The 42,156-nt window shown below is 65.2% G+C and carries 37 protein-coding genes and 1 tRNA gene; 19 read left to right on the forward strand and 19 right to left on the reverse strand.

What is annotated here, in order from left to right:
• The 4 genes from pks2 to AC5Y4F_RS26205 form a co-directional block, all read left to right on the forward strand.
• Positions 1 to 4,870, forward strand: a 4,870-nt coding sequence (gene pks2 / locus AC5Y4F_RS26190) for a sulfolipid-1 biosynthesis phthioceranic/hydroxyphthioceranic acid synthase (protein ID WP_499999524.1), incomplete at its 5' end; no start/stop codon positions are given.
• 163 nt (positions 4,871 to 5,033) lie between these two features.
• Complete coding sequence (locus AC5Y4F_RS26195; RefSeq protein ID WP_231986374.1) at positions 5,034 to 6,320, forward strand: amino acid adenylation domain-containing protein; 1,287 nt, start codon at positions 5,034 to 5,036, stop codon at positions 6,318 to 6,320.
• Positions 6,321 to 6,363: 43 nt separating this feature from the next.
• Positions 6,364 to 7,620: a glycosyltransferase gene (locus AC5Y4F_RS26200; protein WP_499999527.1), complete on the forward strand. Its 1,257-nt coding sequence runs from the start codon at positions 6,364 to 6,366 to the stop codon at positions 7,618 to 7,620.
• A complete protein-coding gene (locus AC5Y4F_RS26205; protein WP_499999528.1) occupies positions 7,620 to 8,357 on the forward strand; it encodes a GAP family protein in 738 nt (245 codons plus the stop codon). The genes AC5Y4F_RS26200 and AC5Y4F_RS26205 overlap by 1 nt, the downstream gene beginning before the upstream one ends.
• Before the next feature lie 7 nt (positions 8,358 to 8,364).
• On the opposite strand, the gene AC5Y4F_RS26210 is transcribed toward AC5Y4F_RS26205, so the two are convergent.
• Together AC5Y4F_RS26210 and AC5Y4F_RS26215 are read right to left on the reverse strand one after the other, a co-directional pair.
• Entirely contained in the window at positions 8,365 to 9,312 is a 948-nt protein-coding gene (locus AC5Y4F_RS26210) for a rhamnan synthesis F family protein (protein ID WP_499999530.1), read from the reverse strand.
• 322 nt (positions 9,313 to 9,634) lie between these two features.
• Positions 9,635 to 11,362 (reverse strand): AMP-binding protein, encoded by a 1,728-nt coding sequence (locus AC5Y4F_RS26215; protein ID WP_499999576.1) that lies wholly within the window; start codon positions 11,360 to 11,362, stop codon positions 9,635 to 9,637.
• A gap of 61 nt (positions 11,363 to 11,423) precedes the next feature.
• Here AC5Y4F_RS26215 and AC5Y4F_RS26220 point away from each other — a divergent pair, with 61 nt between their 5' ends.
• Complete coding sequence (locus AC5Y4F_RS26220) at positions 11,424 to 12,248, forward strand: phthiotriol/phenolphthiotriol dimycocerosates methyltransferase (protein ID WP_499999578.1); 825 nt, start codon at positions 11,424 to 11,426, stop codon at positions 12,246 to 12,248.
• A 127-nt stretch (positions 12,249 to 12,375) separates the two neighbouring features.
• Positions 12,376 to 15,549 (forward strand): AAA family ATPase, encoded by a 3,174-nt coding sequence (locus tag AC5Y4F_RS26225; RefSeq protein ID WP_499999532.1) that lies wholly within the window; start codon positions 12,376 to 12,378, stop codon positions 15,547 to 15,549.
• A 24-nt stretch (positions 15,550 to 15,573) separates the two neighbouring features.
• Here AC5Y4F_RS26225 and AC5Y4F_RS26230 read toward each other — a convergent pair whose 3' ends face one another.
• Positions 15,574 to 16,128, reverse strand: coding sequence for a TetR/AcrR family transcriptional regulator (locus tag AC5Y4F_RS26230; protein ID WP_067934771.1), 555 nt, complete (start codon positions 16,126 to 16,128; stop codon positions 15,574 to 15,576).
• A gap of 195 nt (positions 16,129 to 16,323) precedes the next feature.
• Between AC5Y4F_RS26230 and AC5Y4F_RS26235 the strand changes: the two genes are divergently transcribed.
• Positions 16,324 to 17,538: a cytochrome P450 gene (locus AC5Y4F_RS26235; RefSeq protein WP_499999537.1), complete on the forward strand. Its 1,215-nt coding sequence runs from the start codon at positions 16,324 to 16,326 to the stop codon at positions 17,536 to 17,538.
• Between the two features lie 2 nt (positions 17,539 to 17,540).
• Here AC5Y4F_RS26235 and cwsA read toward each other — a convergent pair whose 3' ends face one another.
• Positions 17,541 to 17,975: a cell wall synthesis protein CwsA gene (cwsA, locus tag AC5Y4F_RS26240; RefSeq protein WP_067934775.1), complete on the reverse strand. Its 435-nt coding sequence runs from the start codon at positions 17,973 to 17,975 to the stop codon at positions 17,541 to 17,543.
• A gap of 167 nt (positions 17,976 to 18,142) precedes the next feature.
• Here cwsA and AC5Y4F_RS26245 point away from each other — a divergent pair, with 167 nt between their 5' ends.
• Positions 18,143 to 18,691: a peptidylprolyl isomerase gene (locus AC5Y4F_RS26245; RefSeq protein WP_067934777.1), complete on the forward strand. Its 549-nt coding sequence runs from the start codon at positions 18,143 to 18,145 to the stop codon at positions 18,689 to 18,691.
• 25 nt (positions 18,692 to 18,716) lie between these two features.
• Here AC5Y4F_RS26245 and AC5Y4F_RS26250 read toward each other — a convergent pair whose 3' ends face one another.
• Entirely contained in the window at positions 18,717 to 19,142 is a 426-nt protein-coding gene (locus AC5Y4F_RS26250) for a PH domain-containing protein (protein WP_499999541.1), read from the reverse strand.
• A gap of 155 nt (positions 19,143 to 19,297) precedes the next feature.
• Positions 19,298 to 19,579 (reverse strand): cell division protein CrgA, encoded by a 282-nt coding sequence (crgA, locus tag AC5Y4F_RS26255; RefSeq protein WP_067934780.1) that lies wholly within the window; start codon positions 19,577 to 19,579, stop codon positions 19,298 to 19,300.
• A gap of 130 nt (positions 19,580 to 19,709) precedes the next feature.
• Here crgA and AC5Y4F_RS26260 point away from each other — a divergent pair, with 130 nt between their 5' ends.
• Both AC5Y4F_RS26260 and AC5Y4F_RS26265 read left to right on the forward strand, forming a co-directional pair.
• Positions 19,710 to 20,453 carry a DUF881 domain-containing protein gene (locus AC5Y4F_RS26260; protein WP_499999544.1) on the forward strand — a complete coding sequence of 248 codons (744 nt, stop codon included), beginning with the start codon at positions 19,710 to 19,712 and terminating at the stop codon, positions 20,451 to 20,453.
• A 48-nt stretch (positions 20,454 to 20,501) separates the two neighbouring features.
• Entirely contained in the window at positions 20,502 to 21,188 is a 687-nt protein-coding gene (locus AC5Y4F_RS26265; RefSeq protein WP_067934784.1) for an aminodeoxychorismate/anthranilate synthase component II, read from the forward strand.
• Here AC5Y4F_RS26265 and pknB read toward each other — a convergent pair.
• The 7 genes from pknB to AC5Y4F_RS26300 all read right to left on the reverse strand — a co-directional run bounded on the left by pknB (position 21,166) and on the right by AC5Y4F_RS26300 (position 30,999).
• Entirely contained in the window at positions 21,166 to 23,046 is a 1,881-nt protein-coding gene (gene pknB, locus AC5Y4F_RS26270; RefSeq protein ID WP_067934786.1) for a Stk1 family PASTA domain-containing Ser/Thr kinase, read from the reverse strand. The genes AC5Y4F_RS26265 and pknB overlap by 23 nt on opposite strands.
• The gene (locus AC5Y4F_RS26275; protein ID WP_499999545.1) at positions 23,043 to 24,326 is read right to left on the reverse strand and encodes a serine/threonine-protein kinase; all 1,284 of its coding nucleotides are present in this window, start codon (positions 24,324 to 24,326) and stop codon (positions 23,043 to 23,045) included. Before AC5Y4F_RS26275 ends, pknB begins: the two co-directional genes overlap by 4 nt.
• Positions 24,323 to 25,801: a D,D-transpeptidase PbpA gene (pbpA, locus tag AC5Y4F_RS26280; protein ID WP_499999547.1), complete on the reverse strand. Its 1,479-nt coding sequence runs from the start codon at positions 25,799 to 25,801 to the stop codon at positions 24,323 to 24,325. Before pbpA ends, AC5Y4F_RS26275 begins: the two co-directional genes overlap by 4 nt.
• Positions 25,798 to 27,204 (reverse strand): FtsW/RodA/SpoVE family cell cycle protein, encoded by a 1,407-nt coding sequence (locus AC5Y4F_RS26285; protein WP_067934790.1) that lies wholly within the window; start codon positions 27,202 to 27,204, stop codon positions 25,798 to 25,800. The genes pbpA and AC5Y4F_RS26285 overlap by 4 nt, the downstream gene beginning before the upstream one ends.
• On the reverse strand, positions 27,201 to 28,709 hold the full coding sequence (locus AC5Y4F_RS26290) for a PP2C family protein-serine/threonine phosphatase (protein WP_067934856.1): 1,509 nt from the start codon (positions 28,707 to 28,709) through the stop codon (positions 27,201 to 27,203). Before AC5Y4F_RS26290 ends, AC5Y4F_RS26285 begins: the two co-directional genes overlap by 4 nt.
• 52 nt (positions 28,710 to 28,761) lie before the next feature.
• Complete coding sequence (locus tag AC5Y4F_RS26295) at positions 28,762 to 29,229, reverse strand: FHA domain-containing protein FhaB/FipA (protein ID WP_067934792.1); 468 nt, start codon at positions 29,227 to 29,229, stop codon at positions 28,762 to 28,764.
• 123 nt (positions 29,230 to 29,352) lie between these two features.
• The gene (locus AC5Y4F_RS26300) at positions 29,353 to 30,999 is read right to left on the reverse strand and encodes an FHA domain-containing protein (RefSeq protein ID WP_067934793.1); all 1,647 of its coding nucleotides are present in this window, start codon (positions 30,997 to 30,999) and stop codon (positions 29,353 to 29,355) included.
• A gap of 253 nt (positions 31,000 to 31,252) precedes the next feature.
• Here AC5Y4F_RS26300 and AC5Y4F_RS26305 point away from each other — a divergent pair.
• Positions 31,253 to 31,335, forward strand: a tRNA-Leu gene (locus AC5Y4F_RS26305).
• Positions 31,336 to 31,604: 269 nt separating this feature from the next.
• Here the strand turns inward: AC5Y4F_RS26305 and AC5Y4F_RS26310 are convergent.
• The 5 genes from AC5Y4F_RS26310 to AC5Y4F_RS26330 form a co-directional block, all read right to left on the reverse strand.
• Positions 31,605 to 32,102, reverse strand: coding sequence for a DinB family protein (locus AC5Y4F_RS26310; protein ID WP_499999551.1), 498 nt, complete (start codon positions 32,100 to 32,102; stop codon positions 31,605 to 31,607).
• 193 nt (positions 32,103 to 32,295) lie between these two features.
• Complete coding sequence (locus AC5Y4F_RS26315; RefSeq protein ID WP_499999553.1) at positions 32,296 to 32,625, reverse strand: GNAT family N-acetyltransferase; 330 nt, start codon at positions 32,623 to 32,625, stop codon at positions 32,296 to 32,298.
• Positions 32,612 to 33,607, reverse strand: coding sequence for a pirin family protein (locus AC5Y4F_RS26320; RefSeq protein WP_499999555.1), 996 nt, complete (start codon positions 33,605 to 33,607; stop codon positions 32,612 to 32,614). Before AC5Y4F_RS26320 ends, AC5Y4F_RS26315 begins: the two co-directional genes overlap by 14 nt.
• A gap of 61 nt (positions 33,608 to 33,668) precedes the next feature.
• Complete coding sequence (locus tag AC5Y4F_RS26325; protein WP_499999558.1) at positions 33,669 to 35,051, reverse strand: acyl-CoA dehydrogenase family protein; 1,383 nt, start codon at positions 35,049 to 35,051, stop codon at positions 33,669 to 33,671.
• A gap of 92 nt (positions 35,052 to 35,143) precedes the next feature.
• Entirely contained in the window at positions 35,144 to 35,560 is a 417-nt protein-coding gene (locus AC5Y4F_RS26330; protein ID WP_067934800.1) for a WhiB family transcriptional regulator, read from the reverse strand.
• A gap of 143 nt (positions 35,561 to 35,703) precedes the next feature.
• On the opposite strand from AC5Y4F_RS26330, the gene AC5Y4F_RS26335 reads away from it, so the two are divergent.
• From AC5Y4F_RS26335 to AC5Y4F_RS26360, 6 genes are all read left to right on the forward strand, one after another.
• On the forward strand, positions 35,704 to 36,486 hold the full coding sequence (locus AC5Y4F_RS26335) for a helix-turn-helix domain-containing protein (protein WP_499999561.1): 783 nt from the start codon (positions 35,704 to 35,706) through the stop codon (positions 36,484 to 36,486).
• Positions 36,483 to 37,313, forward strand: coding sequence for a C40 family peptidase (locus AC5Y4F_RS26340; RefSeq protein ID WP_499999563.1), 831 nt, complete (start codon positions 36,483 to 36,485; stop codon positions 37,311 to 37,313). Before AC5Y4F_RS26335 ends, AC5Y4F_RS26340 begins: the two co-directional genes overlap by 4 nt.
• Before the next feature lie 45 nt (positions 37,314 to 37,358).
• Positions 37,359 to 37,721 (forward strand): DUF4226 domain-containing protein, encoded by a 363-nt coding sequence (locus AC5Y4F_RS26345; RefSeq protein ID WP_067934805.1) that lies wholly within the window; start codon positions 37,359 to 37,361, stop codon positions 37,719 to 37,721.
• Positions 37,722 to 37,856: 135 nt separating this feature from the next.
• On the forward strand, positions 37,857 to 39,314 hold the full coding sequence (locus AC5Y4F_RS26350; protein ID WP_499999581.1) for a DUF4226 domain-containing protein: 1,458 nt from the start codon (positions 37,857 to 37,859) through the stop codon (positions 39,312 to 39,314).
• Between the two features lie 46 nt (positions 39,315 to 39,360).
• Positions 39,361 to 39,678 carry an ESX-1 secretion-associated protein gene (locus AC5Y4F_RS26355; RefSeq protein ID WP_499999565.1) on the forward strand — a complete coding sequence of 106 codons (318 nt, stop codon included), beginning with the start codon at positions 39,361 to 39,363 and terminating at the stop codon, positions 39,676 to 39,678.
• The gene (locus tag AC5Y4F_RS26360) at positions 39,675 to 39,986 is read left to right on the forward strand and encodes a DUF2694 family protein (RefSeq protein WP_499999568.1); all 312 of its coding nucleotides are present in this window, start codon (positions 39,675 to 39,677) and stop codon (positions 39,984 to 39,986) included. The genes AC5Y4F_RS26355 and AC5Y4F_RS26360 overlap by 4 nt, the downstream gene beginning before the upstream one ends.
• A gap of 23 nt (positions 39,987 to 40,009) precedes the next feature.
• Here the strand turns inward: AC5Y4F_RS26360 and AC5Y4F_RS26365 are convergent, their stop codons facing one another.
• Positions 40,010 to 40,153 carry a hypothetical protein gene (locus AC5Y4F_RS26365; protein ID WP_499999573.1) on the reverse strand — a complete coding sequence of 48 codons (144 nt, stop codon included), beginning with the start codon at positions 40,151 to 40,153 and terminating at the stop codon, positions 40,010 to 40,012.
• 82 nt (positions 40,154 to 40,235) lie between these two features.
• Between AC5Y4F_RS26365 and AC5Y4F_RS26370 the strand changes: the two genes are divergently transcribed.
• On the forward strand, positions 40,236 to 41,732 hold the full coding sequence (locus AC5Y4F_RS26370) for a DUF5632 domain-containing protein (RefSeq protein ID WP_067934812.1): 1,497 nt from the start codon (positions 40,236 to 40,238) through the stop codon (positions 41,730 to 41,732).
• A gap of 72 nt (positions 41,733 to 41,804) precedes the next feature.
• Positions 41,805 to 42,125 (forward strand): DUF2710 family protein, encoded by a 321-nt coding sequence (locus AC5Y4F_RS26375; protein WP_067934813.1) that lies wholly within the window; start codon positions 41,805 to 41,807, stop codon positions 42,123 to 42,125.
• Positions 42,126 to 42,156 lie beyond the last annotated feature (31 nt).

Genomic DNA, 42,156 nt, shown 5'->3' on the forward strand with positions numbered 1-42,156 from the left:
CATCGAGGAGCTGACCCGGGGTCTGGGCGAGATCGCCGCGGGCGACTTTCCCTATCAGCCCGCTGCCGGACAGGACGATCGCGGCCCGGTATGGCTGTTCTCCGGACAGGGCTCGCAGTGGGCCGCGATGGGTGTCGAGCTGCTCGCGACAGAACCGGTGTTCGCAGCGACCGTGGCCGCGGTAGAGCCGCTGATCGCCAAAGAGTCCGGATTCTCTGTCAGCGAGGCGATCTCGGCCCCCGAGACGGTGAGTCAGATCGATCGGATTCAGCCCGCATTGTTCACGATGCAGGTCGCCCTGGCGGCCACGATGAGGGAATACGGTGTTGTGCCGGGGGCCGTGATCGGCCACTCGATGGGCGAAGCCGCGGCCGCGGTCGTGGCCGGAGCGCTTACGCTGGAAGACGGTGTCCGCGTGATCTGCCGACGATCGCGGCTGATGTCCACGATCGCCGGCTCCGGGGCAATGGCATCGGTCGAACTGCCCGCCGAGCAAGTGCTTTTGGAACTGATGGCGCGAGGCGTCGACGATGTCGTGCTGGCGGTGGTGGCCTCGCCCCACTCGTCGGTGATCGGCGGCGCGGCACGGACGGTGCGCGAGTTGGTCGCCGGCTGGGAGGAACGGGACCTGGTGGCGCGCGAGATCGCAGTCGATGTCGCTTCGCACTCCCCACAGGTCGAGCCGATCCTCGACGAACTTGTCGGCGTGCTTGCGGAGATCGAGCCCAGGACACCGGAGTTGCCCTTCTACTCCGCGACCGCGTTCGACCCGCGTGAGCAGCCCGTGTGCGATGGCTGGTACTGGTCGGACAATGTGCGCCACATGGTGCGTTTCGCCGCGGCGGTACAGGCCGCGCTCGAGGACGGCTTCCGGGTCTTCGCGGAGTTGGCACCGCGCCCCCTACTCATCCATGCCGTCGAGCAGACTGCCGGCAGCGTCGGCATGCCGGTCGCCGCACTAGCCGCCATGCGCCGAGAGGAGGCGCTGCCGCACGGACTGCGTACCTTCCTGGCGGAGCTGTTCAGTTGCGGTGCGGCAATTGACTTCTCGGTGATTCATCCGGGTGGCCGTCTGGTGGATGCACCGCTGCCGGCCTGGAGCCACCGCCCGCTGTTGCTCACCCGCAAGAGTCAGGAGCTGCGGGCACACGTCGCATACACGGTCCCGGTGCACCCATTGATGGGGGCGCATGTCCGCTTGCACGAGGAACCGGAGCGCCACGTTTGGCAGGGTGAGGTCGGCATTGCGGCGCAGCCCTGGCTCGGCGACCACCGGATACATAATGTGGCAGCCCTTCCGGGTGCCGCCTACTGTGAGATGGCATTGTCCGCGGCCCGCAAGGTATTTGGCGAGAGGTCCGAAGTTCGCGACATCCGCTTCGAAGCGATGCTGCTGCTGGACGACGAGACACCGGTGTCGGTGGTTGCGTCGGCGACCCCGACGGGCGCGCTCGATTTCGCGGTGGAGACCTCCCAGGACGGCACACAGATGGTGCGAGCGACCGCGACCCTGCACGCGGGGGTGGCGGAGCGCCAGCCCCCGGCCTACGACATGCCCGCCCTGATCAACTCCCACTCATGCCGGCTCGACGGGACCGAGCTGCGGACGCAGTTCGACGGGCACGGTTTGCAGTATGGAACGGCATTCGCCGGACTGGCCGCCGTGCACCACTCGAACGAGACGATCGACACGCTGCTGGGCGAGGTGAACCTACCCTTGCCCATCCGCTCGCAACACAGCGCCTACGCGGTGCATCCCGCCTTGCTGGATGCCTGCTTTCAGGCGGTCGCGGCCCATCCCGGTGCCCGGGTCGCGGGCAACGCCGGCCTGCTTCTGCCGCTGGGCGTACGCCGAATCTGTGCCTACGGTTCTGCGCGCACCGCGCGTTACTGCTACACGACGGTGACACGGGCCGACCTGGCGGGGCTGGAGGCGGACCTCGATGTGGTCGATGAGGACGGGACGGTCCTGCTGGCCGTGCGCGGATTGCAACTGGGGACCGGCACCTCGGACAGCGTGAACCGCGATCGCGTGCTGAACGAGCGGTTGCTGACCGTCGAGTGGAAGCGCCGAACGCTGCCGGAGGTGGATCGCATCGACCCGGGAACATGGTTGCTGATCAGTACCTCCGCCACCGCCGAGGTCATGACGACAAGGTTGACCGACGCGTTGAAGGTCGAGGGCGCCAGGTGCACGACCATGACATGGCCGCAGCATGCCGACCACCGGGCCAACGCCGAAGCGCTCGGCTCGCATCTCGCCGGCGAGCTCAGCGCAACCGTCATACTCACCGGCCCCCAGCACGGCAGCCCGGCGGACGAGTGGGGCGTCCTCGGCGGCGGTTATGCGCGTCACCTGGTGCGAATTGCGCAGAAGCTCACGGACATTGACGAAGAATCGCCCCGGCTCTACGTCGTGACACGGAACGCCCAGACCGTCTTGGCGGGCGACGTGGTGAACCTCGAGCAGGCCGGGCTGCGTGGCCTGGTGCGAGCTATCGGCACCGAATATCCGCACTTGCGCGCCACACAGATCGACATGGACGAGAATAGCGAGGCGGAGCAGCTGGCCCGGCAACTGCTGGGGAACTCGGCCGAGGACGAGACAGCCTGGCGGAGTGGCCGATGGTACACGGCACGGCTGAGTCCCGCTCCCCTACGCATAGAGGAGCGGCGAACCGCCGTAGTGAACCACCAGCACGATGGCCTGCGCGTGCGGGTCCGCACGCCCGGCGACCTGGAAACAATGGAACTGGCTGCAGATCAACGTATTGCGCCGGGTCCCGGCGAGATCGAAGTCAGGGTCAGCACATCCGGCATCAACTTCGCGGATGTCCTGTTGGCCTGCGGCCGGTATCCCCGCATCGACGGCGATGCACCCCGGCTCGGCATGGATTTCGCCGGCGTGGTCACCGCGGTCGGACCCGGCGTGACAACTCATCGTGTGGGAGACCGCGTCGGCGGTTTCTCCACAAATGGTTGCTGGGCCACGTTCGTCACATGTGACGCGCGCCTGGCCGTGACGTTGCCGGATGAGCTGACGGAGGACCAGGCGGCAGCGGTGAGTACCCCGCATGCCATCGCGTGGTACGGCCTGCACGATCAGGCCAGGATCGCCTCCGGCGACCGCGTGTTGATTCACTCCGCCACTGGCAGCGTGGGGCGGGCGGCGATCGGGATCGCGCGCGCCGCAGGAGCCGAAATCTTCGCCACCGCAGGCAGCGCGGAGCGCCGCAAACTGTTGTGCGAGTTGGGTGTCAAGCACATCTACGACTCGCGAAGCACCGACTTCGCCGAGCAGATCCGCCGCAAAACCGACGGACGCGGAGTCGACATTGTGCTCAACTCGCTATCCGGCGCGGCACAGCGCGCCGGACTCGAAGTGCTGTCCATCGGTGGACGATTCGTCGAGATCGGTAAGCACGACGTGTACGCCAATAGCCGGCTTGGCCTCTTTCCGTTCCATCGCAATCTCACGTTCCACTACGTCGACCTGGCGCTGATGTCGCAGAGTCATCCACAGCGAGTCGGCGACCTGCTGAGCACGGTGTATCGGCTCGTCGCAGACGGTGCGCTGCCGTTGCCGGAGATCACTCACTATCCGCTCGGCGATGCCGCCATCGCCGTGCGCGCGATGGACGCGGCAGAGCGGGCGGGCAAGGTGGTACTCGACGTGCCCCAGTTCGGACACACCAGCGTCGTGGTACCACCCGAGCAGGCCAGGCCCTTCCGGCATGATGGCTCCTACATCGTCACCGGAGGCCTGGGTGGCATAGGACTTTTTCTCGCCGAGAAAATGGCCGAAGGCGGTTGTGGCCGCATCGTGCTCAGCTCGCGTTCTGAGCCCAGCCCCAAGGCGCTGGAAACGATCGAGCTCATTCGGGCGATGGGCACCGACATCGCGGTGGAATGCGGCGACATCACCGAAGTCGACACGGCCCCGCGATTGGTGAGCGCCGCGACCGCCACCGGGCTTCCGTTACGCGGGGTGCTGCACGCCGCCGCGGTCTTCGAAAACGCGATGCTGGCCAATATGACCGACGAGCTCATTGACCGCAATTGGGCTCCAAAGGTTCACGGCGCGTGGAATTTACACCGGGCCACGGCCGCTATTCCCCTGGATTGGTTCTGTTTGTTCTCCTCAGCCGTGGGTCTGCTGGGCTCGCCGGGGCAGGGGGCGTACGCCGCCGCCAACGGCTGGCTGGACGCTTTCGCGCGCTGGCGGCGAACTCAGGGCTTACCCGCCACGGCGATCGGATGGGCGTTGTGGTCCGAGGTGGGCCGCGCCGCCGAAGTCCGAGCCGAGGCCGGCGAAGAAACTACGCCCGGCCGCGATGGCGAAGGCACCGCGATCGCGCACTGGCGTGACACCGCTTTCACTGCGGACCAGGGTGCCTACGCATTCCAGGCTCTGCTGCGCCACGACCGCCCGTACTCCGGATATGCAACCTTGACGGGGACGCCGTGGTTCGCGGCGTATGCGCAACGTGGCCGGTTCGCTGAACTGTTCCGTTCCAACGACGAAAGCGCCTGGGATGCGGGCGAATTGTTGAACGAGTTGTACGCGCTGCCCTCGCAGGAGTGGCCCGTTCGCCTGCGTCGGATGATCTCCGATGCGGTCAGCCTGATTCTGCGCCGTACCATCGATCCTGATCATCCGCTCTCCGAATATGGACTCGACTCGATGGGCAACCTCGAGCTGCGGACCCGCATCGAGGCCGAGACAGGGATACGCGTCACCACCAACGACATCACCACCATTCGGGGACTGGCCGGACTGCTATGCGAAAGGCTGGCTCCGGCAAGTGGTCTCGGCGTTATGGCGGTAGACCAGGACCGCGAATCGTCGGCCGAGCCGCAAGTGGACTGAGGGAGGGATGGTGTTAATAGGTGCAGGACCGTCGCGCGGGCTGTTCGTGGGAACGGTTTATGACTGGGCGCCCGAGGCGGGCACAATTGTGTCTTGGCAGCCATCGCCCGCCTCGCTGGCGAAAGCTCGACAAGCTCCCATAAGTGCTGTACCGCTCAGCGCGATGCAAGACGCGCATCTTCGCGGCTTCTCCCGCTACGCGGCCCGCGGTCTCGACTATGCGCGGCTGGTGATCGGCTCCGGGGACGAACCCGGCCGATGTGATGTGCGAGCCATGAGTTACGTCATCAACTCACACCTTCGTCGGCACAAGACATATCACAGCTGGTTCGAGTATGACGATGCGGATAGCATTGTTCGGCATACCATCGTCGACCCCGCCGACATCGAGTTCGTCCTGACCCGGCAGGACAGTATGACGCCGCCCGAGTGGCACCAGTATGTGCTGTCCACTCCGGACCCGTTACAGTGGGATTGCTTCAGGTTCGGCATTATTCAGCGCAACGACCACTTCACTATCTTTGCGATCGTCGATCACCTCCACTGCGACCCGACGATTATCGCGGGCTTATACACCGAAATCGTGATGAACTATCGCCTTTTAGTGGCTGGCCGTGCGCTGGGTCAGGCCCCGCCGCCGGCCAGTCATGACGACTTCTGCGTGCGCGAACAGCAGCACGTCGCATCTTTGACCTTGGATTCCGTCGAGGTTCGCAAATGGATCGAATTCGCTGAGAACAACGGCGGAACACTGCCGGACTTCCCATTGCCGCTTGGCGATCTGTCGCAGGCCGCGGGCGGCGACGTGCTGGTCGATCGGCTGATGGATCAGGGACAGACGGCCGAATTCGAATCCCGGTGCATCGCGGCGGGCGCACGGGTCAGCGGCGGCCTGTTTGCCTGTATAGCCCTCGCGCAACATGAGTTGACGGGCGCGACAACATATTATGGCCTTGCGCCGACCGACAAGCGCAGGTCGCTTGCGGAATTTTCGACGATGGGCTGGTTCACCGGCGTGGTTCCCTTCACTGTGCCGGTGAACCCATCGTCATTCGAAGAGACCGCCCGAGCCGCGCAGACTTCCTTCGATTCGAATATGGGCCTCGCCGACGTGTCGTTCAACGAAATCTTGAAGTTGGCTCCCTGGCTTCGGGCATGGGGTCCGAACTGCACGATGGTCAACTACATGGATGCGGGCCTTCCTCCCTTCTCGGCCACCGTCACCTCTCACATGAAAGACGCGAATGTAAGCATCTACTGCGACCCCAGAGACCCTGCACACCTCTACTTCTCGGTGATCCGCCTTTTCGACGAGGTGTCGATGTGGGTGAACCTGCCGAAAAACGCAATCGCCAAGGACTCCGTGATCCGTTACGTGAGTGCGATGAAGTCCGTGTTGAAGCGTGTCGCTGACGGGCGTTACACCGGCGCAGCGGTTCAGGTGTCCTGATGAATATCGGCGCGAAATACCGACGAAAGGTCGGGGCCCGCCGATGAAAATCGTGTTGGCCGCCCATGGGACTCGCGGTGACGTCGAACCCTGCGCCGCAGTCGGTTTGGAGCTACTGCACAGAGGGCATGAAGTGCGCATCGCGGCTCCGCCCAACCTGGTTCGCTTCGTGGAGTCGGTCGGCCTGAACGCGGTCGCTTACGGGCCGGATTCGCAGGAGCAGGTGAGCGCGGTCGCTGACTTCGTGCACCACGCCTTCAAGCCGCAGAACCCCATCAACTTCGTCCACTCAGGCAGAGCCCTTTTCGTTGCCGGTTGGGCCCAGATGAGCCGGACGTTGGCTTCCCTGGCGGACGGGGCCGACCTGCTCGTGACCGGCCAGACGTACCACGGCGTCGTCGCCAACGTCGCTGAGTACTACGACATTCCGCTGGTGGCGATCCACCACATGCCGATCTGCGTCAATGGCCAGCTCGCACTGCCTTTGATACCGTCGCCGACACCGCTGGTGCGCTCCACATTGAGGGCGGCATGGTGGATGTATTGGCGCATCACCAAGGACGCCGACGACGCGCAACGACGTGAACTCGGCCTACGACGGACCTCAGCTCCCGCCGCGAAGCGAATGGCGGAACGTGGATCGCTTGAAATTCAGGCCTACGACGAGGCTTGCTTTCCCAACCTGGCAGCCGAATGGAACGGCCGGCGGCCCTTCGTCGGCGCACTGACACTGCAGTTGCCGACGGATTCCGACGACGAGGCCGCGAGCTGGATCGGCACCAAAACGCCGCCCATCTACTTCGGCTTCGGCAGCACACCCGTCCACTCCCCCGCCGACACGATCTCCATGATCATCGCGGCATGTGCGGAGCTAGGCGAACGTGCCCTGATCTATTGCGACGCGGGTATTTCCACCTGCATCCGACATTGCGACGACGTGAAACTGGTCGGCCCCGTGAACTATGCCGCCATCCTTCCGCGATGTCGCGCAGCCGTCCATCACGGTGGTGCGGGCACCACGGCCGCGGCCCTGCGCGCCGGAATCCCGATGTTGATCCTTTGGGACGTAGCCGATCAGCCGATATGGGCGGCGCAGGTTACCCGGATGAAAGTCGGTCATGCTCAACGTTTGTCAACCATCACCCGAAACTCACTGATCGCACACCTACGCCGTATTCGCGCACCGCGTTACGTCGCCCGTGCCGGCGAAATCGCCGCCCGAATGACCGATCCCGCCGAAAGCGTCAGCGCGGCGGCCGATCTCATCGAAGGCGCCATTCACCGGAAGCGGGCTGCCTGATGTGGGCGACGGTGCTGGCACTGGCGCTATGGATCGCAACCGACCCGACGCGCCTGGTCGTCGTTGCGGCGTTGATGTCGCGCGTACGGCCTAAGCACAACCTGGTCGCATACTGGCTGGGCGGCCTGGCGGCCGGCACCGCCCCGGGAATCGTGGTCTTGGGCCTGATGCTGGTGATGCGCGATGCCGTACCGCTGGAAGGCATCAGGTCCGCGGTCTCCCGATTCACGGGCGGGTATTTCCAAATCGCGGTCGGCGTCCTCGCGCTGCTGATAGCGGCACTGCTGTCGGCGAGGTTTCGGGCACGGCCGGATGTCGAAGTGCCGACGTACGCCGGCTTCCCGTCCGGCCCGGATCGCCAACCACTCGCGTCAACCGGACTCGCACGGATAAGGGCGCGCGCCGGCCGGGCGTTGCAAGGCGGCAACCCGTGGCTCGCGTTCGGGATTGGTTTGGTGTCGACAATTCCGCCCATCGACTATCTGTTCGTCCTCATCGTCATCGCCTCATCGGGAGCCGCGATCGGCACGCAGTTCGGCGCGGTCGTGCTGTTCACGGTCGTGGTGCTCGTCCTCGTTGAACTCCCGCTCGTCTGCTATCTGGTCATGCCGGCAAGAACCCAGGCGGCGGTGTTGCAGCTGCAAAGGCTTGCGCTAGCTCACCGTCGGCGGATTCTCATCGCCGTCCCCGCAGTGGCAGGGGTTCTACTGCTGACGGCTGGCCTAGGCAACATCTGAGCCCGGCCTAGGGCAGGGCATAGCCTCTGCGGCTGAGCCTTTCGACGTTCGATTGGATCAATTGGTAGGGATAGGGGGTGTGCTGCTCGATGACGTCGCGCAGGTGCGTCATGGACTCGTGTCGGCGTTTGTCGCGCACCACGGCCGCCTTGAGGAAAGGAAATCGGAAGTCCCTGATGAGGCCCTCCCAAAAGTAGAGGGTGCCGTTGTTTCGCCCGGAGCGGTTGTTGTCCCACGGATGCGACGAGAGACCGCCGGCGGTTCTGATGGCGGCGGCCGAGACGAACGGTTGGACGCTGAGCCCTGCTTTGCGCGCCCGCCGGGATAGGCCGACCTCGTAACGCCAGATCAGGGTGTTTTTGTGGGCGGTGTATCGGAATTCGTCCCATAGGTCGTTGAGGAAAGGGCGGGTGCGCGAATTGAGGTCCCAGGCCAGAAAAAAGGACTGAAGGTGGGAAAACATCTGAGTGTTTTCGATGGCGCCGTACATGTCAGCGCCATGAAAGGAGCTCCACATCTCTTCCAGAGGAAAGAGCGGACCGAAGACGCTGTCGTTGGCGATGACGAAGCGGTCGAACTGATCGAGTGACCAGCCGCGCTGCCTGAGGATGCACCACGCGAGGTGCCACGAGCCGAAGTCGAAAGCGAGCGTGCGGCGGGTGTAAATGCCCGCACAGTAGGGGCGGATGGGAGCGGCCGATTCCGCCGAGAGTATGGGCGAGGCGGAGACGAAGACAATCGTCGCACCGAGTCGGTACAGCCCCTGCAGGTAATAGGTGACGTGAGGATCGACGATGCCTTGGACGTCGAAATGTGCGAACAGAACGAGGGTGCGCCGCCCGGATGGAGGTTGCGGTGGAAGCTCTAGGTGGCTTTCGCAAAGGAATTGCAAAGCGTCGCGGCGCAGCCGGTATCGAATGACGGCCAAGGTGCGTTCGGTCTCCGTTCGCAGCATGTTCGACAGGTTCACGGCACCCCGATGTCGTCCGGTGCATGCGAAGTGGGCACTGCGACCGGCGCGCGCCCCTTAGAGATGGTGTCCGCGGATGAGCCGATGCCATCCAGGCCATCGACCCCGCGATCGGGAGCAAGGGCAGTGTTGAAAAGCAAACTCGGACAGACGATCTCGACACGATATTTCTCATCGGCGATTGACAGGTAACGCCGACCAGGCGGTAAATGCCATCCGGCACGTTTGCTCGGGAATCTTGGCCCGTTCTCCCGCGACGAGTACCGGCACCTGTAGGTGAACTTTGCGATCACCCATGGCCCTGCCACTAGGCGTCCAAGCGGGCGAACTGATTCTGGCGATACCGCTCGACGCAGGCCGCTCTTCTGACCTTGCCGCTGGTGGTGATGGGAATCGAACCCGGCGCTACTACAACCAGATCCGCGACGCTCACCCCGTGGGCGTCGGAAATCGCAGAGGTGACCTTACGTTTGACGGCGTCGAATCCATCGTCGGTTCCGTCCGCGCACCTGACCCGGTTTTTGAGCTCGATGATGGCTACGAGCTTTTCGGTTCCCTTGTCCGGCACCGCGATCGCCGCGCACCGCCCCGGCGCGACGCTCTGGATCGTTCCCTCGAGGTCGTCTGGAGAGTGGTTGCGCCCGTACACGATCAAAAGATCCTTGATACGGCCGATGATGAACAGCTCCCCTTCGGACATGAATCCCAAGTCCCCGGTCCTCAACCAAGGGGCTTCAGGCGTGCCGGGGGACGGCGCGACAAGTGTTGCGCCGAACGTGTGCTCGGTCTCGCTCGCCTTCTGCCAATATCCGCTAGCGACGTTGCCCCCGTGCACCCAGATCTCACCGGTCGTTCCCGCAGGACATTCAACACGGGTTTCGGGATCAACGATGCGCACCATCGGTGAGCGCGGCGCACCGTAACTGACGAGCGCTGTGCCCCCTTTGTCCGCGTGACGCTTCGCCTGGCCAGCGGTGAGCTCTCCGGAATCGAAATGAGCGATCTGCGGTGGTTGACCCGCCTCGCGGGTCGAGACGTACAACGTCGCTTCCGCCAATCCATACGACGGCCGTAACACCTTGGGCTGAAGGTTAAACCGGGCGAACCGCTCGGCGAAACGCTGCAGTGTCGCGGGCTGTACCCGCTCGCCACCGTTGAAGATGCAAGACACGTCTTTAAAATCGAGCCCCACGAGATCGTCATCCGAGGTCTTTCGTGCCGCCAATTCGAAGGCAAAGTTAGGTGCTGCCGAATGTGCGCGACCGTTGTGTGCCAGCAATTGCATCCATCGGGCTGGGCGCTGCAGAAAGGAAACCGGACTCGCGAGCACACTGCGAAATCCCGAAAGAACCGAAAAGATGATCCCTAACTGCAAACCCATGTCGTGGTAGAGCGGCAGCCAGGACACCATCGTGCTGTCCGGTGGGGCAACTCCGCCGTGGTCGCCGAAGAAACCGGCATTCATGTGCTCGAAATTGGCCAGGATGTTCTTGTGCGAGATCATGACCCCGGCGGGGGTTCGGGTCGATCCCGAGGTGTACTGCAAATACACCGTGTCCGTTGAACTCTCGACACTCGCAGCGGGCACCTTTTTCGAGTCGAGATCCAACAGGTCGACTTCGATAAGCGATGGAGCGGCTTCGCCCGGCGTGGACCCGAGATAGCCGGCACAATCGCCTGCGATCGAGGATGTCGTGAGGACGGCAGAGGGAGATGCGTCGCGCAGCACCGAGCTGACACGTTCGTCGCTGGCGGCACCTAACGGAACCGCGATGAAGCCGGCCTGTATTGCGCCGAGAAACGCGGTGACGTAGTCGAGTCCCTGAGGTGCCAATATCAGGGCACGGTCACCGGTCGACCCATGAAGCCGTAGCTCGTGTGCCAGGTTCAGCACTCGTCGATGCAGCTGTGACCATGTCAGACTTTCCTCAACGCCGGTTCGGTCCAGTTCGTAATTCATAAACGTGAACGCCGTCCGATTCGGCTGCAGACTGGCGCGTTCGCGCAGCAGGGCCGGAATGGGAGACTTGAGCATGGGCGTCAGGTTACCTCGGCCGTTATCACCACGCCGGTTTTGCAGCAAAGACGGTGGGCCGCTGCAACGTACGCCGATCGAAAGCATCATCGACCGGTTGAATCGCAACCCAGTCACGCTGAGAGTTCTGAATTTGCGCTTCAAATACGGTTACCGATTACTTAGCTGGCTGCTCATGCGGGACGACGTATTGTTCCTGAATTACGGCTACGAAGAGGACCCGCCGATGTCCTTGCCGCTGACGGCGGGCGATGAGGCCGATCGGTACCCCATCCAGCTCTACCACCGCACGGCCACACAGGCGGACCTCGCAGGCAAGGACGTGCTGGAGGTGAGCTGCGGCCACGGCGGCGGCGCTTCGTATTTGGTGCGGACTCTGCGCCCGGCTTCCTACACGGGCCTGGATCTGAACACGGTCGGCATCGAGTTCTGCCGCAAAAGGCACACGTTGCCGGGCCTGAAATTCGTGCAGGGCAACGCAGAAAGCCTGCCGTTCGCCGATCGATCATTCGACGCAGTGGTCAATGTCGAAGCCGCGATCAACTACCAGAACGTTCCCAGGTTCTTCGCCGAGGTGGAACGCGTGCTCCGCCCGGGCGGCCGGTTCCTGTACGCCGATATCCGCTACGCCGACGAAATCCCCGCCTGGGAGGCCGACCTGGCTAACATCCCAATGCGGCTGTTATCGGAACGCGTCATCAACGCGGAGGTCATGCGTGGGCTGGAGAAGAATCGGTTCGTCGACCAAATCACTCGCCGGCTACCGAATATCGCGCCGTTGCGCGGCATAGCCAACGACTACGCGGGTGGGCCAGGCTCGTTGATCTACCGCCGGCTCGGCAACGGCGAGGCCTCCTATCGGCTGTTTTGCTTTGCCAAGGATTGAGACGCACGCCACCAGAATTTGTGCTGCGCGCATCCGGGTGAGCGGTTAACACTCCCTCCTGCAGTGTCCGACGGCCTATCCTTTGAGGAGCCAGCAAACGCTGGGGGCAAGGATGGCGGAGGGTCGGATGACGGCCGTAGCGGCGTGCCAAGCATGCGGCACCGAACTCCTCGAGGATGCGCGGTTCTGCCACGGGTGCGGCGCGCCGGTCGGCGAACCCGCCGCACATGCGGAGTACAAGCAAGTGTCGGTGCTGTTCGCCGACGTCGTGCGTTCCATGGACATCGCCGCGGCCGTCGGGGCCGAGCGGTTGCGCGAAATCATGGGCGATCTGGTGCACCGCTGCACCAAGGTGGTCCACCGTTACGGGGGGACGGTGGACAAGTTCACCGGCGACGGGATCATGGCGGTGTTCGGCGCGCCGGTGGCGATGGAGGATCATGCCCTTCGCGCCTGTCTAGCGGCCCTGGGCCTTCAGGAGGAGATCAAGCGGCTTGCCGTCGACGTCCGCGAGCGTGACGGTGTGGAGCTTCAACTGCGCGTGGGGCTGAACTCCGGTCAGGTGATCGCGGGCGAAATCGGTTCGAAAGCGTTCGGTTACACCGCCATTGGCGAGCAGGTCGGGATGGCGCAACGGATGGAATCCGTGGCGCCGCCCGGTGGAGTGATGCTCAGCGAATCCACCGCCCGGCTCGTCGCGCAGGCCGCCGTGTTGGCCGATGCCGAGCAGGTGCACGTCAAGGGGAGCGCCGTTCCGGTCCTGGCCCGTCGTCTACTCAGCCTGACCGGCGGGCCGCAACGAAGCCGGTCCTTGCAAGGCGCACTGGTCGGACGAGAGCTGGAGGTGACAACGATCGCCGGCCTCCTGGATCGATCGAAAAGCGGACGCGGATGTGTGGTCTGTGTTGTCGGTCCGGCGGGCATCGGCAAAACGCGACTCGCCGATGAGGCCGTCATGTTGGCGAAACGTAAAGGCGTCGAGGTGGTTTCAGCCTTTTGCGAGTCACACACCAACGACGTCCCCTTTGTCGCGGCGGCGGCGCTGCTGCGTGCAGGACTGGGAATAACCGAACTCGACGACGAGGCGGCCCGGGCGCAGGTGCGCGCCAGGATCCCCGACGTGCCCGATGAGGATGTGCTGCTGCTCTATGACCTGATGGGCATTCGAGACCCCGACACACCCCCTCCGACGATCCACCCCGACGCGCGGCGACGGCGGTTGACCGCACTGATCAACTCGATGTCGCTGGCCCGCACCGAACCGGTCCTCTACGTGATCGAGGACGCGCACTGGATCGATGAGGTCAGCGAGTCGCTGGTGGCCGACTTCCTTGCCGTCATCCCCCGGACGCCTTCGATGGTGGTGATCACCTACCGCCCCGAATACACCGGCCTACTCGCGAGTGTGCCCGGAGCGCAGACGATTTCGCTCTCCCCCCTGAGCGAATCGGAAACCGCGGTGCTACTCGACGAATTGTTGGGCCCCGATCCGTCGGTCGCCGGGATCAAAACGCTCGTTGCCGAACGGGCAGGCGGGAACCCGTTCTTCGCGCAGGAGATGGTGCGCGAGCTCGCCGAGCGCGGTGTGCTCGAGGGTGACCGCGGCGGCTTCACCTGTGGCACGGATCTGGCCGAGGTCTCAGTGCCTGCGACGCTGCAGGCCACCATCGCCGCGCGCATCGACCGCCTGGAACCTGATGCCAAGCAGACGCTGAACGCCGCGGCGGTGATCGGCTCGCGGTTCACACCCGAGTTACTCGCGGCGGTGGGCAATACACCTGTCCTCGACACGCTCGTCGCGGCCGCGCTGATCGACCAGGTTCGTTTTACGCCCAGCGCCGAGTTCGCCTTCCGCCACTCGCTGATCCGCAGCGTGGCCTACGAATCCCAACTGCGGTCCGATCGTGCAAAGATGCACCGGCGGCTGGCCGATGCCATCGAGGCGGGTGAGCCGGAATCCGCCGACCAGAACGCGGCGTTGATCGCCGAACATCTCGAAGCCGCGGGTGATTTGCGGGGTGCCTATGGCTGGCACATGCGGGCGGCAACATGGGCGACGTACCGCGACATCGCTGCGGCGCGGCTGAGTTGGGAAAACGCAACCCGGATAGCCGACGCGTTGAGCGCCGATGACCCAGACCTGGTAGCCATGTGCATTGCTCCTCGCACCATGTTGTGCGGGATCGCCTGGCGGTTGCATGTGAGCGACGTCGCGGACCGTTTCGACGAGTTGCGTCAGTTGTGCAACGCCGCAGGAGACAAGCCGTCGCTGGCGATCGCAATGGCGGGGCTGGTCGTGGATCACACGTTCCAGGACAGGGTGCGTGAGGCGTCGCGGCTGGCTTCCGAGGCCATCGCCCTCATCGAATCCATCGGCGACCCGACTTTGACGGTAGGGCTGTCCTTCACCGCGATCCGCGCCAAGATCGGGACCGGCGAGTGGGCCGAGATGCATCGCCTGTCGCAGAGGGTCATCGACCTGGCTGACGGTGACCCCACAAAGGGCAACTTCCTCTTCGGGTCTCCCCTGGCGCTCGCATTCGCCCAGCGTGGCACCGCCCGATGGGCCCTGGGTCGGCCCGGATGGCGAGACGACCTGCAGCGCGGCGTGGTCATGGCGCACGGCGCCGACTCCCTGTCCTACGTCACGGTTGTCAGCTACGTGTACACCACGGGTATACCGGCCGGCGCGCTTGTGCCCGACGAGGCCGCGGTGGGAGAGATCGAGGATGCGCTGGTGATCGCCCAACCATCCGGCGACAACCTCCAATTGGGGGTCGCCTGGCTGACCCTCGGGCTTGCGCTGGTGCATCGCCACACGGACGACGAGCGTGATCGCGGACGACAGTTGCTGGCTGAGGTCCGCGAAGTGTTCCGGCGCGGGGGGCACTTCTTGTGCGATCTACCGATGCTCGACGTGTACGTGGCCCGTGAGCAGGCGCGCCGCGGCGATCGTGACCGGGCGATACCGCTGATGCGCGCCGCGGTCGACCATCTCATGCTTGGGGGACAAGCGCTTTCGTGGGGAGTTTTGACGACGGGCGTCTTGGTCGAGACACTGCTCGAACGCGGGACTGAGAGCGACGTCACCGAAGCCGAGGCAGCGATCGAACGGTTGGCGTCCGAGCCAGCCGATGACCACCTGGCGATGCGTGAGACATGGCTGCAGCGGATGCGGGCGTTACTGGCGCGAGCTCATGATGATGCCGAGGCTTACACGCACTTCAGGGATCGTTACCGTGACCTGGCGAGAACGCTTGGCTTCGAAGGACATATCGCATGGGCCAAGGAGATGCCGTAGGAGCCGCGGCTCGACCGTGCGAGTCTAACCTGGCCTCGTGTAGGACGAGCCGAGAAAGCGCTCCACCAGGGCGCGTTCGGCGGCAGGGTCTTTCAGCGGCCACCCCCACAGCGCCAGGAAGACCCGGATCAGCCACTGCGCGGCCAGCGGATCATCGTTGCCGGGCCCCAGCATCTCGGCGGCCAGGTCCGTCACGGTCGGCGAACTGATGACCCAGTCGCTGACCGGAGCGGCATGGATCGACCGCATGAGTTGGGCCAGTGGATCGGAGCGCAGGCGTTGAAGCGCCATGATGGTGGCGGTCACCACGCGCTCCGGGCCGACGAGATCCTTGATGGCTTCCCTCGTGGTGTCAACAATGCGAGCCGCTTGAATCCCGATGACCGCATCGCGGATAGTCGACTTACCGCCGGCATGCCGATAGATCGTCGCGGGTGAGCAGTGAACCCGGGCCGCCAAGGCTTCGATCGTGAACCCCTCATAGCCCTGGCGAGCGATGATGTCTGCGGCCGCGGCATAGATCCGTTCGGTGGCTTCACTACGGCGGTCGCGGCCCACCAGCCAGTCGTCACGTGGCATCCACCCATGCTCCCCCATATTGCGGAGCACGGAAACGCTTCTCGCAGCATGAGAAATTCTGGCATCTTCTCTCACGAGAACGGCCTGCTCGTGCAGGGTTCACGTGGTCACCTGCGATCACGCCGGATCACGACCGGTCCTCAACTTTCCCCCGTTCCATTGACCCAGCGGTGAGCTACACCGAGCCTGAAGCACATGGCGGTCTTGGACAGCGCGACCCGGTTCTTCGGCAGCGAGGCGATACAGGATCCCTACCCGCTGTATGACCGGATGCGCGCCGAGGCACCCGTGCACCGGATCGGCGACTCCGTCTTCTACGCCGTGTGTGGCTGGGATTCGGTGCAGGAGGCCGTGGAGCGGGTCGAGGACTTCTCGTCGAACCTCACGGCGACGATGGTCCTTCACCAGGACGGCGCGGTCACGCCGCTCGACATGGGGCCGCCCGGAGCCCCGATGCACGCGCTGGCCACCGCCGACGACCCCGCGCACGCGCAACACCGCAAGATACTGCTGCCGCATTTGTCGGCCAGACGAGTGCGGATCATCGAGGAATTCGCGGCCCGAACCGCCGACCATCTTTGGGACCAGAACCTGCGCGACGGCCAGATCGAATGGATGGGCAGCATCGCCAATCGGCTGCCGATGATGGTGGTCTGCAAGCTGCTGGGTCTTCCCGCCGGCGATGTCGACGAACTCATTCGGCTCAGCTACTCGACCACCACACTCCTCGACGGAATCGTCACTCCCGAGCAGATCGAGCAGGCCGGACTAGCCGCGATGGAGCTGTCCGCCTATGTGTTGGAGCATTTCGAAAAGGCCAGCGGCAAGCCAAATTCCGGGCTCATAGGCGACCTGGCGGCACGTTACGCATCGGGTGAGCTCGAGCAGGTGCCGGCGCTGGGCATCATGCTCACGCTCTTCAGCGCGGCCGGCGAATCGACCGCATCGCTGCTGGGCAGCGCGGCATGGATCCTCACCGATCGCCCCGTGATCCAACAGCGGCTTCGCGAGAACCCGGAATTACTAAGCACTTTCATCGAAGAGACGTTGCGCTTCGAGCCGCCGTTTCGCGGTCATTACCGTCACGTGTGGCGCGATACCACGCTAGGCGGGGTAAAGGTGCCGGCCAACTCCCACCTGCTGCTGATGTGGGGAGCCGCCAACCGCGACCCGGTGCACTTCGAAACTCCAAACGAATTTCGGCTCGACCGCACCGCCGCCAAGAGCCACGTGAGCTTCGGCAAGGGCGTGCATTTCTGCGTCGGCGCCGCATTGGCCCGGTTGGAAGCCACCATCGTGTTACGCATGCTGCTCGAGCGCACTACCTGGATCGACGCCGCGGACATCGGACAATGGCTGCCGAGCATTCTGGTCCGGCGCCGCGAACGGTTGCGGCTGGTCGTGCGGTGACCTCAGGGACGCGGCTGCACGTCGACGCTGGGCGGCCGTGACTGCGGGTCCTGAGGCTTGGCCCGCACCGAGCGCCGGACGATGCTGAACGCGGCCGCGCCCCCGACGAGGACGGCGACGGCTACCCCCGCAAAGATCAACGGGCGCTTGCCGCGACGCTGCGCGCGTCGCGCATCCTGCAGCGCTTGGGGCAGACTGGTGACCACTTCCTGCGCGGCGGCCAGCTCCTGGGCCAACGTTTCCTGGGCCGCGGCGAGGTCACGGGCCAGCCGCCCCTCTTGGTATCGCCGACGCAGCTGCGAGGCGGTCGACTGCGCGGACTGAACACTCAGGCCGGCAACTCCCCGGGTGACGTCCAGCGGTCCCTGCGCCGAATAGGTCAGGCCGCGGGTCAGTCGCTGCCGCGGGGTCAGCCGGGAATCCATCTTCGCCCTCATCGGTCGCCTTTCTGTCCCGCTCATAGAGCCCGCCCTGAAGCCGGCTCAGGAAACTCCGGTATCCGAACAGACTCCCCAGCATAGGGACGTGCGTGTCGTATGCGCGCGCCGCGGTGTCCGCGGCGGTTCGCCTTGGGTGACACCGCGTGCGGCGACTCCCACCCGTAGTGGCAGACTCTCATGCCGTGACCAACAGCCCCTTTCAGACTGCTACCGCCACGCTCCACACCAACCGCGGCGACATCAAGGTCGCCCTCTTCGGAAACCACGCGCCCAAGACCGTCGCCAACTTCGTCGGCCTGGCGCAGGGGACCAAGGAGTACTCGACGCAGAATGCATCGGGAGGTTCCTCGGGCCCCTTCTACGACGGCGCGGTCTTTCACCGGGTTATCCGGGGCTTCATGATCCAGGGCGGCGACCCGACGGGAACCGGCCGCGGCGGCCCCGGGTACAAGTTCGCCGACGAGTTCCACCCCGAACTGCAATTCGACAAGCCCTACCTGCTGGCGATGGCGAACGCGGGCCCGGGCACCAACGGCTCTCAGTTCTTCATCACGGTGGGCCAAACCCCGCACCTGAACCGGCGCCACACGATCTTCGGTGAAGTGACCGACCCCGAGTCGCAGAAGGTCGTCGACGCGATCTCGACGACGGGCACCGATGGTAACGACCGCCCCACCGAGCCGGTGGTCATCGAGTCGATCACCATTTCCTGAGCCAGGACGTAGGCCGGGGGGTCGATCAGCCCTGCCGGCGGCCCGCGTAGCCCGCTGCCGTGAGGACGTCGAGCACCTCCACGGGATCTGTCCCAAGGTCCCAGCGGGAGAACAGCACCAGGTTGCCGTCGGCCTTCTCGACCTCGAGTAACCGCACCTTGCGTCCGTAGCGGCGGAACTCGATGATGCGGATGATCTTGATGTCGGAATGCTGCAATAACTGCGTTCTCAACCACCCGCGAAGGAGCAGGCCGTCGGGTGTGATTGCCAGCTTGGGACGCGCGTGCCACGACACGCCGGCAAACAAGATCAGACCTGCCGCGGCAACACCCGCGAAAATGCGCCCGGGCGGGTCTGTGACCACGGTCACACCGGCGATAGCCATCAAAACACCTGCGGCTCCGCAACCAGCGATTCCCGCCGTGTGCGGCTCCCATTGTGTTTGCTGCATGCTCTCGTTAACCCCTCCCACCACGGCCTATGCAGTTATCCACATCAGCTATCAACAGTGGGGATAAATCACACGCGTGTGATTGGGTGACCGGAAAGTTGCTGACGCAGTAACGAATCAGACCAAAAATGAATTCATCACGCCGACCGTCCTGATCAGTGCCAGCGCATCGTGAGCAACAACCCGGTGATCATGAAAGCGAACGCGATGGCATAGTTCCACGGGCCCAACTGCGCCATCCAGTTCAGCGCGGTCGGCGCCTGACTCCCGACCGCGGCCAACTGGAACACCATCAGCCAGACCAGGCCGATCAGCATGAGACCGATGAACAGGGCGACGAACCACACGCTCGATGGTCCGACCTTGACTTTCACCGGGGTGCGGCTGACCGCGCCGACGGCGAAGTCGTTCTTCTTGCGGACCTTGGACTTGGGCATGATTACCTCGCGGATTACCTCAACGACACGGTGAGCAGGACGGGGTGCAACGATAAACACCGCAACTGCACCCCATAGCTTGGCTACGAGACTAACTCACCTAGGGCGGTGACCAGGAAATGGAGAGGCGATGATCCAGACGCGCCGGTCGCCGTGGCGCTTTGGCGTCCCGGTCGTGTGTCTGCTGGCCGGACTGCTGCTCGCCGCCACCCACGGAGTCTCCGGCGGCGCTGAAATCCGCCGCAGTGATGCCCCGCGGCTGGTGGACCTGGTCCGCGAGACCCAGTCTTCGGTCAACCGGCTGAATGCTCAGCGTGAGGCGCTGGCGGGCAGGATCGACGCCGCGCACGGGCGGTCGTCGGATGCCGCGCTCGCGGCCATGCTGCGGCGCTCCACCGAGCTCGCCGGCGAGGCGGGGATGAACCCGGTCCACGGACCGGGCTTGGTGGTCACCCTTGCGGATGCGCAGCGCGACGCCAATGGCCGTTTCCCCCGTGATGCGTCCCCCGACGACCTGGTGGTCCATCAGCAAGACATCGAGGCAGTACTCAACGCGTTGTGGAGCGCCGGGGCCGAGGCGATCCAGATGCAAGATCAGCGGCTCATCGCGACGTCGGTGCCGCGCTGCGTCGGTAACACCTTGCTGCTCAACGGGCGGACCTACAGCCCGCCGTATGCGATCACCGCGATCGGCAACGCAACGGCCATGCAAGCCGCCCTCGCGGCCGCTCCCCTCGTGGTCCTCTACAAGCAATACGTCGTCCGCTTCGGCCTCGGCTACCAAGAAGAAGTCAAGTCCGATGTAGAGGTGGTGGGCCATTTCGAGCCGGATCGGCTGCATTCCGCCCAGCCCGGCGGCCCGATCGGCTACTGACGCATACCGACCAGGATCGCGATCGCCGTGGGACGGTAACCTGGCACGGTGCGGATCCTGGTCGTCGACAACTACGACAGCTTCGTGTTCAACCTGGTGCAGTACCTCGGGCAGCTGGGCATGGACGCCGAGGTCTGGCGCAATGACGACACCCGGCTCTCCGACGAGGCCGCAGTCGCCGGTCGCTTCGACGGGGTGCTGCTCAGTCCGGGCCCGGGCACCCCGGAGCGCGCGGGCGCGTCGATCCCGATGGTTCGGGCGTGTGCGGCCGCGCGGACCCCGCTGCTCGGGGTCTGCCTGGGGCATCAGGCCATCGGCGTCGCGTTCGGTGCGACCGTTGACCGCGCACCAGAACTGCTGCACGGCAAAACCAGCAGCGTCCACCACACTAATGTCGGTGTGCTGCAAGGACTTCCGGATCCATTCACGGCGACGCGTTATCATTCGCTGACGATCCTGCCCGAGTCGCTGCCCCCGGTGCTTGAGGTCACGGCTCAGACCCAAACCGGCGTGATCATGGGTGTGCGGCACACCGAATTGCCGATTCACGGTGTGCAGTTCCACCCCGAGTCGATCCTGACCGAGGGCGGCCATCGAATGCTGGCGAACTGGCTCGCCGATTGCGGGTGGGAGCGCAACGACACGTTGGTGCGGCGCCTCGAGAATGACGTGCACGCCGCCGTGCGGCCGTACTTCCCGGCCGAGCCGTCGGCTACTGACCGAACTTCAGCGTGATGATGCCGTCCCGGTTGACCCCGGAGCCCGCCGGCGGATTCTGATAGACCACCCGATGGGATTGGGAGCCGCCGGCGTCGACGTCGGCACCCTTGTCCAGGATTCCCGTCCAGCCCAGCGCGCGTAGCCGTGGTTCGGCGTCGGTCCAGAACATGCCGGACAGGTCGGGCATGACGAACTGATTGCCCTTGGACACTTGCAGCTCGATCACCGAGTCCACCGGAACCACCTGTCCCTTGGATGGGTTGGTTCCGATCACCTCACCGGCCGGTCGGGTGCTGTCCACCTGCACCTGGGTGACCTTGCTAAAGCCGTAAACCGTCAGATTCTTCTGCGCGATGTCGACGGTTTGGCCCGCGACATCGGGAACCTGCTTGGTCTCTGGGCCAGAGCCGACGATGAGGGTGACGACGTTTGTGATCGCCGACGTCTGGTTGGCCGGTGGATTCGTGCCGATCACCTTGCCCAGCAGTTCCGGGGTCGACGGGGAGTTGGCCTGCTTGAACTTACTGAAGCCCGCGGCCTTCAGCTTGCTGACCGCATCGGAGTAGCTCAGTGAGGAAACGTCGGGCACCTCCCGCTGTTCGGGTCCGGTGGAGACGTTGATGGTGATCTCGTCGCCTGCATTGACCGACGCGTTGGCGCCCGGGTCGGTACTGATGACGTGGTCGGGTGGGATCGCCGAATCCGGCTTCTGCAGGGTGCGGGTCTTGAAGCCACGATTCTGCAGCGCCGCAATGGCATCGGCGGACACCTGCCCGCGCACGTCGGGCACCTGCACGTCCCGGGCACTACCCCCGAACGTGTTGAAGGCAATGACGACAACGATCGTCAGGACCGCAAGCGCGGCCACGGCGACGATCCAGCGGCCGACCGAACCGACGCTGCGGTCCTCGCCGGCGTCGGCGAGGACCTGACGTGGCAGCGGGTCGGTACGCGACGGGCCGGAGCTACCGGCGTTGGACGACAGCAGCGAACTCCGGTCGGCGTCCGTGAGTACCTTGGGTGCCTCCGGTTTCTCGCCGTTGTGCACCCGAATCAGATCGGCACGCATTTCCGCCGCGGTCTGATAACGGTTGTCTGGATTCTTGGCCAGCGCCTTGAGCACCACCGCGTCGAGGTCGGCGGAGATGCCTTCGTGCCGCTGGGACGGGGGGACCGGGTCTTCCCGAACATGTTGGTAGGCAACGGCTACTGGCGAGTCACCGGTGAAAGGTGGTTCGCCCGTGAGGATCTCGTACAGAACGCAGCCCAATGAATACACATCGGAACGTGCATCGACGGCATCACCACGAGCCTGCTCGGGGGAGAGATATTGTGCGGTTCCGATCACCGCGGCGGTCTGGGTGACGCTGTTGCCGCTGTCGGCGATCGCGCGGGCGATACCGAAGTCCATCACCTTGACCGCGTTGGTGGTGCTGATCATGATGTTGGCCGGTTTGACGTCTCGATGGATGATGCCGTTCTGGTGGCTGAAGTTCAGCGCCTGGCACGCGTCGGCGATGATCTCGATGGCTCGGCGCGGTGGCAGGGGGCCGTCCGTGTGCACGATGTCGCGCAGGGTGACGCCGTCGACGTATTCCATGACGATGTAGGGCAGCGGCCCGGTGGGAGTCTCGGCCTCGCCAGTGTCATAGACGGCGACGATCGACGGGTGATTCAATGCGGCGGCATTTTGCGCCTCACGCCGGAAGCGGAGGTAGAAACTGGGATCGCGGGCCAGATCCGCGCGCAGCACCTTGACCGCGACATCGCGATGCAAACGGACGTCGCGGGCCAGATGAACCTCGGACATCCCCCCGAAGCCGAGGATTTCGCCCAGTTCATAGCGGTCGGACAGGTGCTGCGGCGTGGTCATTGCGGTGTTCCGTGTCGAGCCGGCACAGTGCGAAAGCCGGAAATCCCTATTGTCCCGTCATCCGGCCATTTCAACCGCATTTCGGGTCGGGCTCCGGCACTGCCCGGAGTGGCGCTCGGCGGCGGCGCCGAGGCGGGCGGTGTCCCGGTGTCGGTCACCGTCGGTGGCTGTTGCTGCTGATCCGCCCGCGAGTTGATGACGATCAGCACCGCAATGATGATCGCCAGCGCTCCGAGCACACCGGCTGCCCACAACAACGCGCGCTGACCCGAGGAGAAGGTACGACGGGCCGGGGGCGGGCGGTGGCCGCCGGTGGCCGGCCGCGACCGGCGTGCGGCGGAGCTTCGGCTGGGAGACACCGCGGCGGCGCGGGTCGTCGGACTGGACGGAATGGCTGCCGGCGATGCGCGGCCCGGCGGCGGTGACTGGCTCGGGCGTGGCGGACGACGGCCGGCCCGCACCGCCGCCACCGCGTCGGCGAACGGTCCACCGCTGCGGTACCGCATCGCCGGGTTCTTCACCAGCGTGATCTCGATGAGTTCGCGCACATTGGGCGGCAGTTCTGCGGGCAGGGGCGGCGGCGGTTCTTTGATGTGCTTCATCGCCACCGTCAGGGCACCATCACCGGTGAACGGCCGCTTGCCACATACAACCTCGTAACCAACGACCCCCAGCGAGTACACATCGCTCGACGGGGTGGCGTCGTGACCCAGGGCCTGTTCGGGTGCGATGTATTGGGCCGTGCCCATCACCATCCCCGTCTGGGTCACCGGCGCGGCGTCGACGGCCTTGGCGATACCGAAGTCGGTGATCTTCACCTGACCAGTCGGGGTGATCAGGATGTTGCCGGGTTTGACGTCGCGGTGCACCAGTCCGGCGGCGTGCGCTACCTGCAGCGCACGACCCGTCTGCTCAAGCATGTCCAGTGCGTGCCGCAGCGACAGCCGGCCGGTTCGCTTGAGAACCGAGTTCAGCGGCTCGCCGTTGACCAGCTCCATCACCAGATAGGCAGTCCGGCCCTCCCCGTCCAGCTGGCTTTCACCGTAGTCGTGGACGGCCGCGATGCCAGGGTGGTTGAGCATCGCGGTGGTACGCGCTTCGGCACGGAACCGCTCGATGAACTCGGGGTCTTGAGAGAACTCCTGCTTGAGCACCTTGACCGCGACGCGCCGGCCCAGCCGGCTGTCTACCGCCTCCCACACCTGACCCATGCCGCCGGTGGCGATCAGGCGCTGTAGACGGTATCTGCCGGACAGCGTCACACCAACTCGCGGGCTCATGGTCCTCCCTGTAGCGCGGCCTGGATGACGGCCCGTCCGATCGGCGCCGCGAGTGCACCCCCCGTCGCGGACAGGCGGTCGGCGCCATTCTCTACCAACACCGCCACGGCGACCTTCGGGGTCTGCGCGGGTGCGAAAGCGATGTACCAGGCGTGCGGCGGTGTGTGCCGCGGATCGCTGCCATGCTCTGCGGTACCAGTCTTCGATGCGATCTGCACGCCGGGAATGGCCCCTTTCTGTTGTGCGACCTTCTCGGCGCCGACCATCAGCTCTCTCAGCTTAGCGGCGACCTGCGGCGACACGGCGCGCCGCTGCTCATAGGGTGCAGTGGTGCTGATCGTCGTCAGGTCGGGCCCCTTGAGGCTGTCGACAAGGTACGGCTGCATCGTCACCCCATCGTTCGCGATGGTCGCGGCGATTTCGGCGTTTTGCAAGGGCGTCAGGGCGACGTCCTTTTGGCCGATGCTGGACATCCCCAGCGCCGCGGCGTCGGGAATGATCCCCACGGTCGACTCTGCGACCTGCAGCGGGATGACGCTCGGCGTGCTGTCCAGCCCGAACGAGCGCGCCATGTTGCGCAGCGCATCGGAGCCGGTGAGGATCCCGAGCTGGACGAATGCGGTGTTGCACGACAGGGCGAACGCCTGCCGCAAAGACACCGTCGGCTCGTTTCCACACGACTCCCCACCGTAGTTCTCCAACGTTGCGGTGCTGTTGGGCAGCGGGATCGAGGGGGCGGCGGTCAGCTGCTGGGTGTCCGAGGCACCGGCCTGCAGGGCGGCCGCCGTCGTGATCACCTTGAACGTCGACCCCGGCGGGTATGTCTCAGAAATCGCGCGGTTGGTCAGCGGATTGTTGGGGTCGTCACGCAACTTCTGCCACGCCTGCGCCTGGACTTCGGGATCGTGCGACGACAGCAGGTTGGCGTCATAGGACGGCGAGGACACCATCGCCAAGATCTTGCCGGTCGACGGTTCCAGGGCCACGACGGCGCCCTTGCACGGCGGACCGCCGCAGTCCTGTTGCATCGCGTCCCACGCGGCCCGCTGGACCCGCGGCTTGATTGTGGTGTCGACATTGGCGCCGCGCGGGTCGCGACCGGTGAAGAAGTCCGCGAGCCGGCGGCCGAACAGCCGCTCGTCGGAACCGTTCAACAGCGGGTCCTCGGCACGTTCCAGACCGGTGCTGGAATACCGCAACGAATAAAAGCCGGTCACAGGCGCGTACTCCGCCGGGTTGGGGTAGACGCGCAGAAAGCGATAGCGGTTGTCGGTGGCAACCGAATAAGCCAACAGCTGGCCGCCCGCCACAATCTGGCCGCGCTGACGTGAATACTCGTCGAGCAGAACCCGCTGGTTGCGTGGGTCGGCACGCAGCGAGTCCGCGGCGAAGACCTGCGTCATCGTGGCGTTGATCAACAGCAGCACGATCAACGCCATCACGGTCACCGAGATCCGGCGCAGAGAGGCGTTCATACTTTCTCGATCACCTCGGTGCTGGCCGCCGCGATCGAGGGTTTGCGGGCCCGGGTGCGCAGGGGACGACGGGCGCTGTGCGAAATGCGCGCCAGTATGGCCAGCAGCACGTAGTTCGCCAGCAAGGACGAGCCACCGTAGGACATCCACGGGGTCGTCAGCCCCGTCAGCGGAATCAGCTGGGTTACCCCGCCGACAACGATGAACAGCTGAAGGGCCAGCGTCGACGCCAGGCCCGCGGCCAGCAGCTTGCCGAAGCTGTCGCGGGTCGCGATCGCCGTGCGCAGACCCCGCACGATGACGATGGTGTAAAGCATCAAGATGCTGGCCAGGCCCACCAATCCGAGCTCTTCGCCGAACGCGGCGATGATGAAATCGGTCGAGGCGGCGGGCACGGTATCGGGCTGACCGTTGCCCAGGCCGGTCCCGAAGATCCCGCCGGTGGCAAAGCTGAAGAGCGACTGGACGACTTGGTAGCCGCTGCCGTCGGGGTCGGAGAACGGGTCCCACCACATCTGCACTCGCACCCGCACGTGGGCGAAAATGTAATACGCGACAACACTTCCCGCGGCGAATAGCACGAGGCCGATTCCCACCCAACTGAAGCGTTGGGTGGCGAGGTAGACCACCACCAGAAATGACGTGTAGAGCAATAGCGAAGTGCCAAGGTCCTTTTCGAAGGCCATCACCCCGACCGAGATCACCCACGCTGCCAGTAGGGGCGCGAGGTCTCGAGGCCGGGGCAGCGTCAACCCCATGAAATGCTTGCCCACGCTGGTGAACAGGCCGCGCTTGGCGATCAGCACCGCGGAAAAGAAGATCAGCAACAAAATCTTGGAGAACTCGGCGGGCTGAATTGAGAAGCCGGGCAAGCGGATCCAGATCTTGGCGCCGTTCTGCTCGGACAGCGACGCCGGCAGCAGGGCCGGGATCACCAACAACACCAAACCGACCAGTCCGCATATGTAGCCGTAGCGCGCAAGCTGCCGATGGTCTTTCAAGAACGTGACCACCAAAGAAAAGGTCACAACGCCGATCAGGGTCCACAGCATCTGCTGGGTCGCGCTGGGGTGGTGCCGGCCGCTGAGCTGATTGGTGACCAGATCCAACCGGTGAATCATCACCAGGCCAAGACCGTTGAGCAGCGCCACGATCGGCAGCAGCAGCGGATCGGTATAGGGCGCAAAACGCCTGATGGCCACGTGCGCCGACCCGAAGACGACAAGAAACACCAGCCCGTAGCTGATGGCAGTCCAATGCAGATCGCGCGCTTGGTTGGCTTCGACTATGAGCAGCGCGGCGACGGTGATCAGTGCGGCGAATCCGAGTAGCAACAACTCGGCATTGCGCCGGGTAGGCAACGGGGGTGTGACCGCGACTGGCGGCTGAAGCTGTGTGGTCATGCCACCGTACGGCAATCGATGCCTGGTTCAGGTGGCGGCCCGGGAAGCGTGGTCACTGGCTGCGACGTGGTCGTCGGACCTGCCGGTGCGGAATTCGCGGGGCCGTTGGCGCTCGTGCTCGGTGCGGGGCTGGCGCTCGGGGAGCTGGTGGTTGGTGGTGCGGGTGATGCTGTGGTGCCGGATTCTGGTGTTCCGCTGCGGGTGCCCGGTGAGCCGGGCGGAGAGGTGGCGCGCGGCGCCGGACAGATCGGCAATAGATATTCGGCCAACAGCTGCCGAAGCTGCGACTCGGCCTGGTCCAGGCTGCCACCGGGTAGTCCGGTTTGAACTTGGACTTGTCCCGGGCGGCGCAGATCTTGCAGCGTCATCACCTGGCAGTTGGTGTGGGCACCGGATTGCCGGTAACCGACCAGGGAAAGCTCGTTGCGGGTGTTGAGGCATCCCACCAGATAGGGCTGCTGCAACGGGATGCCCAGCAGGGTGCCCTGGATCCCGCGGACGATGGAAACGCGGCCGTCGTATTCGGCGACGTAGTAGTTGCGTTGAATGACCCAGTATCCGACGCCGAGGCCAGCGAACACCAGGAGCACCGCCAGGCCGACGGCGGCGAGCATCTTCCACCGTGGCCAGCGCGGGCGATGCGGTGCTTCTGGTTGCGGCGCAACGCGTTTGGCAGACTCATCGCGGGGACGAATCGCGGAAGCACGCCCGGCGGAGGTATTGGGCAGGGTCATTTGATCCTCGTCGCCCGACACCGCACCGGCAAGGATCGGCTGGGTTTGCCCGTAGTCGTAGTCGACTACATCGGCGACCACCACGGTCACGTTGTCCGGGCCCCCGCCACGCAACGCCAATTCGATCAGGCGGTAGGCAGCCTCGGCGACGTCGGGTATCTGCAGTGCCTCCAGGATGGTCTCGTCGCTCACCGGATCCGATAACCCGTCGGAGCACAGCAGATAGCGGTCCCCGGCCCGCGCCTCGCGCATGGTCAACGTCGGCTCGACCTCGTGACCCGTGAGGGCCCGCATGATCAACGACCGCTGCGGGTGGCTGTGCGCCTCTTCCCGGGTGATCCGGCCCTCGTCGACCAAAGTCTGAACAAAAGTGTCGTCTTTGGTGATCTGAGTCAGTTCTCCGTCGCGCAACAAGTAGCCGCGCGAGTCGCCGATGTGCACCAGCCCGATGCGGTCACCCGCGAACAGGATCGCGGTAAGGGTGGTGCCCATCCCCTCGAGTTCGGGCTCGGCCTCCACTTGGGCGGCGATGGCCGCGTTGCCGGAGCGGACCGCGTTGTCGAGCTTGGCCAGCAGATCGCCGCCCGGCTCGTCGTCATCCAGGTGTGCCAGCGCAGCGATCACCAGTTGGGATGCCACCTCGCCGGCGGCGTGACCGCCCATGCCGTCGGCCAGCGCGAGCAGTCGTGCGCCGGCGTAGACGGAGTCTTCGTTGTTGGCGCGTACCAGGCCGCGATCGCTTCGCGCGGCATATCGCAGGACCAAGGTCACGGGCGCCACTCCTCGATCCCGGCTGCGCCGGCAGCATAGTCGTAGGCTCGGGTCACGGACGCAACTCAATCGCCGTTTTGCCGATTCGAATCGGCGTTCCGATTGGAACTCGTACCGCAGTCGTCACCTTCGCCCTGTCAAGGTAAGTACCGTTGGTCGATCCTAGATCCTCGACGTACCACTCCGAGCCGCGCTGAGTCAGCCGGGCGTGCCGCGTCGAGGCGTAATCGTCGGTGAGCACCAGCGTGGAGTCGTCAGCTCTTCCGATCAATACCGGCTGTCCGCTCAGCGTGATACGTCCGCCTGCCAGCGCGCCTTCGGTGACTACCAGATAGCGGGCCGCATGCCGGCGCTGGCGTGACGGCAGCAGCGTGCTGCGCAGCGCCAAACCGCGACGCACCATGACAGCACCGGTGGGCGCGTAGATGTCGGTCCGAAGGATCCGCAGCACGGACCAGATGAATACCCACAGCAGCATCAGAAAGCCGGCGCGCGTCAGCTGCAGTACCAGTCCCTGCATCTGGCGTCCTTTCCGTCCTAGCGTCGCATCCCTGGCGCCCGTGACTCCGAGCACATCGGCTACGTCACGATACTTGGACGGCGGATGACACGGGGCGAAGCACGGCAGCTTAAGCCCGGTGGCTTAGTGGATCCGGACGATGATCTCGGAGTGGCCCAAGCGGATCACGTCGCCGTCGGCCAGCTGCCACTCCTGGATCGGTGCGTTGTTCACCGTGGTGCCGTTGGTCGAGTTCAGATCCGACAGCAGCGCGACCTGTCCGTCCCAGCGGATCTCGAGGTGACGCCGGGACACACCGGTGTCAGGCAACCGGAACTGGGCGTCTTGTCCGCGGCCCACGATGTTGGAGCCCTCGCGCAGTTGGTAGGTGCGGCCGCTGCCGTCGTCGAGCTGAAGGGTGATCGTGGTTCCACCGGCGCCGTAGCCGCCCTGGCCGTAGCCGCCGTAACCAGCCTGTTGTCCGTAGTCGGCGGGCTGGCCGTAGTCAGCCGCCTGTCCGTATTCCGGTTGCTGTCCGTACTCCGCCTGCTGGCCGTAGTCATACTCGGGGCTGGCGGTCTCGGGATAACCGCCGGCTTGACCGCCGTACGGCCCGCCCTGCGCGTGCTCGGCGTATTGGGTGTACTCGGCGGAGCCATAGTCCTGGCGGCCGTACCCGCCGCCTTGTGGGTAGCCCTGGTCGTACCCACCACCGTGCTCGGGGTACCCGGGTCGTTGTTCGGGCGGGGCGTAGCCGCCCTCGTCCTGACGGGCCGGGCCGCGACCGTAGTCGCCGTATCCGCCGTAGCCCTGCTGACCGCCGGGAGGGGGAGCGTAGCCGCCGCCTTGGCGGTATCCCTGGTCGTAGCCTTGCCCGCCGTAGCCGCCGGGCGCGGGCGGACGTTGCTCATACGACTGCGGATAGCCGCCCTGTCCCTGCTCGGGGTAGCCGCGCTGTTCTTGGTAGCCCTGTTGGGGCGCGTAACCGCCCTGGCCCTGTTGGTCGGGGTAGCCGCGCTGCTCGGGGTAGCCGGCTTGTTCCGGGTAGCCCTGTTGCGGCGGGTAGCCACCGCCGTGCCCCTGCTCGGGGTAACCGCTTTGTTCCGGGTAGCCGCCCTGCTCGGGCTGGCGGGGAGGCGGCGGGTAGCCCTGCTGAGGTGGGTAGCCGTGCTGCTCGGGTGGATATCCGCCCTGCTGGTCGGGTGCTCCCTGCGGGTCTGGACCACCGCGCGCGTCGTCCTGCGGACGCCCGTAGCGGTCGTCGTAATACTCGTCGCCGGATCGGCCCGGCCCCTGACCCCCGCGGTAGCCAGAATTGTCAGTCATTGGTGCCACTCCTCGTTCTTCGCCGAACGCGTTCTTTGATTGTGGCCGGACGGGGTCGTCGACCGTCGGGCGGGGCTGGACATCAGGGTTGACAGCACCGCGGGCGCGGTACTGGCCGGTGCGCAGGTCCGACGACTGTTCGAACCGAACGACCACCTCACCATACGTTTGCCACCCCTGTTCGTGGATGTAGTCGGCCAAGTACCTCGCGAAAGCGCTCGACGTGAGATTTGAATCGGCGCTCACCTTCTCGAAGTCGTGCATACCGAGCGTAATGATGTATTCGTTGGGGGCCAAAAGGCGATTTCCCTGAAGTTTCTGCACCCCGTCACGCGCCTCGCGGCATAACAGAGCTTCCACCTCCTGCGGAACGATCGCTCCACCGAATACCCGGGCGAAGGCGTTGTCTACCGTCGCCTCGAGTTTGCGCTCGATGCGCGCGACCAGCCCCCGTTGGCTATTCATGTCCTACCGTTCGTGTGCACTTGCCATTACGTATTGCCGTTGGACGGCAAACGAATCACCACGGCGCTGGATCACTCCCGCATCGTATCGGGACATCGTGTCGCTGCGGCACTTTCGAAATCGTGAGAACCGCATCGGCGCAGTTCAGAGCCGTGCGCACTGGAGACCGCGAGGTGCGGTACGGCTTCGGATCCCACTTCGCCGGTTCGGGAATCAAGCCATTAGAGTGATATGGTCCATCGGTTGTTTTTCCGGGCGAGTGGCGGAATGGCAGACGCGCTGGCTTCAGGTGCCAGTGTCCTTCGGGACGTGGGGGTTCAAGTCCCCCTTCGCCCACACTGAGCGGTTCTACAAAAGGTCACGGCCTCGAAAGAGGTCGTGGCTTTGCGTTCGTGAAGGATGCTTTCGCCCCACCCCTATCGGCGCGGCGATAGGTCTCGTAGCCCTCGACGACCGCGCCGGGCTGGAAGGGCGGCGCGTGACCGGGTCGCGAACGAATGCGCTTCAAGCGGAACCGCGGATCCGGAATGCGTGCGAAGGCTCGGCCCCATACCTCCATGGCGCCGCGGGTCAGCGACGATGCCGGCTGCGCCCCGGCCGGGTTGTCATAATTGACGGCGAATGTCGAGAAGGTGGTGCTGCAGTTCGTGTGCGGTGTGTACCGCGACCCACCGCAGCGACCGCACACTGGTCTCGGGGTAGTGATAGACAACCGTGCGGGCCCAGTCGTCCGCGGAGAGCCGCGCCAGCACATTGGTGAACATCGTTGCGGCATCGGCCAGTTGGCGAGCGACCCGCACGGGGTCCTGATCGTTGTAGCCGTCGTGTTCGGCGCGCTCCTCGCGTCCCATGGACACGCAATCGGCGCCATCGACTCGACGCGCCGCGAGCACTCGTTCGCGTTGGACGAGCAGCACATCGCGTGCATGGCATGCGTACTGCAGCGGGGACCACACGTCGGGCCGCACCCGCAGCCGGACGGCCCCGCCGTTACTACACAGCAGCGCGCCAATATGGGTGGCCGCGGCGCGGATGTCGTCTCCGACGGTTGTGGCCTGCCGCCGGTCATAGGTGAAACCGCATTCGGCGCAGGGGCCAGTCACCAGATCATCATTCCAGATCGCACCTTTGGTGTTCGTATTAAAGGTGCGACACAGGAGGCTGATGGAACAGACTTCAAAGTTGTTGTGGCCGTGGCGATACAGCTAACCAGGAACGGCGGTGGCAGACTGGCCGTTGCGCATCGCCCCACCTGGAGGGAGCGCGGATGCTACGCCGCTGGTCGACGTAGGTGACCTACGAGCGCACCCACCGCGTGATCTCGGGAGTGACCGGGTCGGTGATGTCATCGAATTCGGGATGCTTCTTGAGCACCGTGCCAATCATCGAGCACACCGGAACGATGCGCTTGCCCTCGTCCCGCGCCTCGTTGAGCGCCTCCTCGACCAGGATGGTCGCCAGCCCACGTCCGCCATAGTCCGGATCGATTTCTGTGTGGTAGAAGACGCGCTGATCGCCGCGGTCGGCGAAATCGGCCAGCCCCACCGACCTGCCGTCGACGGCGATCGTGTACTTGCCGTCCTCGAGGGTGACCGTGGCTTCCGCGCCGGTCTTATCGGTTGTCATCTGTGTTTCCCTTTCTTTGCGGTGTAGGCCTGGGCCGCAGCCGAGTGGTCGGCAGCGGCGGGGCGGGAAGCCGGTCGAGCGCTCCCCGGTATCCCTGGACAGCGCCGAATCGGTCATCGGCGTCCTCCCACAATCGGCGGTAGTTGACGATGTCCTCGTGGCTTCGTCCCACGAAGTTCCACCACATCACCACCTCATCGGTGAACGGTGTGCCACCGAGCAGCAGCACCCGCGCGGGTCCCTCCCCCGCGTTATGCAACCGCAGCCGGTCCTGGCCGGGCCTTTGGTATGCCAAGTCAGCCAGCGCCAGGGCCGTCCCGCCCACGTGTATGGTCCCGGAATCACACAACACCCCATGCTCGAAGTTCGGGTCCACGTCGATCTCGAGGGTGGCCCCCGGCTCAAGGTCTATCTGGGCACCCAGCAAGGGTGTGAACGTCGGCACCGGCGATCGGCTGCCGGCCAGCTCGCCGAGAAAGACGCGAGCGTGCGCGCCCGGCAGGGACAGGGGCGCGGGCGCGTAGTGGGCGAAGTCTCGCCCTGAGTCGCGATCGGATGCGGGCAACGCGACCCAAAGCTGGACGCCGTGCAGCGGGGCGCCCGAATCGACCGAGACTTCCGAATGGCAGATACCGGCGCCCGCAGTCATCAGATTCAGCTCGCCGGGCCGGATGGCCGCGTGTACGCCCGCGCTGTCACGGTGCTCCACCTCGCCACTAAACAACCAACTGACGGTTTGTAGTCCCGTGTGGGGGTGCGGCGCGACGTCCATTCTCGCGGCGACCGGGCCGTAATGGTCGATGAAACACCAGGCGCCGACGAGCGATCGCTGGCGTTGTGGAAGGGTGCGTTGCACCCGGATCGCCCTCGGGCCGCCTAACGGAACCTCCCGCGGATGCAGCACTTCCACCGTCGGCGAGTCGCCCGCCTGTGGTGAAGCAGCGCAGGCGACTTCGGCTGGGGCGGCTTCAAGATTGCTCATCGTCCCCCCTCCGTCGCGAAGCCGCCTGCAGCGCCTTCGTCCGCGACCGTACCCGGCGCGCTTACTTTCGTGGGGGCCGCAGCACCTTCATGGCAAGGCTCATGACGGGCTCGGGCACGCGATCCTTGACAGACAGGGCGTTGTCGGCGAGGCGACTTCGCAGCGGGGTTCCCCGCCCGAATACCCGGTTGAGCGGCCCGCCGGTCGGCTCCAGCACCACATGCAGCGGCGGAGTACCGACGGCGGCGCCTAGCGCGTTGGAGATGACCATCCGCTGAATCTCGCTCGTTCCTTCAAAGATGGTGTACAGCTTGGCATCTCGATACCATTTCTCAACCGGATGATCAGTGATGTATCCCCAGCCGCCCATGGTTTGGATCGCACGTTCGGTGGCCCTGACCGCGACTTCGCTGGCGGCCATCTTCGACATCGAACCCTCGCCCCGTTCGAAGGGAACGTTATTTGCCGCCATCCACGACGCGCGCCACGTGAGCAGCCGAGCGGCGTCGATCTGGGTCGCCAGTTCCGCCAGCGGGAATGCGATGCCCTGGTTGTCGATGATGGGGCCACCGAAAGCCTCACGCTCGGTGGCGTACGCGGTGGCGTACTCGAGCGCGGCGCGGGCGATGCCGATGGCTTGGGCGGCGACCATGGGTCGGGTCTGCTCGAAGGTGCCCAACGTCGCAGAACCGGACCGTTTTCCGCCGGCTACGACTTCCCTGGCCTTGGCGAGCTTGTGCTCGAGTTTCTCTTCTCCGCCAAGCAAGTTGGCGGCCGGAACGCGCACACCTTCGAAGAGCAACTCGGCGGTATGAGACGCCCGGCAGCCCAGTTTGTCCAGTTTCCGCACCAGCTTCAGCCCAGGGGTGCCGCCCGGTACTACGAACAGTGCCTGACCGCGATGGCCGAGCTCCTCGTCGACCACCGCGTTGACCACGTGCACGTTGGCGATGCCGCCATTGCCGATCCACATCTTATGGCCGTCGATGATCCAGTCGTCGCCGTCGCGGCGCGCGTGGGTGCGCAGGTTACGCACATCGCTGCCGCCTTCGGGTTCGGAGATGGCCAGCGCAGCGAGTTTGAGATCTCCTGGTGTGCCGAAACATTCGGGCGCCCATTCCAGCATCTGTTCGGGTGAGGCGGCCTGGCCGATTGCCGACAACGCCAACGCCGGCATGACGATGGCCAAGCCGATGCCCGCGCAGCCCCAGAACAGCTCCTCCATGAACATGGGCAACGAGATGCCGGTCGGATCACCGATCAGATCGCGGTAAAAGAGCGGACTGTAGAAACCGCGCTGGGCCGCCTCTTCGAGCACTGGCCAGGGAAATTCCTGTCGTTGGTCGTAGTCGAGCGCTACTGGGCGTATTACGGATTCGGCGAACTCGTGCGTACGCCGCGCAAGGTCGTGTTGGGCCGCCGTCGGGGTCAGGTCGAACGTCATGGGGCGCCTCTAGGTCGACAGACTGTTCCTGCCGACCCCGACTACCCCGTTGATCGGCTCGGCAAACTGCCAGCGCACCTTTCGACGAAATGTCAGGCGGCCGAACGGGGTTTGACTTGCCCCAGCGGCAGATGCAGAACGACCGCGGCCACCGCGACCGACTGGTGTTCATGACGTGCCAGCAGCGCCGCGTTCTCGGGCAGTTGCCGGGCGTTGATCTCCCCCGCGGCAATGCGCCGCAGGACATCGTGCGCGTGCGCGAGCTGGTCACGCTTACGGTATTGACCGCCCGGCAGCTTCACCCCGGCCCAGACGCCGTACTCCTCGTGGTGTGCGATGGCATGCGCGGCGCAGCGGCGCTGTTGCGCCAGCGGGCAGCGGCGCAGGCATTGGATCCGTGCTTCGGTGGCCGACCGCTCGTATGCGCGCGCCTTGGCGGCGCCGTCTCCACCGTCGTCGTCGGGGTAGCCGAACCAAAGTTCCGGATTGGCTGCGCAGGGGTGTCCCATGTCGGTCTCCTTGTTGAGCGTGAAACGTAGATGGAAGCGTATACAGAAGAAGCGCCCGCGCACAAGAGAAACGTGACAAAAGCGTATATCCAGATGCGGGAGCCGCCTGCTGTGTAATATCCGGCTCATGGCCGGAGCGTGCGGTGACCCGTGAATCGGCCGGTGCGGCTATCCGCGCGCTACGTGAATCACGCGATTGGTCACTAGCCGACCTCGCCGCCGCGACCGGTGTCAGCATCATGGGGCTCAGTTTCATTGAGCGTGGTGCCCGGAAACCGCACAAAAGCACAGTCCAGAAGCTTGAAAACGGCCTCGGCCTGCCCCCGGGCACCTACTCGCGGCTGTTGGTGGCCGCCGATCCGGACGCCGAATTGGCGCGCCTGATGTCCGCGCGGCCGCCGGCGCGCACACCCGCGCGGCGCAGCGGACCGGTGGTGGTGGACCGTCATAGCGACACCGAGGTGCTGGAAGGCTACGCCGAAGCGCAGCTCGATGCGCTCAAATCCGTCATCGATCGATTGCCTGCGACAACATCAAACGAATATGAGACGTATATTCTGTCTGTGATTGCGCAGTGCGTGAAGGCCGAGATGCTCGCCGCCAGCTCGTGGCGGGTTGCCGTGAACGCCGGTGCCGACTCGACCGGTCGGTTGATGGAACATGTTCAAGCTTTGGAGGCGACGCGTGCGGCGCTGTTGAAGCGGATGCCCTCCACCTTGAGCGCCCGTTTCGACCGGGCATGCGCAAGGTCGTCGCTGCCGGAGACCATCATTGCCGCCCTGGTCGGCGTCGATGTCGACGAGATGTGGGATATCCGCAATCGGGGCGTGATCGCACCGGGTGCGCTGCCGCGGGTTCGTGCCTTCACCGAGGCGGTCGAGTCGGACGAAAAAGATGCAAGCCGGGACGACGAGGGGGCATCGTGAGTGAATCCGAAGTCGAGGCATTGAGCCGGGCCCATCAACTCTTCGCGGGCAGCGCCCAGCGGTCGTCGTTGAACGCGGACACCGCGCATTACCGCAATGTGTTGCACCGGGCTGCCAGACTGAGCGACAGGATGGCGCGCGGCGGTTACCAACTCGCGGTGGACCACGGTCGGGAACGCCTCGCCGCGGCGGCCGACACCGACGCGGCGGCCACCGACGTCGTTGCCGGCGCCCACCGCGATCGCGCACAGGCAAGCGACCGGACCCGAAGCGTGCTGGACGCGGCCCGCGCGGATGCCGATACGCCGGCGACACCATTGGCCCAGCGGGAAGCGATGCGTCGCCGCGTGACTCGCCTGCGGGCCCAGCGGGCGCACGTCGTGTCGGCACGCGCGCATGCGCGGCGTTGCCACGCCGAACTGCTGGCCTTGCGTTATCGGATCCGGCGCGACCGTCGGCTCGGGATGTCGGGACTGCGCGGGCTGACAAATGACCGCGCCGGGCTGGCGGTGCGCGCCGCATTGTCTCGACTGGGCCGACCCTATGTCTGGGGAGCGACCGGACCCGACCGGTTCGATTGTTCGGGGCTGGTGCAGTGGAGCTACGCGCAGGCCGGTATTCACCTGGATCGCACCACATATCAGCAGATCAACGACGGCATCCCAATATCTCGTGCCCAAGTGCGGCCTGGTGATCTGGTGTTTCCGCACGCCGGCCATGTGCAGCTGGCCATCGGGAACAACCTGGTTGTAGAAGCCCCCTACTCGGGTGCCTCGGTGCGAATAAGCCGACTGGGCAGCAACGTTGCGATCCGCCGACCGATATGACCAGCAGAGGGCCCGGTATACGGGCACAAGAATGGGGGTGAGCCGATGCCGGAACAACCCGGCCCCTCGTTAGAGGCCGTCGAGGCGCGGCGGTCGGCGCTGGCGAGCCAGCACGGCACCGCGACCGAAGCCGATCGGGCGCTGAGCGAGGTGCTGACCAGCGTTCACGACGCGGCGCGCGAAAGTGTCAGGCGACTCGACTCCATCGCCGAGCAGATCGACCGAGCGACCGTGAACCAGGCGGACCTCGCCCTCGATACCCCGATGGGTGCGCGCGAATTTCGAAAGTTTTTGATGGCCAAGCAACGCGAGATCGCTTCGGTCATTGCCGAAGCGCGCGAAATCAGCCGGGCGAAAACCGCTGTGTTGCAGAGCCTTCGGGCTCAATATGCCGCCGATAGCGGCTAGCCAGAACTAGTCCACACCGTGCAACACAGTGAATTGTCGACAACTATGCCGCTGAGTACTGTCGCCGAACATGAAGGGGCCGCGCCGTTTCCCGCAGCAGCGTCCGAGCAGGCTGCGACGCCGCTTGCCTGGCTGATGTCGGCCTATGACGACCTGCTCGCCGCGCTCGAATCCGTAAGAGATCGCACCGGCGATCCGAACGCGTGGCAGACGGGATTGACGCCGGCCGAAGTGACTGCCGCGCTCAGCCCGACCACGCGTCCCGAACAGATCGAGGCAATCCTGCGCAAGATCCGCCAACAACAAGCCGGCGTGCTCGGCGCGGGAACGACGGCGAACGCGCCCGTGCGGCCGTTCGCCGAAGCCGCGGCATCGCCGGACCGAGAGTCGGGCGATGCGGCCGATGCCATCGCCCATGCCGAAGCGGCTCTGGCACAACAGAACTCGGCGAGCTCGCAGCTGGACCTGCAGGTAATCTCGGCCATCTTGAACGCGCACCTGCATGCGGTTGACGGCAGCCAAGCCCTCGTCAGGTTGCAACACGACACCGAAGCCGCGGTACGGACCCGGTCGGATCTGGACACCCCGGCCGGGGCGCGTGACTTCCAGCGGTTTCTTATCGGCAAGCTCCGAGACATTCGGGAGGTCGTCCTGAATGCCAGCCTGGACGACACGTCGAAGTCGGCACTGATGGCCGCCTGGACGTCGCTGTACGACGCCTCCAAAGGTGAACCGAATCCCCCGGGCGGACGCCCGGGAGCCGCGGCGCCGGTTGGTGATGCGCCCGGGGGCGGCCCGACCGACGATCTCGACGCCGAATGGGATCCGCTACTGGACTCGTTGCTGGCCGACGATGGTGGCGTCCCCGGCGATGTGTCAGGACCGGAGACGGCGGGCGTCGCCGCGATGCCGGCCATACCGCAACAGCCGATGGCGTCCGCCGTGCCTAACTTTGGTGGGGGGTCACTGCCGGGGCTCGGTTCTCTACCCGCATCGATGGCCGGTTGGGAAGGGCCCGGCGGACTGCCGCTCTCCCGGCTGGGGGACGGTGACAGGACCGATCCGGCTCTGGGCGATCTGGCCGACGAGGAGGTGCCCGACGAGCGAACCCAGGATCCGAGCTCGCGGGGAGCCTCGAACGAGCCAGGCGACGGGACCGACGCCGAGGAAGGCACGGCATCCGAGGAGCCGCCGGCGGGTCCGACACCGGTGACCTTGCCCGATGGGGAAACAGTCACCGCGGGTAGCCCAGCGCTGGCAGCGGTGATCACGGCCGCCCTCGGCGGCACTCCGATAGCGGAGGCCTTCCAGCAGCAGGGAATCACCATTCCCCCACCGGGAACCGCAGTCCCGAGCCCTATCGATGCCCCGCAGGTTTCGCCCGGCGATATCGGGATGCTCACCGATCGGCATGCGCTCGCCCTTGGCCCCGGAAAGGCGCTTCTCGATGGCCAAATTCAACACATCGCCACCGTGAGCGGACCGAGCTTCCTAGGCTGGGAGCATCCGCCGTCGTCGCATGCGGCAGTAACGACGCCGGCCAAGCCTGACCCACCGACACCTACCCGGCCGGCGACCTCGTCGACCACCTGACCAAAACTCGCCGGCGCAACCGGCGGTCGTCAACAGGAGATAGCGGATGGCAGATTCGATTCATGTAGTGCCTGCGCACCTACGTCAGGCTGCCGCAGATCACCAGGACATCTCCGAGTACCTGCGTACCGTCCCGTCGTCGCACGCGGCGATCCAAGACAGCCTCGATTCGCTCGGACCGGTCTTCAATGAGCTGCGCGACGCAGGCCGTGAGCTGCTGGAACTTCGACGCCAGTGTTATGAACAGCAGGCTGCCGACCACGCTGATCTGGCCGACAAACTGAACGCCTCGGCGACGATGTGGGAACAGCACGAGCAGGAGGCGGCAGGGAAGTTCGACGACATCGTCGACCGCGGTCGATGACCGACGCGAATCCCGCTTTCGACACTGTTCATCCGAGCGGACACATTCTTGTCCGCTCCTGCCGGGGCGGCCATATGCACAGCGTCACCCTGAGCGAGGAGGCGATGGAAACCGACGCTGAGGCATTGGCGCACGGCATTCTCCTGACCGCCGACGTGTCATGCCTCAAAGCGTTGCTGGAAATCCGCGACGAGATCGTCGCTGCCGGGCACACACCCTCCGCGGCGGTCCCAACCCCCCGAGACCTTGATGCGGCCATCGAAAAGTTGCTGTCCCACAAACTGCGTCGCCGTACTGGCGCAATCTAGAGAGCGATCAGGCGCACGCTGGCCTAGCGTAACCGTGGCTGAGCCACGCTTGGATCGGGAGCGATACCGGTTGGCGGTTCTACCGGATTGGGGCCGAACAACTCTCGCGCGCGAGCGAGGAAGGCGCGCACCTCATCGAGTTGCTGCTGCAGTGCAGAATCAGCCATGTCCTTACGCTACCGAGGGCCTTGCGACCGCACAATTCACCGACCGCAAAGGTCGCCGGCCGGGCCCCGGTACGCTTAGCCGGTGGCGGTCTTCGGTCGGATGTCGGCGCGTCAGCGCCTCCGGAGAGCTACCCGGGAATCGCTGGCGATGCCGGCTTTCAGCTCCCCTATCGACTGCACCCCGTGGGTGACAGGCGGATTGTGGCCTGCCGAACTGTCGACGGTCACAGCCGAAACCGCTACTCTCGCTGAGCATCTCAAAGCTGACCTGCAGCGGATTTCTCACGCCGCCAACGACGAACTGAAGTTGCTCAAGCGATCGGGAATGACCGACGCCTCCCGCCAGGCGGCAGAGGCGCGAGTCATCGACGAGGCCCGCGCCCGTGCGGTGCGCCGAGTCGAGTCGACGATGCGCTATCTGCATGCCATGCGAAGCGGAGCCCAAGCTCCCGTTACTCCCCCACCGAGGCTCGAGCCGCACGGCGCGGATCTGGAAAGAACGCAGGTACTGCCTGCGATCCGCGAGGCCAAGCCCGTCGCCGAGCCGCCCATGCGGCTTGACCCTGAGGCAACCCCACGGCCGGAAGGAAGGCGTCGTCGCGAGTCTGCGATCGAACTTGTCGCCGACCCCGGTACGCCGCAGGCACCCAGTCAGCGGGCACATGCCGACCGCACCGCCGATGTGTCACATCTCGGCGAGACGCAAGTCATCCCGGTGGTCAGGGACGAGCCTGATTCACCGGTGCCGGTGCAGCCAGCGCCCGAGCCGGCACCGGATCAGGCTGACTCCGGCCGCCACCACGCGGTCGTCGACGAGGCGGTCACCGGTATGGCGGAGCCGCAGGTGGTCCGCCAGGAACGGGTTGTCGATCCAACCGCCACCGCCGCCACGCCTGCCGTTGCGGGAAGCGGCAGACCATCCGCCACGACTGCCCAGCCTGGCGACGAAAAACGCAGATTTGCAACGAGTCTCGATAGTGAGCGGCTGAACCGGTTGCTTGAGTTCGTGGTTCGGCAGGAGCCGCGCCTCAATTGGGCTATCGGAGATCGTGGCGACGGCACGACCGTACTGGTCACCGATCTCGCTCACGGGTGGATACCTTCAGGCATCACCCTTCCGGCGGGCGTGCGATTGTTGGAACCCGAGCGTCGCAGCGGTAGGGTCGCCGCACTGATCGGCGAAACGGCGCGCGTCGTCACATACGCCCCCGGCGATTCTTTGCACCGCTCGGTCGACTTCACCGCGACCAGATCGTCGATGGAGCCGCGCACGCTGCCCGCCATCGATGACCTGGCGAGCGTGTTGAGTGCGGCCACGCGCGGTCGTGACGATCTACCCAAGATCGCGCCGAGGTTGGCCGAAGCCGCCGCCACGGGAACGGTTGTCGTCGACCAGGAGGTCGACGTGCTGCGGGTCCATCTCGATACCGCGCGTTACCAGCTCCTCGTTCAGTATCCGAACGTCAATCCCGGGCTCCTGCTCAAGTGCCTGTTGATGGCCGCCACCGAGGGCATCGCCAGCGGAGACGCCGTGTCCGCTAACTACCACCTCGCGTGGTACCAAAAGCTTGCCGGGTGAGCTGCCGGCAGGTACGCCGAAAGCCTGCTCGCATATGAATTGACGCTGGTCGGAGGGGTCGACGATACTGTCATGGTGGCGGATTCGGGCAGTCGCGCGAATCTCAGCGAGAAGGATCTCGTCGAATCGGTTCTTCGGGATCTGAGCGAGGCGGCCGACAAGTGGGAAGCCCTTGTGGCGCAGGCGGAAGCCGTTACCTACAGCGTCGACCTGGGCGACATTTACGCCGTTGCGAATTCCGACGGCCGGCTGCTGAAATTGACTTTGCATCCCGGGGTGATGACCGGATACGGCCACGTCGAGCTGGCCGAGAGACTGAACCTCGCGATTACCGCGCTGCGCGAGGAGGCTGAGGCCGAGAACCGGGCGAGTTACGGCGGCCCACTGCACTGACGCGCGCTTCGCGTGCTCATCGACCGGCGCA

This window comes from Mycobacterium sp. NGS56 (assembly GCF_059812425.1).

Coding starts and splice junctions, on each gene's coding strand:
- AC5Y4F_RS26195 (WP_231986374.1), top strand. CDS start 5,034: ATGCAAGACGCGCATCTTCGCGGCTTCTCCCGCTACGCGGCCCGCGGT.
- AC5Y4F_RS26200 (WP_499999527.1), top strand. CDS start 6,364: ATGAAAATCGTGTTGGCCGCCCATGGGACTCGCGGTGACGTCGAACCC.
- AC5Y4F_RS26205 (WP_499999528.1), top strand. CDS start 7,620: ATGTGGGCGACGGTGCTGGCACTGGCGCTATGGATCGCAACCGACCCG.
- AC5Y4F_RS26210 (WP_499999530.1), bottom strand. CDS start 9,312: ATGCTGCGAACGGAGACCGAACGCACCTTGGCCGTCATTCGATACCGG.
- AC5Y4F_RS26215 (WP_499999576.1), bottom strand. CDS start 11,362: ATGCTCAAGTCTCCCATTCCGGCCCTGCTGCGCGAACGCGCCAGTCTG.
- AC5Y4F_RS26225 (WP_499999532.1), top strand. CDS start 12,376: ATGACGGCCGTAGCGGCGTGCCAAGCATGCGGCACCGAACTCCTCGAG.
- AC5Y4F_RS26230 (WP_067934771.1), bottom strand. CDS start 16,128: ATGCCACGTGACGACTGGCTGGTGGGCCGCGACCGCCGTAGTGAAGCC.
- AC5Y4F_RS26235 (WP_499999537.1), top strand. CDS start 16,324: ATGGCGGTCTTGGACAGCGCGACCCGGTTCTTCGGCAGCGAGGCGATA.
- cwsA (WP_067934775.1), bottom strand. CDS start 17,975: ATGAGGGCGAAGATGGATTCCCGGCTGACCCCGCGGCAGCGACTGACC.
- AC5Y4F_RS26250 (WP_499999541.1), bottom strand. CDS start 19,142: ATGCAGCAAACACAATGGGAGCCGCACACGGCGGGAATCGCTGGTTGC.
- crgA (WP_067934780.1), bottom strand. CDS start 19,579: ATGCCCAAGTCCAAGGTCCGCAAGAAGAACGACTTCGCCGTCGGCGCG.
- AC5Y4F_RS26260 (WP_499999544.1), top strand. CDS start 19,710: ATGATCCAGACGCGCCGGTCGCCGTGGCGCTTTGGCGTCCCGGTCGTG.
- pknB (WP_067934786.1), bottom strand. CDS start 23,046: ATGACCACGCCGCAGCACCTGTCCGACCGCTATGAACTGGGCGAAATC.
- AC5Y4F_RS26275 (WP_499999545.1), bottom strand. CDS start 24,326: ATGAGCCCGCGAGTTGGTGTGACGCTGTCCGGCAGATACCGTCTACAG.
- pbpA (WP_499999547.1), bottom strand. CDS start 25,801: ATGAACGCCTCTCTGCGCCGGATCTCGGTGACCGTGATGGCGTTGATC.
- AC5Y4F_RS26285 (WP_067934790.1), bottom strand. CDS start 27,204: ATGACCACACAGCTTCAGCCGCCAGTCGCGGTCACACCCCCGTTGCCT.
- AC5Y4F_RS26295 (WP_067934792.1), bottom strand. CDS start 29,229: ATGCAGGGACTGGTACTGCAGCTGACGCGCGCCGGCTTTCTGATGCTG.
- AC5Y4F_RS26300 (WP_067934793.1), bottom strand. CDS start 30,999: ATGAATAGCCAACGGGGGCTGGTCGCGCGCATCGAGCGCAAACTCGAG.
- AC5Y4F_RS26315 (WP_499999553.1), bottom strand. CDS start 32,625: ATGACAACCGATAAGACCGGCGCGGAAGCCACGGTCACCCTCGAGGAC.
- AC5Y4F_RS26320 (WP_499999555.1), bottom strand. CDS start 33,607: ATGAGCAATCTTGAAGCCGCCCCAGCCGAAGTCGCCTGCGCTGCTTCA.
- AC5Y4F_RS26325 (WP_499999558.1), bottom strand. CDS start 35,051: ATGACGTTCGACCTGACCCCGACGGCGGCCCAACACGACCTTGCGCGG.
- AC5Y4F_RS26330 (WP_067934800.1), bottom strand. CDS start 35,560: ATGGGACACCCCTGCGCAGCCAATCCGGAACTTTGGTTCGGCTACCCC.
- AC5Y4F_RS26345 (WP_067934805.1), top strand. CDS start 37,359: ATGCCGGAACAACCCGGCCCCTCGTTAGAGGCCGTCGAGGCGCGGCGG.
- AC5Y4F_RS26350 (WP_499999581.1), top strand. CDS start 37,857: ATGTCGGCCTATGACGACCTGCTCGCCGCGCTCGAATCCGTAAGAGAT.
- AC5Y4F_RS26355 (WP_499999565.1), top strand. CDS start 39,361: ATGGCAGATTCGATTCATGTAGTGCCTGCGCACCTACGTCAGGCTGCC.
- AC5Y4F_RS26360 (WP_499999568.1), top strand. CDS start 39,675: ATGACCGACGCGAATCCCGCTTTCGACACTGTTCATCCGAGCGGACAC.
- AC5Y4F_RS26365 (WP_499999573.1), bottom strand. CDS start 40,153: ATGGCTGATTCTGCACTGCAGCAGCAACTCGATGAGGTGCGCGCCTTC.
- AC5Y4F_RS26375 (WP_067934813.1), top strand. CDS start 41,805: ATGGTGGCGGATTCGGGCAGTCGCGCGAATCTCAGCGAGAAGGATCTC.